This is a genomic window from Modestobacter sp. SYSU DS0511 (assembly GCF_054050755.1).
In genome coordinates this window covers 1-57,671 of sequence record NZ_JBJGZY010000003.1, presented here as the reverse complement: position 1 = coordinate 57,671, position 57,671 = coordinate 1, and the positions used below count along the sequence as shown (strand labels likewise).

Below are 57,671 nucleotides of genomic sequence, written 5' to 3'. Positions count from 1 at the left end.
CCGGGTTCGCCGAGGCCGGGACGACGGTGGCCTGCATCTGCGGCACCGACCGCGACTACGACGCCGACGGCGCCGCGCTGGCCGCGGAGCTGCGGGCGGCCGGTGCGACGCAGGTGTGGCTGGCCGGCACCGCCGACGTCGAGGGCGTCGACGGGCACCTGTCCACCGGCTGCGACGCCCTCGCCGTGCTGACCACCGTCCTCGACCAGCTGGAGGTCCGGCCGTGAACGCGATCCCCGACTTCGGCGACCTGGAGCTCGGCGCTCCGCAGGCGTCGGCCACCGGCACGGCCTGGGCATCGGCGTTCGCGCAGGCCACCGGGCGCACCCCGGCCGAGGCGGCCTGGCAGACCCCGGAGGGGATCGCCGTCCCGCCGCTGTACACCCCGGCCGACCTCGCCGGGCTGGACTCCCTGGCCACGTACCCGGGCATCGCGCCCTACCTGCGCGGGCCCTACCCGACGATGTACACCACCCAGCCGTGGACCATCCGGCAGTACGCCGGGTTCTCCACCGCCGCGGCGTCCAACGCCTTCTACCGGCGCAACCTGGCCGCCGGGCAGAAGGGCCTGTCGGTCGCCTTCGACCTGCCCACCCACCGCGGCTACGACTCCGACCACCCCCGGGTCGTCGGCGACGTCGGGATGGCCGGGGTGGCGATCGACTCGATCCTGGACATGCGGCAGCTCTTCGACGGCATCCCGCTGGACCGGATGAGCGTGTCGATGACGATGAACGGCGCCGTGCTGCCGGTGCTGGCGCTCTACGTCGTCGCCGCGGAGGAACAGGGGGTGAGCCCGGACCAGCTCACGGGGACGATCCAGAACGACATCCTCAAGGAGTTCATGGTCCGCAACACCTACATCTACCCGCCGCAGCCCTCCATGCAGATCATCAGCGACATCTTCGCGTTCACCTCGCAGCGGATGCCGCGGTACAACTCGATCTCCATCTCCGGCTACCACATCCAGGAGGCCGGGGCGACGGCCGACCTGGAGCTGGCCTACACCCTCGCCGACGGCGTCGAGTACCTGCAGGCGGGCAAGGCCGCGGGCCTGGACGTCGACGCCTTCGCCCCGCGGCTGAGCTTCTTCTGGGCGATCGGCATGAACTTCTTCATGGAGGTCGCGAAGCTGCGGGCCGGGCGGCTGCTGTGGGCCCGGCTGGTCCGCGAGGCCGGCGCGACGAACCCGAAGTCGATGTCGCTGCGCACCCACTCGCAGACCTCGGGCTGGTCGCTGACCGCGCAGGACGTCTACAACAACGTCGTGCGCACCTGCCTGGAGGCGATGGCCGCCACCCAGGGGCACACCCAGTCGCTGCACACCAACGCCCTGGACGAGGCGCTCGCGCTGCCCACCGACGCCTCCGCGCGGATCGCCCGCAACACCCAGCTGCTGCTGCAGCAGGAGTCCGGGACGACGCGGGTCATCGACCCGTGGGGCGGGTCGGCGTACGTGGAGAAGCTGACGAACGACCTGGCCCGCCGGGCCTGGGCGCACATCCAGGAGGTCGCCGCGCACGGGGGCATGGCGCAGGCGATCGACGACGGCATCCCGAAGCTGCGCATCGAGGAGGCCGCGGCCCGCACCCAGGCGCGCATCGACTCCGGCCGCCAGCCGGTCATCGGCGTCAACAAGTACCGGGTCGAGGCCGACGAGGCGGTCGAGGTGCTGCGGGTCGACAACGCCGACGTCCTCGCCCAGCAGAAGGCGAAGCTCGCCGAGCTGCGGGCGACCCGGGACGAGGCCGCGACCCGGGAGGCACTGGCCCGCCTCACCGACGGCGCGCGCGCCGCCGCCGAGGGGCGTCGGGGGCCCGGGCTCGAGCAGAACCTGCTGGCGCTGTCCATCGCCGCCGCGCGGGCGCGGGCGACGGTGGGGGAGATCTCCGACGCGCTGGAGGCGGTGTACGGGCGGCACGCCGGTCAGGTGCGCACCATCTCCGGTGTGTACCGCGACGAGGCCGGCGACTCCGGCGCCGTGACCGAGACCCGAGCGATGACCGACCGGTTCGCCGAGGCCGAGGGGCGCCGGCCGCGGATCCTGGTGGCCAAGATGGGCCAGGACGGGCACGACCGCGGCCAGAAGGTCATCGCCACCGCCTTCGCCGACCTCGGGTTCGACGTCGACGTCGGCCCGCTGTTCCAGACCCCGGACGAGGTCGCCCGGCAGGCGGTGGAGGCCGACGTGCACGTCGTCGGCGTCTCCTCGCTGGCCGCCGGTCACCTCACCCTGGTGCCCGCGCTGCGCGACGCGCTCGCCGAGCTGGGCGCCGACGACGTGCTGGTCGTCGTCGGCGGGGTGATCCCGCCCGACGACGTCCCGACGCTGCGCGAGATGGGCGCCGCCGCGGTCTTCCCACCCGGCACGGTGATCGCCCAGGCCGCGCAGGAGCTGCTCCGCACCCTGTCCTCCCGGCTCGGGCACCCGTGAGCGGCCCCGCCAAAATGGCCATTTTGGCGGAACGGGGACGGGCGTGAGCCGGGCGGTCGACGTCCCGGCGCTGGTCGAGGGGGTGCTCGCCGGCGACCGGCGCTCGGTGGCCCGGGCGATCACCCTGGTCGAGTCACGCCGGGCCGATCACCGGGACCGCGCCCAGGAGCTCCTGGTGCAGCTGCTGCCGCACGCCGGGGGAGCCCGCCGGGTCGGCATCAGCGGGGTGCCCGGAGTGGGCAAGTCGACGTTCATCGACGCCCTCGGCGTGCAGCTCACCGCTGCCGGGTCGCGGGTCGCGGTGCTCGCCGTCGACCCGTCGTCGGCGCGCTCGGGCGGGTCGGTGCTGGGGGACAAGACCCGGATGAGCCGGCTGGCCGTCGACCCGGCCGCGTTCATCCGGCCTGCCCCGACCGCCGGCACCCTCGGCGGGGTGGCGCAGGCGACCCGGGAGTCGATGGTCGTGGTCGAGGCGGCCGGGTACGACGTGGTCCTGGTCGAGACCGTCGGCGTAGGGCAGTCGGAGACCGCGGTCGCGGAGATGGTCGACTCGTTTCTCTTCCTCACCCTGGCCCGCACCGGCGACCAGTTGCAGGGGATCAAGCGCGGCATCCTGGAGATCGCCGACGTCGTCGCGGTGAACAAGGCCGACGGTCCCGGGGAGGCCGACGCCCGCCGGGCCGCCCGCGAGCTGGCCGGGGCGATGCGGATGCTGCGCGGCGAGGCGGTGCCCGTGCTGACCTGCGCCGGCCTGACCGGCGCCGGGCTGGCCGAGGTGTGGGCCGCGGTGACCGCGCACCAGGACCGGCGGCGGGCCTCCGGGGAGCTGGACCGGCGGCGGCGCGAGCAGCAGGTCCGTTGGGTCTGGCAGCTGGTGCGCGACGGCCTGGAGCACCGGCTGCGCGAGCACCCCGGCGTCCGGTCGCTCGCGCCGGAGCTGGAGCGCGAGGTGCTCTCCGGCGAGCTCACGCCCGCGCTGGCCGCCCGCCGGCTGCTGGGTTCCTTCCTCGGCTGATCGGCCGCGGGGCACCCGCCGGGGTGGCCGCCCCGCGTCGGTCAGCGACGCCGGGGCCCCCGACAGGGACAATGGGCCCGGCAGACGTCGGTCCACGCTTGGAGCAGCAACCATGACCCGCATCGTGATCATCGGCGGCGGCCCGGCCGGGTACGAGGCGGCCCTGGTCGCCGCCCAGCTCGGCGCCGACGTCACCGTCGTCGAGCGCGACGGCATCGGCGGGGCGAGCGTCCTGTCCGACTGCGTCCCGTCCAAGACGTTCATCGCCTCCGCCGGTGCGATGACCGCGGTCCGCGACTCCGCCACCCTCGGCGTCACCGGAACCGAGCTCGGCCGCGCCGCCATCGACCTCGCGGCGGTGAACACCCGGATCAAGGGGCTGGCGGTCGCCCAGTCCGCCGACATCCACCACCGCCTGGCCTCCGAGGGCGTGCGGATCATCGGCGCCGCCGCCCGGCTCGCCGACGAGGTCCGCGGGCTGACCGTGCACCGGGTCGAGGTGCTCGACGCCGACGGGGCAGTCACCGAGGTGCTCGAGGGCGACGTCGTGCTGATCGCCACCGGTGCCGACCCCCGGGTGCTGCCCGGCGCGGAGCCCGACGGCGAGCGGATCCTGTCCTGGCGCGACGTCTACGAGCTCACCGAGATGCCCGAGCACCTGGTCGTGGTCGGCTCCGGCGTCACCGGCGCGGAGTTCGCCTCCGGTTACCTGGAGGCAGGTGTCCCGGTCACCCTGGTCTCCTCCCGCGACCAGGTGCTGCCCGGCGAGGACGCCGACGCCGCCGCCGTGGTCGAGCGGGTCTTCCAGTCCCGCGGCGGGCGGATCGCCGAGCGTGGCCGGGCGCAGAGCGTGGTCCGCACCGAGAAGGGCGTGCGGGTCGAGCTCACCGACGGCCGCGTGGTCGAGGGCTCGCACGCGCTGATGACCGTGGGCACCGTGCCGAACACCAGCGGCCTGCAGCTGGAGCAGTGCGGTGTCGAGGTGACCGGGTCCGGGCACGTGGTCGTCGACCGTGTCTCGCGCACCACCGTCCCCGGCATCTACGCGGCCGGTGACGTGACCGGCGTCTTCCAGCTCGCCTCGGTCGCCGCCATGCAGGGCCGGATCGCCATGTGGCACGCGCTCGGGGAGGCGGTCGCGCCGATCCGGCTGAAGACGGTCTCGGCCAACGTGTTCACCCACCCGGAGATCGCCACCGTCGGCGTGCAGGAGAAGACGCTGACCGAGGACGCCGACGTCGAGGTCGTGCGGCTCCCGCTGGCGACCAACGCGCGGGCCAAGATGGGCGACCTGCACGACGGGTTCGTGAAGCTCTTCACCCGCCGCTCCACCGACGTCGTCGTCGGCGGTGTCGTGGTCGCCCCGGGGGCGTCGGAGCTGATCCTGCCGATCGCGCTCGCCGTCACCAAGGGCCTCACCGCCGCCGACCTGGCGCAGACCTTCGCGATCTACCCGTCGCTGTCCGGGTCGATCACCGAGGCCGGCCGCCGGCTGATGGGCATCGAGGACGAGCACAGCTGACCCCCGGGGGTGTGACGCACGGGGCGCCCGCGGCCAGCGGGGGCCCTGGCGCGGACACGCGCGGGGATGCGGGCGGCGGTGGGCCCGACGGCGGTCGGCGCTGCCGATGCTGAGGGTGGTCCCGTCTGCCCTGGAGTCCTCGTGCCCCTCGCCCTCCGCCAGGCATCCCGCCGCCTGGTCTTCTCCGCCGCGCTGAGCCTGGCGCTGCCCGCTGCGCTGCTGGGCGGCGCGACCGCCCGCGCGGAGTCGCCGCCCGCCGCCGTCGAGACCGTCGTCGGGGAGCTCGTCCAGGCCTACGTCGACCCGGGGCCGGGTGAGGCGGAGGAGCACGGGGCTCACGGGGACGGGGGCCACGAGGACGGGGAGGACACCCGGCTCAGCTGGGTCCGCGGCGACGACGGCGACACCGTCCGGGTGCCCACCGAGGCCGTCGACCACGTCGAGCTGGGCGCCACCGTGCAGGTGACCCTCGGTGACGAGGTGCGGGACGAGGCCGCCGCCGAGGGGCTGGAGCCGGCCCGCGAGGTGCTCACGGCCCAGGTCGTCGCCCCAGCCGAGGAGCCACCGACCGCGGCCGCGGTGGGCGCGGTCAACCACCCGGTCACGGTGGTGCTCCTGCAGCCCGGCCGCATCGCCAAGGACAGCCGGACCCTCGCGGAGGTGACGGCCGCGGTCGACGGCGGCGTCGCGGAGTTCTGGGACCGCGAGTCCGGCGGCGCCGTCCGGTTCGGGGTCGTCGCCGGGTTCGACTGGACGCCGGTGGACGCGACCTGCGCCGAGCCCTACGCGCTGTGGCAGGCCGCCGCGGACCGGGCGGGCTGGACCGCCGGCGCGGGCAAGCACCTGCTGGTCTACGTGCCGGCGAACGCACCGGGCTGCAGCTACGGGCTGGGCACCGTCGGCACGGGCCCCGGCAGCGGTGGGCTGTCCTACGTCCGGGCCACCGCCACCTCGTTGATCGCCCACGAGTTCGGGCACAACATCGGTCTGGGGCACGCCTCGGCCCGCCAGTGCGACGCCGTCATCGAGGGCTCGACCTGCCGGATGCTCGAGTACAGCGACTACTACGACGTCATGGGCGTCTCCTGGGAGCAGGTCGGCTCGCTGAACGCGCCGCACGCCGCGCTGCTCGGGGCGCTGCCGGCCGACCAGTGGGCGGGGTTGTCGGCGGCGGAGACCGGTGGCAGCTACACCCTGGCGCCCTACGGGGACCGCGCCGGCCTGCGGGCGCTGCGGCTCACCGGGCTGGACGGCAGCGTCTACTGGTTGGAGAACCGCACGGCGACCGGGGCCGACGCGTGGCTGACCACGTCGGCCAACTGGCCGGGGATGGAGCCGGGGCTGCTGCTGCGCCGGGCCGTCGCCGGGAGCGACACCTCGCTGCTCCTCGACGGCTCACCGTCGCCCGCCACCGGGTGGGGGGCGGACGCCGCCTTCCCGTTCGACCCGGCGCAGTCGGGTCCGCACCTGATCGCCGGCACCTTCTCGCTGACCGTCACCGGCTCCACCGCGGCAGGCGTCACCGTGCAGGTGAGCACCAGCTCGCCCATCACGCGGGCCCACGAGGCCAGCGGCGGGGACGCCGGCCCGCTGGGCCCGCCGGTCGAGGCGCAGGCCTGCGGCCTGCGGGACGGCGGCTGCGCACGGCAGTTCACCAACGGCTGGATCTACTGGACGGCGGCCACCGGCGCACGCCAGGTGACCGGGCCGGTCCTCACCCGGTGGACGGCGCTCGGCCGGGAGACGGGGACGCTGGGCTACCCGGCCACCGACCCCGCGTGCACCGCGGCCGGCTGCACCCAGGCCTTCCAGCGCGGTTCGCTGGCCGGGCCGGTGGGGGCGCAGGCCTGGGTGCTCAGCGGGGCGGTGCGCGACCGCTGGACCGGTTCGGCGCTGGCCGGCACCGTCGGCTTCCCCACCGGTGACACGTTCTGCGGCCTGCCCAGCGGCGGCTGTGCGCAGCACTTCCAGCGCGGCTCGGTCTACTGGCAGCCCTCGGTCGGCGCGTTCACCGTGACCGGTGCGGTCCGCGACGCGTGGGCCCGGACCGGCTGGGAGCGTGGCCCGCTGGGTTACCCGGTGCGGGACACCACGTGCGGGCTGGTCGACGGCGGCTGTTTCCAGCACTTCCAGGGCGGGTCGGTGTACAGCAGCGCGTCGACCCCGGCGGTGGTGCTGACCGGGGCGCTGCGCAGCGGGTGGGCGGCGCGGGGCTGGGAGCGGAGCGCGCTGGGGTACCCGGTGGCCGCCCAGGTGTGCGGGCTGCCCTCGGGTGGGTGTCTGCAGAGCTTCCGGAGCGGGTCGCTGTACTGGTCGTCGGCGACCGGGGTACGGGCGGTGCTGGCCGGCAAGGTGCGGGACGGGTGGGCCCGGACGGGGTGGGAGCGTGGTCCGCTGGGTTACCCGGTGGGGGACACCACCTGCGGGCTGGTCGGCGGCGGCTGTTTCCAGCACTTCCAGGGCGGGTCGGTGTACAGCAGCGCGTCGACCCCGGCGGTGGTGCTGACCGGGGCGCTGCGCAGCGGGTGGGCGGCGCGGGGCTGGGAGCGGAGCGCGCTGGGGTACCCGGTGGCCGCCCAGGTGTGCGGGCTGCCCTCGGGTGGGTGTCTGCAGAGCTTCCGGAGCGGGTCGCTGTACTGGTCGTCGGCGACCGGGGTACGGGCGGTGCTGGCCGGCAAGGTGCGGGACGGGTGGGCCCGGACGGGGTGGGAGCGTGGTCCGCTGGGTTACCCGGTGGGGGACACCACCTGCGGGCTGGTCGGCGGCGGCTGTTTCCAGCACTTCCAGGGCGGGTCGGTGTACAGCAGCGCGTCGACCCCGGCGGTCGGGGTGACCGGGGCGGTGCGGGATGCGTGGGCCGCGCGCGGCTGGGAGCGGAGCGCGCTGGGGTACCCGGTGGCCGCGCAGGCGTGCTCCTCGTCCGGGTGCACGCAGCGGTTCCAGCACGGCGCGATCACCGCGTCCGCCGCCGGCGCGGTCGTCGTGCGGACTGGCTGACCCGCCGCGCGCCGCCCCGGCCTGCGGGGCGGCGGGTCAGCCCTCCGTGCCGGAGGCGATGGTGCAGAGGACGGCGCCGCTGGTCACCGATGCGCCGACCTCGGCCGACAGGCCGGACACGGTGCCCGCCTTGTGCGCGGTGATCGGCTGCTCCATCTTCATCGCCTCGAGCACCACGATCAGGTCACCTGCGGCGACCGTCGCGCCGTCCGCCACCGCCACCTTCACGATCGTGCCCTGCATCGGTGCGGTGAGGGAGTCGCCGGAGGCCGCCTGCGCACCGTGACCGCCGCCGCGACGGCGGGGCTTGGCGCCGCCGGCCGCGGGTGCGCCGCCACCGGCAGCGAGCCCGGCCGGCAGGGACACCTCGAGGCGCCGTCCACCGACCTCCACGACGACGGTCTGCCGCGGCTCCTCCTCGGCGCCCTCGGCCGGCGCGGCGGAGTAGGGCGGCACCTGGTTGTCCCACCCGGTCTCGATCCAGCGGGTGTGCACGCGGAACGGTTCGCTGGTGAACGCCTCGTCCCGGACGACGGCGCGGTGGAACGGCAGCACGGTCGGCATCCCCTCGACGACCAGCTCGTCCAGCGCCCGGCGGGCCCGCTGGAGCGCCTCGGTGCGGGTGGCGCCGGTGACGATCAGCTTGGCCAGCATCGAGTCGAAGGCCCCGGCGACCTCGCCGCCGGCCTCGACCCCGGAGTCCCAGCGCACGCCCGGGCCCTGCGGCACCTGCAACCGGGTGACCGGGCCGGGGGCGGGCATGAAGTTCCGCCCGGCGTCCTCGGCGTTGATCCGGAACTCGATGCTGTGCCCGCGCGGGGCCGGGTCCTCGGTGATCTCCAGCGGCAGGCCCTCGGCGATCCGGAACTGCTGGCGCACCAGGTCGATGCCGGAGGTCTCCTCGGTGACCGGGTGCTCGACCTGCAGCCGGGTGTTCACCTCCAGGAAGGAGATGGAGCCGTCGGCGCCGACGAGGTACTCGACGGTGCCGGCCCCGGAGTAGCCCGCCTCGCGGCAGATCGCCTTGGCCGAGGAGTGGATGCGCTCGCGCTGCTCCTCGGTGAGGAACGGCGCGGGGGCCTCCTCCACCAGCTTCTGGTTGCGCCGCTGCAGCGAGCAGTCCCGGGTGCCCACGACGACGACGTTGCCGTGGGTGTCGGCCAGCACCTGCGCCTCGACGTGCCGGGGCTGGTCCAGGAACCGCTCGACGAAGCACTCCCCGCGGCCGAAGGCGGCGACGGCCTCCCGGACGGCGGAGTCCAGCAGCTCGGGGATCTCCTCGATCGTGCGGGCCACCTTCAGGCCGCGCCCGCCACCGCCGAAGGCGGCCTTGATCGCCACCGGCAGCCCGTGCTCGCGGGCGAAGGCGACCACCTCGTCGGCGTCCGCGACCGGGTCCTTGGTGCCGGGGACCAGGGGAGCCCCGGCGCGGGTGGCGATGTGCCGGGCGGCGACCTTGTCACCGAGGTCGACGATCGCCTGCGGGGAGGGGCCGATCCAGGTCAGACCGGCGTCGATGACCGCCTGCGCGAAGTCGGCGTTCTCGGAGAGGAAGCCGTAGCCGGGGTGGACGGCGTCGGCGCCGGACCGGCGGGCGGCGTCGAGGACCTTCTCGACCACCAGGTAGGAGTCGCCGGGTGTCGTCCCGCCCAGGGCGAACGCCTCGTCGGCGGCACGCACGTGCAGGGCGTCCCGATCGGGCTCGGCGTACACGGCCACGCTGGTGAGCCCGGCGTCCCGGCAGGCGCGCGCCACCCGCACCGCGATCTCGCCGCGGTTGGCGATCAGGACCTTCTGCACGTTCGTTCTCCCTCGAGAGGCGGGTGGCGGGGTGGAGCGGGTGGGTCAGCGCTGCCAGAGGGTGGTGATGGGCACCCCGAGCGTCGCCAGCTGCGTGCGCAGCAGCGGCAGCGACAGGCCGATCACCGCCGACGGGTCACCCTCGACGCGGCGCACGAACGCCGCGCCCAGCCCGTCCAGGGTGAAGGCGCCGGCGACGGCCAGCGGCTCGCCGGTGGCCAGGTAGGCGTCGACCTCGGCGTCGGTGGGCTCGGCGAAGTGGACGACGGTGGAGGAGACGCCGACGTCGCGCTGGGTCACCCGGCCCTCGCGGACGTCGAAGACCGCCTGGCCGGTGTGCAGCACGCCGCTGCGGCCGCTCATCCGCTGCCAGCGCAGCCGGGCGTCGGCGGCGTCCACCGGCTTGCCCAGCGGCTTGCCACGGAACTCCAGCAGCGAGTCGGCGGCGACGACGAGGGCGTCGGTCTCCTGCCGGGCCACCGCGGTGGCCTTCGCCGCGGCCAGCAGCGCGACCAGCTCGCCGACCCGGGGCGCGGTCACCGAGTCCTCGTCGAACCCGCTGACCACCACCTCCGGGTTCAGCCCGGCCTGCCGCATCAGCTGCAGCCGGGCGGGGGACTGGGAGGCCAGCACCAGGCGGCGGCTCATGCCGGCCGCCCCGCGGCGAGCCAGCCACCGGGCCCGGGCTGCAGTGGCCGGCGGTGCAGGGCCGCCGGTGCGCCCCAGGCGCCGACCGGGGTCGGCCGGCGGCGGGGACGGCGCGTGGACAGCGCGGCGAGCACGACGGTGAGTGCGGCGAGCTCCTCGGTGCTGGGCTCGCCGCGCACCACGCGCAGCATCGGGGTGGTCATCTCCGTGTCCTGTCGTGAGGAGTGGGGCCCGGAGGGTCCCGCGAGCGAGCGACCGAGCGGCTCAGGAGTGGCCGGGGACGGGGCCTGGTCGCGGTGCGGTCCGGAGGATCGCCGTGTCACAGCGGGATGTTCCCGTGCTTCTTCGGAGGGAGGGTCTGTCGCTTGTTGGCCAGCAGCCGCAGCGCCCGGACGACGTGGACGCGGGTGTGCGAGGGCGGGATGACCGCGTCGACGTACCCGCGGTCGGCGGCGGTGTAGGGGTTCAGCAGCGCGTCCTCGTACTCGGTGATCAGCTCCGCGCGGCGCGACTCCGGGTCCTCGGCGGCCGCGAGCTCCTTGCGGTAGAGAATCCCGACGGCGCCCTGGGCGCCCATCACCGCGATCTGGGCCGTGGGCCAGGCCAGGTTGACGTCGGCGCCGAGGTGCTTGGAGCTCATCACGTCGTAGGCGCCGCCGTAGGCCTTGCGGGTGATCACGGTGATCAGCGGCACCGTCGCCTCGGCGTAGGCGTACAGCAGCTTCGCGCCGCGGCGGATGATCCCGTTCCACTCCTGCGACGTCCCGGGCAGGAACCCGGGGACGTCGACGAAGGTGAGCACCGGGATGTTGAAGGCGTCGCAGGTGCGGACGAACCGCGCCGCCTTCTCGCTGGCGTCGATGTCCAGCGTGCCGGCGAGCTGGGTGGGCTGGTTGGCGACGACCCCCACCGGGCGGCCCTCGACCCGGCCGAAGCCGACCAGGATGTTCGGGGCGAACAGCGCCTGCACCTCGAGGAACTCCCCGTCGTCGAGCACGTGCTCGATCACGGTGTGCATGTCGTAGGGGGTGTTGGCCGAGTCCGGGATGAGCTCGTCGAGCTCCCGGTCGGCGTCGGTCAGCGCGCCGGGCAGGGCGACGTCGACCGGCGGCACCTCGACGGCGGGCAGCGGGTCGAGGTTGTTGCTGGGCAGGTAGGACAGCAGGGCCTTGACGTAGTCGATCGCGTCGGCGTCGTCCGCGGCCAGGTGGTGGGCCACGCCGGACCGGGTGTTGTGCGTGCGCGCCCCGCCCAGCTCCTCCAGCGTCACGTCCTCGCCGGTGACGGTCTTCACCACGTCGGGGCCGGTGATGAACATCTGGCTGGTCCCGTCGACCATCACGATGAAGTCGGTGAGCGCGGGGGAGTAGACGTGGCCGCCGGCCGCCGGGCCCATCACCAGCGAGATCTGCGGGACGACCCCGGAGGCGTGCACGTTGCGCCGGAAGATCTCCGCGTAGAGGCCGAGGGAGACCACGCCCTCCTGGATCCGCGCGCCGCCGCCCTCGTTGATCCCGATCACCGGGCAGCCGGTGCGCACCGCCAGGTCCAGCACCTTGGTGATCTTCTCGCCGTAGACCTCGCCGAGGCTGCCGCCGAAGACCGTGACGTCCTGGGAGAAGACGCAGACGGGGCGTCCGTCGACGGTGCCGTGGCCGGTGACCACGCCGTCGCCCATGGGACGGCGGGCATCGAGGCCGAAGTTGGTGGAGCGGTGCCGGGCGAACTCGTCGAGCTCGGTGAACGAGCCCGGGTCCAGCAGCGCGTCGATCCGCTCGCGGGCGGTCATCTTCCCGGCCTCGTGCTGCTTGGCCACCGCGCGCTCGGACCCGGCGTGCGTGGCCTCCTGCACCCGCCGCTCGAAGTCCGCGAGCTTGCCGGCGGTGGTGTGCAGGTCGACGTCGGCGGGGACGTGTTCCCCCGCGCTCCCGGGTTCGGCGGCACTCACGGGCCGTAGCGTAGTGACGTGACCGACGGCGAGCCTCCGGCAGCACCCTCACCCGACCGTCCCGCCCTCGACGCCGCGGCCCTGACCGCTGCCCTGGCCGGTGGGCTGTGGCGGGCGGTGGAGGTGGTCGAGGAGGTCGGCTCGACCAACGCCGACCTCGTCGCCCGGGCCGCGGACGACGAGCCCGAGGGGCTGGTGCTGGTGGCCGAGCACCAGGCGGCCGGACGCGGGCGGCTGGACCGCACCTGGACGTCGCCGCCGCGCGCCGGGCTCACCGTGTCGGTGCTGCTGCGCCCCGACGTGCCCGCCGCCCGTCGGGCCTGGCTGTCGCTGCTCACCGGGGTCGCGCTCGCCGAGGCGGTGGGCGAGGTGGCCGGCGTCCGGGCCTCGCTGAAGTGGCCCAACGACCTGCTCGCCCCCGGTGGGGCCAAGCTCGCGGGCATCCTCGCCGAGAGCGCGGGCAGCGCCGTCGTCGTGGGGGTCGGGCTCAACGTCTCGACCTCGGCCGGGGAACTGCCGGGCACCGGCACGTCGCTGGCGTTGGTCCGCGGGGCACCGGTGGACCGGTCCGCAGTCCTGCTCGGCTTCCTCCGGGCCCTCGAGCGGCGGTACCGCCGCTGGGTGGAGGTGCTCGGCGACCCGGTCTCCTCGGGGCTGGCCGCCGACTACCTGGCCTGGTGCAGCACCGTGGGCAGCGAGGTCACCGTGACCATGCCCGACGGCTCCGCGCTGGACGGCGTCGCCGAGGCCGTCGACTGGGACGGCCGGCTGGTCGTGCGCACCCCGGCCGGGGTGGTCGAGCTGGCCTCCGGCGACGTGCGGCACGTGCGCCCGCGCGGCTGAGCGGCCGGCCGGTGCGGCCGCCGGCACGCGCGGGGCCGGTGGGACGTGCGGGGCGGTGACCCGTGGGCGCCCCGGCGGTGCGCCCGGTTGCTCCGCGTGCAGCTGGTTAGCGTCCGATCGCTCCCCGGCACCGGGGGGTCGACCGGCCGCGAGGGGTGACAGGTGGCGGAGCCGCAGCGCGCACCGCGCGCGGAGATCCGCGCGCTCACCGGGCTGCGCCTGGTCGCCGCGCTGTGGGTCGTCGCGCACCACGTCTGGCTGTTCTCCCCGGATCCGTCCTGGCGGGCGCACCTCGCTCCGCTCGCCCCGGTGCTGGAGGCCGGCTGGCTGGGCGTCGACCTCTTCTTCGTGCTCAGCGGCTTCGTCCTGGCGCACACCTACGTCGCGGTCCTCGGCCGGCGGTCGGGGGTGCGGGCGGTCGCCGACTTCTACTGGGCCCGGCTGGCCCGCATCTGGCCCACCTGGCTGGTGGTGCTGGCCGCGGTCAGCGCCGGGCTGCTGGTCCAGCGGGCGCTGCTCGGGCCGGCGGCCACAGCCGGCGGGGCGTCCCTGGACGCGGCGACGATGCTGCGCCAGGTCCTGCTGGTCCAGGTCTGGGACCAGGCCGACCACGCCGCCACCGGCCCGGTCGGCCCCGGCTGGTCGTTGAGCGCGGAGTGGCTGGCCTACCTGGCGTTCCCGCTGCTGGCGCTCGTCCTGCACCGCCTGCGGCGCTGGCCGGCCGTGGTCCTGGGGGCGCTGGCCCTGGCGGCGGTCACCCCGTTCGCCGCCCGCTGCCTGGCCCTCGGCGCGCACGACTGGGCGTGGAGCTGGCTGGCGCGGCTGACCGGCTGCTTCCTGGCGGGGGCGCTCGTCGCCCTGTGCGTCGCCCGGATCCGGCGGACCGACGACGTGGCGCGCCGCGCCGGGTGGGTCGCCGCCGGGTCGCTCGCCGCCCTGGCGCCGGCCATCGCCGGGGGTGGAGCCGGCCGGGCGGGGATGGCGGTGCTCTGCTTCCCCGTCCTCGTGGGGGCACTCGCCCTCGCCGACGGCACGCTCGCCCGCCTGCTCGCGACCGGTCCGGTCGTCCTGGGCGGCCGCATCTCCTTCGCGCTGTACCTGGTGCACATGGCGGTGTTCGAGACCGCCTGGACCCTCGTGGGCCTGGCGCCGGTGCCCGGGCCGCTGCAGGCGCTGGTGCCGCTGCTCCCGCTGCCCGCGGCGTGGGTGCTCTGGCGTTTCGTCGAGGAGCCGGCCCGCCGCCGCATGCGCCGCCCCCGGGTCCGTCCCGTCCCCGCGGTGCCGGAGCCGGTCCGGGTCCGGGCGGACGCGCCGGTGGCCGTGACCGGCTGATCCCGCCGCGGGTCGGTCATCCTGTTCCGGTGGCGTACCCGCAGAAGGTGCTCGGCGAGGACGAGGAGGTCGTCGCCCACCTGCACCCGCACTGGCTGACCGTCCTCCGCCCGATCGTGCTCTTCCTGGTGCTGGTCGGCCTGGCCTCGTTCGGGGCGGCGCTCGTCCCGGCCGGCGACCAGCAGGCCCTCTGGCGGCTCGTGGTGGTCGGCGCGGCGGCCGCGCTGGCGCTGCCCCTGGTCGCCGTGCCGCTGTTGCGCTGGCGGACGACGCACTACGTGATCACCACCCGCCGGCTGCTGTACCGCACCGGGGTGCTCGCCCGGTCCGGCCGGGACATCGGCCTGTCCCGGATCACCGACGTGTCCTACCGGCAGAGCCTGTGGGACCGGATCGTCCGCTCGGGCACGATCTCGATCGAGACCGCGGGGGAGGGCGGCCCCACCGTGTTCTCCGCGATCCCCGACAGCGAGAACGTGCAGCAGCTGCTCAACCAGCTGGTCGAGGAGGACGCCGACCGGCGGGCCCGGGACGACGCCGGCTGGTACGTGGACCCGGCGCCGGGCACCTGAGCGCGGGCACCTGAGCGCGGGCACCTGAGCGCGGGCACCGAGCGGGGCACCCGAGCGCGGGGGCTCTGCGCGGGGCCTCGGCACGGGGCCGGAGGGGCTCCTGTGACGAACTGGCAGGTCCTGACGAGCAGGGCCGTCGATTCTGGAGCGCCATGACTCAAGGTGGCGCGCTCGTCGCAGTTAGTTTCCCTCTGGGGCCAGCGGACCGGTCCTTCACGGTGATCAGCTCGGAGGGGTGCGTGTCCACTGACGTTCGTGCAACGGTGAGCAGCGAGACCCCGTCCCCGCTGCGCGGGGAGATCCGGGCGCTGACCGGGCTGCGCGCGGTCGCCGCCGGCTGGGTGGTGCTCCTGCACTTCGACCGCTTCCTGCGGCCCTACCTCGAGCAGGTCCCGCTGCTGCCCTCCGTGGTGGCGGCCGGCTGGACCGGTGTCGAGCTGTTCTTCGTGCTCAGCGGCTTCGTGATCACCCTGCGCTACGTGGAGGCGATGGGCCGCCGGCTGGTGCTGCGCGACTCGTGGCGGTTCGTGGTCAACCGGGTCGCGCGGGTGTGGCCGGCCTGGGCGGCGGTCACGGTCGTGATGTTCGGCTGGCTGTGGGCCGTGCGCTCCGCCGGCTGGGACTCCGAGGTCATCGAGCCGCACCCGGCTGCGGACGCCCCCACCCTGCTGCGCCAGCTGAGCATGACGCAGATGTGGGGGGAGCAGGGCCACAGCGGCGTCAGCTACGTGCTCCCCGGCTGGTCCATCAGCGCCGAGTGGGCCGCCTACCTGGCGTTCCCGGTGCTGGTGCTGCTGCTCCACCGGCTGCGCCGGCTGCCCGCCTGGGTGCTGTTCGGGCTGGCCGTCCTGGCGATGGCCCCGCTGGCCTGGCAGGCCTACGCGACCGGGACCCCCGACTGGCAGATGTCCTGGTTCCCACGGCTCGCCTGGAGCTTCCTGTCCGGCGCGCTGTGCGCCCTCGCCGTCCGGAAGGTGCGCCCCGGCCGGCCGGCCGAGGTGGCCGCGCGGGGCGCGGTCCTGCTCTCGCTGCTGGCGATCGTGCTCGGGGCCATGTGGGCGGTCTGGCGGCGGGGCGACCAGGACGGTCGCGACTACGCGGGGATCGTGGTCATCTGGTTCCCGGTGCTGGTCGCCGCGCTGCCCTTCACCCGGCGGGGCGTCTCGCGCTGGCTGTCGACGGGCACCCTGGTCTACGCCGGCCGGGTGTCCTACTCGGTCTACCTGGTGCACTTCCTGGTCCTCGACATCGCCATGACCGCGGTCTGGCAGGACCCGGCCCGGCGCGACGCCGACACCCCCGGCGTGGCCCTGCTGGTACCGGCCCTCCTGGTCGCCTCCGCGCTGGCCGGAGCCGCCCTCCACCACCTGGTCGAGGAACCCTCCCGGCGCGGGATCGTGCACCTGCTGAACCGGAAGGCCCGGGCCGCGGAGCCGGCGCACGTGCCGGCGCACGTGCCGGAGCGGTCCCGGGTCACCGACTCGCTGGTGGCCGGCATCCCCGCCCCGGCCCCGGCCCCGATCCCGGCCCCGGCCGCGGCCCCGATCCCGATCCCCGCGCAGCCGCTCCCCGCGTGGCCGCTCGTCTCCGCCGAGTCGGACCCGGCGGACCTCCGGGTCGTCCAGCAGCCCGGACCGTTCGACCTCCCGCCGCAGGTCGTCCCCGCGGGCGTCGTGCAGGGGTCGGAGCCGGCCGCCGTCCCCGTGCCGGCCGCCCGCGGCCCGGTGACGACCCGGCTGGCCGCAGGTCCGCGGACCCCGGCGCCGGTCGCGCCCCGGCGCCCCGGCGAGCCGTCCCGCCACCCGCGCACGGACCCGCCGAACACCGTGGTCCCCCGACGGACGGCCCCCGCGGGACGGCACGCCCGCCGGACTGTCGGACCGGTCTCCTAGCCTCGGGTCCATGCGGCTGCTGCACACCTCCGACTGGCACATCGGCCGGTCCCTGCACGGCACCGACCTGCTCGCCGAGCAGGAGGCGGTGCTGCGCCGGCTGGCCGACGTCGTCACGGGGGAGCGGGTCGACGCCGTCGTCGTCGCCGGCGACGTCTACGACCGGGCGGTGCCCTCGGCCGACGCGACCGCGGTGCTCGACCGGGCGCTGACCCGGCTGCGCACCGCCGGCGCCCAGGTGGTGCTCACCCCCGGCAACCACGACTCCGCCCGGCGGCTGGGCTTCGCCGCCGGGCTGCTGGCCGCCTCGGGCGTGCACGTCCGGGCGGCCACGCCTCAGCTCGACGAGCCGGTGCTGCTGGCCGACGCGCACGGCGAGGTCGCCGTGTACGGGCTGCCCTACCTGGAGCCGGAGGTGGCCCGGCACGAGCTCGGCCTGCCCGAGGCGCGCAGCCACGAGGCCGTGCTCGCCGCGGCGATGGACCGGGTCCGCGCCGACCTGTTCCTGCGCCCTGGCGCCCGGTCCGTCGTGCTGGCGCACGCCTTCGTCGGCGGTGGGGTGGCCAGCGACAGCGAGCGCGACATCTGCGTCGGCGGGGTCGACCTGGTGCCGGCGTCGGTCTTCGACGGCGTCGACTACGTCGCCCTCGGGCACCTGCACCGGCCGCAGACGCTGAGCCCGCGGATCCGCTACAGCGGCTCCCCACTGGCGTACTCCTTCGGTGAGGCCGGGCAGGAGAAGCAGGCCTGGCTGGTCGACCTGGACGCCGGCGGGCTGGCCGAGGTCCGGCCGGTCCCGCTGCCGGCGCCCCGGCAGCTGACCCTGCTGCGCGGCGGGCTCGCCGAGTTGCTGGCCGACCCGCGGCTGGCCACCGTCGAGGGGCACTTCGTCTCGGCCCAGTTGACCGACGCGGTCCGCCCGGCCGATCCGATGCGGCAGCTGCAGGGCAGGTTCCCGCACTGCGTGCACCTGGAGTGGATCGGTTCCGGCGTGGTCCCCGACGGGCGCAGCTACACCGAGCGGCTGTCCGGGCGCAGTGACCTGGAAGTCGCCGAGGAGTTCGTCAGCCACGTCCGGCAGGCGCCCCCGGTGCCGGCCGAGCGTGACCTGCTGGCCCGGGCGCTGGCCGCCGTGGCGCGCGAGGAAGCGGCGCAGTGAGGGTCCACCGGCTCACCGTGAGCGCCTTCGGGCCGTTCGCCGACCGGGTGGAGGTCGACCTCGACGACGTCGGCCGCGACGGGCTCTTCCTGCTCTGGGGCCCCACCGGGGCGGGCAAGACGACGCTGCTCGACGCCGTCGTCTTCGCTCTGTACGGCACCGTGCCGGGCGCGCGCGGCGAGGAGAAGCGGCTGCGCAGCGACCACGCGGGCGATGCCGTGCGCACCGAGGTCGAGTGCGAGGTCACCCTGGGCGGTGAGCGGCTGCTGGTCACCCGCCGGCCGGAGCAGCAGCGGCCCAAGCGCCGCGGCACCGGCTGGACCACCGAGCAGGCCCGGCTGACCGTCCAGCGGCTGACCGACGGCGGCTGGGAGCCGGTGAGCACCCGCATCGACGAGGGCTCGGAACACCTGCGCACCCGGCTGGGGCTCTCGGCCGAGCAGTTCTGCCAGGTCGTGCTGCTGCCCCAGGGCGACTTCGCCCGGTTCCTGCGGGCCGAGCCGGAGGACCGGGGGCGGCTGCTGCGCACGCTGTTCGACGTCGGTCGCTTCGCCCGGGTGGAGACCTGGCTCGACGAGCAGCGCCGTGCCGCGCGCGCCGAGCTCGACGAGATGCGGGTCCGGGCCAGCACGGTGCTCGCCCGGGTCGCGCAGGTCGCCGACGTGGAGGTGCCCGAGGAGCTGGCGCCGGAGCTGATCGGGGCGGCGCCGCCGGCGCACGCCGCCTCCTGGGTCCGCCAGGTGCTCGCCCTGGCCGCCGAGCGGCTGGCCGGGCACGAGGCGGCCGCCGCCGAAGCGGCCGACGCGGTGGCGCGGGCCGACGCCGAGCTGGCCCGGGCGCGGGCGGCGGAGGAGCGGCACGCCCGGCGCGACCGCGCGCGGGCCGACCTGGCCCGGCTGCAGGCCGAGGCGACCGAGCTGCTGCCGGTGCGGGCCGCCCTGGACGCCGGTACCCGGGCCGAGCCGGTCCGTGACGTGCTCGAGGCGGCGGGGCGGGCTGCGCAGGAGGCGGAGGCGGCCGAGGCCGCCCTGATCGCCGCGCGGCGGTCCTGGGCGGAGGTGGCCGCAGGTCGTCCGGCCGACCGGCTGCTCTCCCGGGAGCTCCGGGACGAGGCCGCCGAGCTGCGCACGCTCCTGCCCGAGGTCGACCGCGCCGCCGGGCTCGAGCGTGAGGTCTCGGCCGCCGCCCGCGACGTCGACGCGCTCACCGTGCGGTGCGAACACGGTGCGCGGGCGGCCGCCGAGTGGCCGGCGCGGCTGGCCGACCTGGAGGCAGCGGTGACGGCGGCGGCCGAGGCCGCCGCCGCACTCCCCGGGGCGACCACCGCGGCCGAGCAGGCGCACGCCGGCCTCGTCGCCGCCCGGGACGCCGCGGTGCTGACCGGGCACCTGGCCGTCCAGCGGTCGGAGGCCCAACGCGCCCGCGAGGAGTGGCTCGACGCCCGGGAGCGGTGGAACGACCTGCGGACGCGGCGGCTGGACGGCATGGCCGCCGAGCTCGCCGCGCAGCTCGCCGAGGGGGCGCCCTGCCCGGTCTGCGGCGGATCCGAGCACCCGGCGCCCGCGGTCGCCGACGGGCCGCCGGTCACGCGGGCCGACGAGGAGGCGGCGCGGGCCCGCACCGACGAGCGCGAGGCGCAGCACCTCGACCTGCAGCGGTCGCTGCAGGAGGGGGAGCAACGGCTCGCCGTCCTGCTGGCCCGGGCCGGTGGGCAGCCGCTGGCCGTGCACGAGCAGACGGTCGCCGCCGCCACCGCGGCCGAGCAGGAGCTGCGCGAGCGGGCGCAGGGGCTCGATGCCGCCCGGCGGGAGCTGGCCCAGCGGTCGGCGGAACGCGATGCCGCGGCGGCCGCGCTGGCCGACCAGCGTGAGCAGCTGGTCACCCGGCAGGCGCAGCGCGCCTCCGCCGAGCAGGCGCTGGCGGAGGTGCGCGACCGGCTGGTCGCTGCCCGCGGCGACGACCGGACCCTGGCGGACCGCATCCGCCGGCTCACTGCCGAGGCCGAACGCTGCGAGGCGGCGGTCGACGCCGAGGCGGCCGAGCTGCGGGCCCGCACCGCCGCGGCGAGCACGCAGCGGCTGGCCGCCGAGCGGGTGGCCCAGGCCGGGTTCCCCGATCTACTGGCGGCGGCCGGCGCGCTCCTGGACCGTGGCCGGGCCGCGGCGCTCGAACGGCGCATCGCCGAGCACGACCAGCAGTGGTCCGTGGCGACCGCCGTGCTGGCCGAGCCGGAGCTGGCCGACCTGCCCCCGCGGGCCGACCTCGCCGCGCTGACGGGGGCGTGCCAGGGCGCCACCAGCGCCCGGGAGTCCGCCGTCGCCGACCTCGCCGCGGCGCGCGGCTGCCTGTCCTCCCTCACCGACCTGGCCGCGGAGCTGACCGCGGTCGAGGTGGAGCTCGACGAGCGCCGCGCACTGGCCGACCAGGTCGCCGGGCTGGCCGACCTGGTGAACGGGCGGGGGGCCAACACGCTGCGGATGCGGCTGCAGTCTTTCGTGCTCGCCGCGCGGCTGGAGCAGGTGGCGGAGGTCGCCAGCCGGCGCCTGGCCGACATGTCCGCCGGCCGCTACCGCTTCCTGCACAGTGACGCCCTGGGCCGGCACGGTGCCCGGGGCGGGCTGGGGCTCGACGTGCTCGACGAGTACACCGGTGCGCGGCGGCCCACCAAGACCCTGTCCGGCGGCGAGAGCTTCATGGCCTCCCTCGCGCTCGCCCTCGGCCTGGCCGACGTGGTCACCGCCGAGAGCGGCGGGGTGCAGATCGACACCCTCTTCGTCGACGAGGGGTTCGGCACGCTGGACCCGCGGGCGCTCGATGCGGTGATGACCGTCCTCGACGAGCTGCGCCGCGGGGGGCGCACGGTCGGGGTGATCAGCCACGTGGAGGAGCTGCGTACGCGGATCCCCAGCCGCCTGGAGGTCGTCGCCGGCCGGGAGGGGTCCCGGCTGGCCGGCTGACGGCCATGCTCGCCGGCCAAGCCGGCCCCGCCCCGCGCCGTCGTCACCGGTCGTCCCGGTGCAGGCGCGGGGTGGGGTCCGGCGGTCAGTCCGCCGCTGGCGCGTCGAGCAGGTCCCAGCCGAGCGGGGTCCCGCCCCGGACCGCCCGGGCGAAGGGTCGGCCGACGACGTCCTCCCAGGTGCCCGGCAGCAGGCCACCGGCCGGGCGCAGGGCACGCACGGTCTCGGGCCCGACCACCTCGCCGGCGGCCACGTCCCGGGTCACCCACAGCGACCGGCGCAGGCGCGCGGTCGCCTCCTCGCCGGGCCGGATGCCGAAGGCAGGGCCCGGGGTGACCGCCGCGCGGGCGGCGGCGCACTCGCGGACCAGCGCGGCGAGCTCCGCAGGCTCCAGGGAGAAGGCCGAGTCGACCCCGCCACCGGCCCGGCTGAGGGTCACGTGCTTCTCCACCGCGACCGCCCCCAGCGCGACGGCCGCGACCGGCACGCCGATGCCGTGCGTGTGGTCGGACAGGCCGACCGGCACCCCGAAGGCGTCCCGCAGCACCGCGATGTTGGCCAGGTGGCTCTGCGCCGGGTCCGCCGGGTAGGCGGCGGTGCAGCTGAGCAGGACGACCTCGCCGGAGCCGGCGCTGCGGGCCGCGGACAGGGCGGCCTCCACCTCGCCGAGGGAGGCCATCCCGGTGGAGATGACCAGCGGCTTGCCGGTGGAGGCGGCCAGCCGGATCAGCGGCAGGTCCAGCAGCTCGGCCGAGGCGATCTTGTAGATCTCGCAGCCCACCGACTCCAGCAGCTCCACCGCCGCCGCGTCGAAGGGGCTGGAGAAGGGCACGAGCCCCCGGTCGCGGGCGTGCCCGAACAGCTGCTCGTGCCACTCGTACGGCGTGCCCGCCTCGCGGTAGAGGTCGAACAGGCCGCGGCCGCCCCACAGTCCGTGGTCGTCGGTCACCCGGAAGGCGGGCTCGTCGGAGTCCAGGGTCATCGACTCGGCGGTGTAGGTCTGGAACTTCACCGTCTGCGCACCGGTCTCGGCGATCGCGTCGATCGTCGACAGTGCCCGGTCCAGACTGCCGTCGTGGTTGGCCGAGAGCTCGGCGATCACCCACGGGCGGCCGGCCTCTGCGCCGGCGAGCAGCTCGGTCACCACGCTCATGACGACACCGCCGCGGTGGTGCGCTCGAGGCGCCGCAGCCGCTCCTCGTAGGCGGAGACCAGGGAGAGCCGGGCGCGCACCCGGGCGTGCTCCTCGCGGATGACCTCCACCAGCAGCCGTGCCTCCGGGAGGTCGCTCAGCTCGCCGGCGAGCACGACCGGGTTCTGGCGCTGCTCCAGACGCTCCTCGAACGCAGCCGCCTGCGGCGCGAGCCGGGCCAGTTCGTTGGCCGACCACGACGACTCGCGCTCCACCGGCTCCAGGCGCCGCTCGAGCTCACCGAGCCGCTTGTCCAGCTCGCCCTCGCGGCCGACGACGTCGTCCACGCGCTCGTGCGCGCGGCGCACGTCCTCGCGCAGCCGGTCCAGCTGGGCGTGCACCTCGTCGAACCGGCGGGCCACCCGCCAGGAGACGGCCTCGTCGATCCGCGAGCTCAACTTCGCGGGCAGCTTCACTGTGTTCCCTCCCTGTCGGTCCCCGGCGTCTCTCGGCGCGGGGACCGTCACGCCACGATGGTGGTACGGCCGCCGTCGACCCAGCTGCGGAACAGCCGGGACTCCAGGGCGATCCGGTGTTCCGGCCCCACGATGCAGTCGTCACCCGAGGCGTGCTGCCAGCGGGTCTGGTCGGGGTCGTCGACGAACGAGTAGCCGGCCAGCAGCACGTCGGCGTCCGGGAACGTCGTCCGGGCCCACCAGGCCGCCATGGTCCCGGTGGTCGCCCACAGTCCCTCGGCCCGGCTGTCCAGCCCCATCTCCGCCGACAGTGGGATGGTCAGGTCGTCATTGTCCACGTGCACCTGACCGAGGTCCACCGGCCACCAGGAGGGCACCAGCTCCGGCTCCCAGTGCAGTCGGCCGGGCTCGACCATCAGGTGCAGCCGGCTCTGGTACCCGGCGAAGAACCAGCGGGTCGCCCGCAGTGCCCGGTTGAAGAAGACGACGTCGGCCCGCCGCCCGTACGTGCCCGGGTCGCCGGGATCGTCGAGCCGGAAGCCGTTCACCCGGACGACCAGGTCGCAGGCGTCGACCGCCCGGGCCCGCTCGGCCGAGGGCTCCAGCGGCTTGTTGCCGACCACGGCCACGCTCCGGACCCGAGGGTCGCGGGCGTAGGCGACGGCGAGGTCACGGACGTGCGCCCGTCGGGTCGCGGACACCTGGGACACGACCGGCACGTTACCCAGGGCCCGCCTCGCTGCGGTCCCGCCGGCGGGGGGCCTGGGACCCGTGGGGCCACGGCGACGACTGAGGTGACGACGGGGGCGGTGGCAGGGGTGAGGGCGGGGGCGCCGGCTGGGGCTGGGGCGTGGCCGGGAACACCCACCGGCGGTAGCTGACGAAGCGCAGGACGGTGCCCATCGCGATGGACGCCACGTTCACGACCTGCAGCACCACGGCGTCCTGCTGGCCCAGGCCGTGCCGCACGAACGCCACCAGGGTCAGGCTCAGCAGCAGCGTGGCCCCGTTGATGGCGGCGAAGAGCAGGTACTCGCGGCGGACGCCGGTCCGCGCGCGGTGGGCGAAGGACCAGTTCCGGTGTGCGACGTAGGCGACGCTCATCGCCACCACGGTCGACGCCGCCTTCGCCGGGACGGCGTCCAGACCGGTGCGCGTGTACAGCAGGTGGAACAGGCCGACGTCGAGCACGAAGCAGGCGCCGCCCACGACGCCGAAGGCCGACAGCTCCTTGAGCAGCAGCCGCCAGGTCGAGCCCAGGCCACGGCGGAGGACTCCAGCAGACGGCACGCCCCGACTCTACGGACCGCCGGCCGCCCGGCGGCGGCCCCGCGAGGCGTGCCGCCGGTCGGCCGGGGCGCGCGGTGCGGACGTGCCCCGGGCCGGGTGTCGGTGATGATGGGGGTCATGCGCCGCGACGCCCACCCCGTCAGGCCCACCGTCCCCCGGGCCGCGTGGGTGCTCGCGCTGCTGCTGTCGGCCGCCCTGCCGGCGTGCGGTCTCGCCTCCGGCCCGGGGAGCGCTTCCCCCGCGCCGGGGGAGGGCGCCGGTTCCCCGTCGGTGACGGCGGTGTCCTCGGCGCCGGTGCCGTCCGATCCCGCCACCGCTGAGCCGATCGTGGTCGCGGTCGTCGGGGACTCGATCACCGCAGGTGCCGACCCGCAGGACACCGCTGCCGACCCGGGCGACCGGTCGTGGCTGCCCGGCGCCGCCGCACCGCCGCTGGAGTTCGGTCCCGGGTACGCGGTGCCCGGGATCACGACGGAGCAGATGCGCGACGAGGTCACCGCTTACGACGCCGACGCGCTGGTCGTCCTCGCCGGCACCAACGACGTCCAGTTCGACGTCCCCTGGGAGCGGACGCGGGAGAACCTGGTGCAGATCGTGGAGACCGCCGACGTCGGGCGGGTGCTCCTGGTCGCCGTGCCCCCGCTGGACAGCCGGCCGGCCGACGTGGTCGCCCTCAACGGCCGGCTGGCCGACCTCGCCGACGACCGGGGCTGGGCGTTCCTGGACCCGTGGGTGGGGTTCGCCACCGAGGGGTCCTACCGGCCCGGGGCCAGTGCCGACGGCATCCACCCCGACCCCGTGGTCGCCTTCGCGGTCGGCCGCGAGATCCGGGAGCAGCTGCTGTCCGGAGCGGCCGGCTGATCGCCGGCGGTGGCCCGCTAGCGTTGTGCCCGATGGCCACCTCCCTGGACCCGCGCACCGGCCTGCCCGTGGTGGCGATGGTCGGCGGTGGGCAGCTGTCCCGGATGACCCACCAGGCCGCGGTCGCGCTGGGGCAGTCGCTCCGGGTGCTGGCCGCCGACCCCGCCGAGTCGGCGGCCCTCGTCGCCGCCGACGTGCAGCTGGGCGACCACCGGGAGCTGGCCGACCTGCGCCGGCTGGCCGAGGGCGCCGCCGTGGTCACCTTCGACCACGAACACGTGCCCACCGAGCACCTCCGCGCGCTGGAGGACGCCGGCCACCGGGTCGCACCGGGCCCCGCCGCGCTGGTGCACGCCCAGGACAAGCTGGTGCTCCGCCGGGCGCTGGCCGCCGCCGGGGAGCCGCAGCCGGCCTGGGCCGAGGTGCGCACGGTGCACGACGCGGCCGCGTTCGCCGAACAGGTCGGCTGGCCGGTGGTGCTGAAGACCCCACGTGGCGGCTACGACGGCAAGGGCGTGTTCGTCGTCTCCGGCCCCGGCCAGGTCGCGGACCTGCTCGAGCGGCACGGCACCCTGCTCGCCGAGGAGCGGGTGGCGATGACCCGGGAGCTCTCCGCTCAGGTGGCCCGCTCCCCGTTCGGCCAGGTCGCGGTGTGGCCGGTGGTGCAGACGGTGCAGCGCGACGGCGTGTGCAACGAGGTGTACGCCCCCGCCCCGGGCCTGAGCGAGGAGAAGGCGACCGCGGCCCAGGAGCTGGCGGTCCGGATCGCCGACTCCCTGGGCGTCGTCGGCATGCTCGCCGTCGAGCTGTTCGAGACGGCGAACGGCGTGCTGGTCAACGAGCTGGCCATGCGGCCGCACAACTCCGGGCACTGGACCATCGAGGGCGCCCGCACCAGCCAGTTCGAGCAGCACCTGCGCGCCGTCCTGGACTACCCCCTGGGCTCCACGGCGATGACCGCGCCGGTGGTCGTGATGGCCAACGTGCTCGGCGGCGACGCCTCGGCCGACGACTGGGCCGGCCCGGGGCTCGACGAGCGGGTGCACCACCTGATGGCGCACTGGCCGGACGTGAAGCTGCACTGGTACGGCAAGGGCCAGCGCCGCGGCCGCAAGCTCGGCCACGTCACCGCGCTGGGGGACGACCTGGCCGAGGTCCGGGCCCGCGCGGTCGCCGCCGCCCGGTACCTGGCCGACGGCGTGGTCGACGACGCCTTCGCCTTCGAGACCGAGCACTGACCCGAGGAGCAGGGAGCCGTCCCGTGAGTGACCCGATCGTCGGCATCGTCATGGGCAGCGACTCCGACTGGCCGATGATGGAGCCCGCCGCCGCGGCGCTGGCCGAGTTCGACGTGCCGTGGGAGGCGCACGTCGTCTCCGCGCACCGCACCCCGCGCCGGATGCTCGACTACGCCGCGACCGCGGCCGGTCGCGGGCTGCGCGTGGTGATCGCCGGGGCCGGGGGAGCGGCGCACCTGCCCGGGATGATCGCGGCAGCCACCCCGCTGCCGGTCATCGGCGTGCCCCGGCCGCTGGACCGCCTCGACGGGCTGGACAGCCTGCTGTCGATCGTGCAGATGCCGGCCGGCGTCCCGGTGGCGACGGTGTCGATCGGCGGAGGGCGCAACGCCGGCCTGCTCGCCGTCCGCGTCCTGGCCACCGGCGACGACGCGCTGCGGGCACGGGTGGAGCGGTTCCAGGCCGACCTGGCGGCGTCCGTCGTCGCCCGGGACGAACAACTCCAGGAGCGTCTCCCGCGGGGGTGAGTCCTCTTCTGGACGACGCCCGCCGGCCCTATTCTCTACTCGTGGGTAACAACGCTGCGCCGTACGCGCTCACCGACGAGCACGAGGCCGTCCGGGAAGCCGTCCGGGAGATCGCCGAGCGCGAGATCGCGCCGTTCGCCGCCGAGGTGGACGCCGAGTCCCGCTACCCGGTGGAGGCGCAGAAGGCCCTCACCGCGGCCGGCTTCCACGCCACGCACCTCCCGGAGGAGTACGGGGGCGAGGGCGCCGACGCGATCGCCACCTGCATCGTCATCGAGGAGGTGGCCCGGGTCGACGTCAGCGCCTCGCTGATCCCCGCGGTCAACAAGCTCGGCTCGGTCCCGGTGATCCTGTCCGCGTCCGAGGAGCTCAAGCGGCAGGTGCTGCCGTCGATCGCCGCCGGCGACGCGATGATCAGCTACGGCCTGTCCGAGCGCGAGGCGGGCTCCGACGCCGCCGCGATGCGCACCCGCGCCCGGCTCGAGGGCGACAGCTGGGTGCTCAACGGCACCAAGGCGTGGATCACCAACGCCAGCGTCTCCGAGTGGTTCACGGTCATGGCGGTGACCGACCCGGAGAAGGGCGCCAGCGGCATCTCCGCGTTCGTCGTGCACCGCGACGACCCGGGCTTCGCCGTGGGGCCCAAGGAGAAGAAGATGGGGATCAAGGGGTCGCCCACCTGCGAGCTGTACTTCATCGACTGCACCATCCCGGCCGACCGCGTCGTCGGGGAGCCCGGCACCGGCTTCAAGACCGCGCTGCGCACCCTGGACGTCACCCGGCCGACCATCGGCGCCCAGGCCGTCGGCGTCGCGCAGGGCGCGCTGGACGCCGCGGTCGCCTACACCAGGGAGCGCCGCCAGTTCGGCTCGGCGGTCGCGGACTTCCAGGGCGTGCAGTTCATGCTCGCCGACATGGACATGAAGGTGCAGGCCGCCCGGCACCTGGTCTACGTCGCCGCGGCCGCCGGGGACGCCGGCCGTCCCGACGTCACCCGGGTGTCCGCCGCGGCCAAGGCCTTCGCCTCCGACGTCGCGATGCAGGTGACGATCGACGCCGTCCAGCTCTTCGGCGGCGCGGGTTACACCCAGGACTTCCCGGTCGAGCGGATGATGCGCGACGCCAAGATCACCCAGATCTACGAGGGCACCAACCAGGTGCAGCGCATGGTGATCGCCCGGGCTCTCCTGAAGTAGGACGTCGACCGGCGTTCCCGCTGGTCGAGGCGGTCGCCCGTCCCGTCATGCGCTCGGGCCCGCCTCTGCCTCGGCGAGCCAGGGCGCGTAGTCGTGGGCGACCCGCTGCTCACGGATCGGCGCCGTGCTGAGTGAGACCAGCGCCAGGAATACGACGGCGACGGCGCCCAGCCAGGGGTCGCGGGAGCCCGGCCTGCGGGCGCCGCTGGTCCGCGCAGCGACCAGTTGCACCACTGAGTGCACGGCGATGACGGTCAAGGGGGCCCCGGCCACCGCGAGCAGGGTGGAGATCCGCAAGGGGTCGTCGTACCACCAGGAGGTGAGGGCGCGACGGAACGGGTCATCCGGCACGGCGCTGGCCGCGACCACGTAGGCGAACACGGCCACCAGCCAGGACAGCAGCCACGGCCGGAGCGCGGCCCTCCGCGCGGCGGCGAAGGCACCCAGGACGACCAGCGCGCCCAGCAGCCAGGACGGTGACCGCACTCCGAACACGGCCTCGCTGAGCGGGGTCTCGAGGAGAGCCTCGCCGACCGCCTGAGCAGCCGGCATCATCGGGGAGGCGCCGGGAGGGCGGCCGGCTGTCACGTACACGAGCGTGACCGCGGCGGCGGCCCCCGCAGCCGCCGTGCCGATCATCTCAGCCCCGGCGCGGCGCGTGTCACCGCTCCGCCACAGCCTGCGCCAGCGTCCCGTGGCGGCGCCCAGCACGAGCGGCGTCCCCAGCGCGGTGAGCGAGACCAGTGCAGTCGGGTGGGACACGGCGGCACCGGCCACGGCGACGAGCGCGACGGCGCTGTCGCTGAGCCGGAGCGTGCGTCCCCGCAGCAGCTGGAGCAGCGCGCCGAGCAGGGCGGGCAGCATGCCGGTCGCCCAGGCGAAGGGCCACAGGGTGCCGAACGTGACCACGAGGGTCGGCAGGCTCACGAAGGCGGTGCCGGCCAGCAGGCCGGACGGCGCGGCCCACCGCCACCGGGGGAGCAGCACGGCACTGCAGTAGGCGGTCCCCAACGGCACCACCAGACCGGCCAGCACCAGCGAGCTGGCGTTCCCGGCGAGGAGCGCGTCCGCGCCACTCAGCTGCATGCCGACGGAGACGACATCGTGCCAGCCGGCGGGGTTGGGAGGCAGGCGCCCGGCATCGACGCCCGGACCGCGGCTGAGGACGAGCGCGGAGGCCTCGCCCGTGGCGGCGATGTGGCGCAGCAGCTCGTGGTGCGTGAACGCGTCCGGGGTGATCGGACCGCGGGTCAGACCACCCATGCCCGCCCGTAGGGGGATCGCGGTGAGCAGGAAGGCGAGCGCGGTGGTCACCCAGGCGGCGATGTGGTTCCGCCGGGTGCCCCGGGGGGTCCGGAGGTGTTCGGGCGCGCCGAGCAGGCGATGGAGCAGGGCCGCCACGGCGACGGCGGCAACGGTGCTCATCAGCGCCGCCGGCCACGCCCAGGCGAGTCCCACCAGGCCCGCGCCGACGGCCCCGAGCACCAGCACGGCTGTGCTCACCGCAGGCGCCAGCGCGGCCAGGGGCAGCCCTCGCACGCCCAGCACGTACAGCGCAGCGGCCCCCGGGCCGAACGTCGTCAGCGCGACCGACACGAGGGCCAGGACGACGGTCAGCCAGCTCACGAGGGGTCCTCCGGGGTGCAGGTGCGCAACGTGCGGGAGCGGGGGCGCCGCGGGGCGCCCGTCACGGCCGGTCCCGGCATGCCGTCACCTCGTACAGCCGAGCGCGCCCCTCGTGGTCCACGAGCCGAACGGCGTCGGAGTGGGCCAGCCCGGTCAGCCCCGGGTAGGAGAGGCCGCGGCCGTCCCGCCAGAGCGGGGCGCCGAAGTCGAGGGCATAGCCGACGTCCAGATCGGCGAGGGCGCGGCAGACCTCCGGGTCGGTGCTCGCGTGCCTCAACCCCTCCGCGACGATCTTGGCCTCGTCGGCGGGGCGGGCGCCGAGCTGCGGGACGAGGACCGGCACGCCGGCGACGGCGTAGGCCAGCCCCGAGCCGTCCCACGGGTTCGCGGCGACGCGGGTGCCCTCGGGCACGGTCGAGGGCAGCCGCTCGAGCAGTGTCATCTCGTCGGCGGTCAGGAGGGTCCCGCGCAGCGGGTCGGTCGGGAGGTCGTGCTTTTTGGCGAGTCCCGCGTACAGATCGGCCGAACTGCTGTCGGCCGCGGAGATGCCCAGGCAGCCGACCAGCAGCAGTCCGAGGGCGACGAGGCGCCCGTCGCGGGCTGGCTGTCCGGGACGGGCAGCGAGGGCGGCCTCGGCTGCCGGGCGCACGCGGTCGGCGAGCCAGGACAGCGCGACCGCCGCCAGTGGGAGCGCGGTCACCGGGATCAGCACGGCCAGCCGGGCCGAGTCGTTGTACCAGAAGCCGGTGAGCTGCTGGCTGAGCTCGGAGTCGACCGAGGCCGCGAAGACGAACGGCACCGCGCTGAGGGCGTGTGCGACGACGAGCCAGCGCAGTCCCCGCCGCCGTGCGGCCACCCCGATGCCCAGGACCGTCAGGCCGGCCGCCACCCACGGGATCGCGCGACCGAGGGGAGACATCATGAGCCACGACCCCACCGCCTGGCTGGGGGTGGCGAGCGCAGGCCAGTCGCTCGTCCGCATGGCGGCCAGCACCGACGACCGGTCCACGGCGAGGACCACCGCCGTCACGACGGTCGCCGCGACGACGACCGCGAGTGCGGTGACCGTGCGCCGCCCCGCCGACCAGCCGTCCCGGATGGCCCGGCCGGCGCGGGCGAGGAGGAGGGGCAGGACGATCAGCGTGCACGACAGCAGCACCCCGGGGTGGGCCAGGAACAGCCCGACGGCTCCCAGGCCCGTGGCGGCGGCCAGCGCGGGTCCCCGGAGGGCATACGCCGGTCGCTGCTCCGCGCCGCCGCCCATCGAGGTGAGGCCCATGTGGGCCAGCGCGATGACGGCCGGCATGAAGGAGATGCCCAGCAGGAACGGGTAGAGGACGCCGAAGTCGAGCATGCGCGCCGGGAACAACCCGATGCCCGGGATGATCACCGCGACGCCCAGCACCGCACTCAGCCGCGGGCCGACCAACTGCCGCACGAGCGTGAGCATCGAGACCGGCCACACGACTGCCCCGACCACGAGTCCGAGGGACTGGGTGGCGGCGACGACGTCCCCGTCGAAGGCCACCAACGCGGCCAGGTCGTGCCAGGCGGCCGGGTAGAAGCCACCGTCGCCCGTCCCCCACCCGGCCAGCCGGAGTGAGGACCCCTCGCCGCTGTCCAGGACGTACCGGGTGGTGTTGAGGTGGAAGACGGCATCGAACGTCTGAGATACCCGGTCGGGCCCACCCAGGGCCGAGGCGAGCCGGTAGGCGAGCCAGAGGCTCGCGAGGACCACGGCCCCCGGCAGCAGGAAGGCCCGTGGCGACAGCGCTGGACGTGAGGTGGCTCCCGGTCCCGACGGCCACGGCGCAGGCCGGTCGGCTCGACGTCGGCTCGACCGGCGCACTCCCCACGTGGTCAGTGCGGTCAGCGCGGCCACCACCGTGGTGCTGACGACCACCGCCGGCAGTCCGAAGTCGCTGCCGAGCAGCACCGCCGCGACCGCCGTCGTCGCGACGATGCCCACCGAGGGTGCCGGCGCGAACAGCAACGCGCGCCCGGGCGCTGCCCCTCCGGCGGCGAGCACGACAGCGCCCGGTACGAACAGGACCACCAGGGCCATCACCATGTGCGGGACGGCGGGAGCCCAGGCGCTCACGCGGCGCACCGATCAGTGGAGCCTGACCATTGGCGCCTCGACGTGGGCCTGGTGACGCTGGGGACCGCCGTTCCCGGCTCGGTCGTGCACACGCGCTTCGGTCTCCCGGATTCGCCGGTCCCGTGGGCCGGATGGGATTCGTGCTGGACTGCCCCGTCGGGGGCCGGGTGGGCGGAGTCCGTGCGTGCACGGCGCTGCTGTAGCGCCCAGGTGCCCGTCCGGAGTGGGTGCCCGCAGCACCGCTGCCAGCGTCTCACACGTTGCCGCGGCGACCTGGGCCGAAGCGCTGCCGCACCGGCCCAGGCGCCCGGACCGCCTCACGGTCACCTCGCGCACCGTCATCACCACCGGGTCAGCCGCCCTGAGGGTGGTGGAACCGGCCTGGCGCGACCGTGCGACCGGGCACTCCGGGGCACCACGGAGAGCGAGTCACCCGCGCGGCGGCAGTTCTCCGCAGGCGGTGACCTCGTACAGCCGCGCGCGGCCGACGCTGTCGACGAGCTCGATCCCGGGCGCGGACGACAGCCGGGTCAGCCCCGGGTAGGCCAGCGAGTGGGGGTCGGTCCCCACCGGCGCCCCGAAGTCCAGGGCGTACCGGATGCCCAGCTCGTCGAGGGCGGCGCAGACCGCAGGGTCGGAGGCGACCTGGTTGAGCCGCTGGGCGACCACCTCCGCGGCCTGGCCACCGGGGTAGGCGTCGAGCTGGGCGACCAGCACCGGTACGCCGGCGACCGCGTAGGCCAGACCCGACCCGTCCCAGGGGTTCGCCGCGACTCGAGCCCCGGCGGGCAGCAGCTCGGGCAGCCGTTCCAGGAGGTCCCGCTCGTCGGCGGTCAGGAGCGTGCGGTCCACCGGCTGGGTGGGCACCCGGTACGTCTCCGCCAGTGCGTCGTACCGCTCCCGGGTGAGGCCACCGGCGGAGACGAGCAGCAGGACGGTCACCAGCAGCGTGCCGCCGACCGGCACGACCCAGGGAGCGAACCGCCGGGGGATGCGATCGGCGGCGGCCAGCAGTGCGCGGCGCGGCCAGCGCGCCAGCCAGGCGAGCGCCACCCCGGCCAACGGCAGGCCCGTGATGGGCAGCACGGCGGCGAGGAGGGCCGGGTCGTTGCCCCATGCGCCGGTCAGTCGCTGCGCCAGGTCCGGGTCCAGCCCGGCGGCGAGCACGTAGGGGACGGCGCACAGGACGTACGCGGCGACCAGCCAGCGGAGTCCGCGGTGGCCGGCCGCCACGCCGATCCCGGCCAGAGTCAGCAGGGTGACCACCCACGGTGCCAGGCGGCTGGACGGCGACATGGTCAGCCATGCGCCGACGGCCTGGGCCGGGGTGTCGGCGCCGGGCAGGTCGACGATCCGCGTCAGCTCGACGTCCGGTGCGGTGCCGACCCAGATCAGCGCCCCGCAGGCCAGCAGGACCACGCCCACCGCGATGACCACCGCGTTGAGTCGGCGGCCGACCGCCCAGCGGCGGCGGGCCGACGAGGCGCCCGCGGCGAGCAGCAGCGGCAGCAGCACCAGCACCGCGGAGGCGAGCGCCCCTGGGTGGGCGAACAGGAGGCCCAGCACCGCGGCGGCCGCCGCGATCAGCAGGTGGACCAGGTGCGCGGCGGGGCGGGGCAGGACCGGGCGGACGACCATGCCGACGATCGCGACCAGCGAGGGAGCCAGCGCGATGCCGAGCAGGAGGTCGTAGGAGACCCCGTACTGCAGCATCCAGGCGGGGAAGAGCCCGACGGCGGGCAGCAGGGCGCCCACCCCGAGCAGCGCCGCCCAGCTGGGGCCGACCAGCTGGCGCACCATCAGCAGCACCGACAGGGGCCAGACGACCGCGCCCACGACGAGGGCCAGCGCCTGGGTGGCGACCGGCACGTCGCCGCCGATCGCAGCCACCAGCGCGGCGAGGTCGTGCCAGGCAGAGGCCGCGAAGCCGCTGCCGCCGGTGTCCCAGCCGGCCAGCCCCAGCGAGGAGCCGTCGCCGGTGGCCAGGACGTGTCTGGTCGTGTTCAGGTGGTAAACGGCCTCGATGGTCTGGGAGATCCGGTCCGGCGCACCGATGGCCTCGGCCAGCCGGCGGGTCAGCAGCACCGCGGCCAGCACCCAGGCCAGCGGCAGGGCGTAGTCGCGCGGCGATCGGGACCGCGGCCGCCGCGGCACGGCGGTCGTGGCCGGGGCCAGTGGGGGGACGACGCCGGCGCCACGAAGCCGGCGCGCCCCGCGGGCCAGCACGGCGCCGGCCACGGCCGCGCCGGCGGTGGCCAGCAGGACCACCGGGATGCCGAACCGGACGCCCGCGACGTCGGCCACGATCGCGGTGGTCGCCACCAGGCCGACCGACGGGCCGGGAGCGAACAGCACCGCGCGCCGCCAGGGCGCCCCCGAGGCGACCAGCACGGCGGTGCCGGGGCCGAACACCAGCAGCACCGCCAGGAGCCAGTACGGGACCGCGGGACCCCAGGTGCTCATGCCGCGACCGGGCCGGTGCCGGCGTCAGCGGGGACGGGGCAGGGAACGAGGGCGCTGGCGCTCACAGCGGACCCCCTCTGGGACGTGCGCACGCGCTGCGGTCTCCTGGTGTCCGTGGTTCCGCGCCCCCGTGGCGCCCACTGCCGGCCGACCGGAGGGTCGCCCGACGCCGGCACGTCCGCCGGGCGACCGGCAGACGCGGAGGCGGGCGCGTCAGCGCCGGGTCAAGCCTCGCACATAGCGTGCGTGGTCCCCGGTCCCGACGGGCGTGGCGCGGTACCCGTTGCGCCGGAAGAGCTGGTGGGACCCCTCGTTCCCCGGCAGCACCACCGCCACCACCTCCTCCGCGGCCGGTTCCGCGACCGCCAGCCAGTCGTCGGAGGCCCGCAGGCTCGCGCCACCGAGCCCGCGGCCGCGCATCCCCGGCGCGACGGTGATCGAGACCTCCCAGCGACGCCGGTCCGCGGGCGAGTCCGGCGCCGGCAGCAGGTCGTAGCGGGTGGTGGCCACCGGCTCCGGCGGCTGTCCGGCTCCCGCCGCCCGCTCCAGGACCAGCAGGTGCCGGTCCGGGTCGGCCAGCACGGCCGCCAGCCAGCGTGCGTGGCCGTCGGGGGTGACCTCGTCCGGCGTCCGGGACCAGCGGCGCACCTCGGGGTCGTTGCGCCAGTCCAGCAGCATCGCCGCATCGGCCGGGGTGGCCGGGCGCGCCGCCAGCGAGGGGGCGGGGTGTCCGGTGGTCGTCATCGGCGGGTGCCCTCCGCGGTCGGGGTCGTCGTGGTGGTCGGGGTGCTGGTCGTGGCGGGCCGGTGCCGGACCGCGCCGACGAGCGCGTCAGCGACCCGCTCCGCGCCCTGTCCGTCGGTCAGCTCCGCAGCCCGCCGGGCGACCGCGCCCAGCGGGGTGCCGGAGACGAGCCGGCGCAGCCGCTCGCCCAGCAGCCCGGGGTCCGTGACGGGACGGTCGGCCAGCGGCAGCACCGCACCGCGGGCCGTGAGCTCGCGGTAGGCCGGCAACTGGTTGGCCACGACCGCCACCACGGCGGTCGGCCGCGCCAGGCAGCACAGCTCCCACAGCGTCGTCCCGCCGGCGGAGACCACCAGGTCGGCCAGCAGCATCTCCTCGTGGATCGCGGCGACGTGGTCCAGGACGGTGATCCGTGGCCGGTCGGCCGGGAGCGCCGACCGCCCGGCGGCGGGCACCACCGCCCGCACCTCGGCCTCGGGGAAGGCCAGGGCGGCTGCGGACGCGCCGACCGAGGCCATCCCGGCGGCGTCGGTGCCGCCGAAGAGCGACAGGACGCGGCGGGGGCGCTCCGGCAGCGTGGCCGCGGAGCGGAGTGCGCTCGCCCGGTGCGCGGCGAACTCCGGCCGCAGCAGCGCGTGCTCCGGGCCCGCGAGGACCCGGGTGCCGGCCGGGTAGGGGAGCCCCTCGGCGCCGAGGCCCGGGTTGACCACCAGGTCGGCGGTGAACGGGCGGTCGGCCAGGTCGTCGAGGACGGCCAGGGTGGCTCCGCCGGCGCCGAGGACCCGGTGCAGCGACGTCAGCCACGGGCCGTCCACGCGGTAGCTGTCGACGACGACGACGGCGCCGGGCCCGCCGGCGGTGCGCGCCACGTCCGGCGCCGCCCACGGGCCCACGTCGACGTGCCACCCGGCGGCGACCACCGACTCCACCGCCCGTGGCACCGAGTCCGGCGGGAGGGCCACGCGCACGTCGGCGCCGCGGTCGGCCAGCACACGGGCCAGCGCGGTGGACCGCACGAAGTGCCCCAGTCCGGTCACGGTGGCCGCATCGCACAGGAGGGTCACGGGGCGGCCGGCCCAGGCGCCGCCCGCGGCCCGCGCCGCGGCGGTGGTCCCGCTGCCTCCGGTCACGGCGCTCAGCCCGCCTCGAGGGGCTTCTGCACCACGTCCGCGTTGAGCGCGACGAGGTCGGGCCGCGCCCGCAGCAGCGCGACGACCGACCGCCACGGGTGCGGGCCGGGGCCCAGCTCGGCGGCCACCGCCTCGATCAGCTCCGCGTCGGCCGGGGTGTCGAGGGTCACCCGCAGGTCGTCGGCGCGTGGCGCGACGACCACCCCGGTGAGGCGGAACCGCTCCGGGTCGGCGTACAGCCCGGAGGTCACGTGGGTGCGGTGGTGCCCGGTCGCCGTCCCCGACACGGCACGCAGCGCGGCCACCGTGGCCAGCTCGACGTCCAGGCCGCGGGGCAGCGTGCGCTCCAGCGTGGTCGCGACGTAGTCCTGGGTGGGGTCGGCGCGCCAGACCCCGACCGTCTGGGCGATGAGGGCCGGGTCCAGGAACGGGCAGTCGGCGGTGAGCCGGACCAGCGCGTCGGCCGGGTGGTCGTCGGCGGCCTGCAGGAACCGGGAGAGCACGTCGTCCTCGCTGCCGCGGGTCACCGACACGCCCAGCCGCGCCGCCTCCTCGGCGACGGCGTCGTCGCCGGGCAGGACGGAGGTGGCCACCACCACCTCGTCCACGCCCTCGGCGGCCCGCGCGGCGCGGACGACCCAGCCCAGCACCGAGGCGTCGACCAGCGGACGGAGCACCTTGCCGGGCAGCCGGGAGGAGCCGGTGCGGGCCTGGACGACGGCGTTCACCCGTCGGTGTGACACTGGGGGTACCCCTTCCGGGAGGGTGTGCGGCACGGGGGGATCCCCCGGAGCCGGGCGAGCCCCGGCGTGGCTCGTGCCATCATGCTGCGTCATCGGGTGGTGACGCTCACCGCCCACCGACGTGTCCGTGCTGACTAGGAGTGGTTGATGTCCGTCCTCGAGGGATCCTCGATCTTGGTGACCGGGGGCACGGGATCCTTCGGCAAGGCCTTCCTGCGCTACCTCCTGGACAACGAGGACCCCCGCCGGGTCGTCGTGTTCAGCCGGGACGAGCTCAAGCAGCACGAGGTCCGCCGGCTCTTCGACGACGACCCGCGGCTGCGGTTCTTCATCGGCGACATCCGTGACCGGGCGCGGCTCACCCGCGCCATGGACGGCGTGGACCACGTGGTGCACGCCGCCGCGCTCAAGCAGGTCGACACCGCCGAGTACAACCCGTTCGAGTTCGTCCAGACCAACGTCAACGGGTCGCAGAACGTGATCGAGGCGGCGATCGACGCCGGGGTGGACAAGGTCGTCGCCCTCTCCACCGACAAGGCGTCCAGCCCGATCAACCTCTACGGCGCGACCAAGCTGTGCGCGGACCGGATGTTCGTCAGCGGCAACCACTACGCCGCGCACCACCGCACCCGGTTCGCCGTGGTGCGCTACGGCAACGTGATGGGCAGCCGCGGCAGCGTGATCCCGGTGTTCCGCGACCTGGCCGCGCGGGGCCAGTCCCTGCCGATCACCGACCAGCGGATGACCCGGTTCTGGATCACGCTGCCCCAGGCGGTGCAGTTCGTGATCGACTCCTTCGACACGATGCACGGTGGGGAGATCTACGTGCCCCGCATCCCGAGCATGCGGGTGGTCGACCTCGCGGAGGCCGTCGCCCCGGGTGCGCCGACCCACGAGATGGGCATCCGGCCGGGGGAGAAGCTGCACGAGGAGATGATCGCGCCGGACGACTCACGGCGGACCGTCCTGGTCGGCGACCGGTACGTGATCATGCCCTACGTCGCGGGCTGGGGGTACGAGCCGCCGGCCGACGGGGTCCCGGTCGAGGACGGCTTCACCTACCGGTCGGACGTCAACGACCTCTGGCTCGGCGTCGAGGAACTGCGCGACCTCGCCGACCGGTACGCCTGATCGGAGACGTGGTGCTTCCCTACGGCCGACAGTCCATCGACGACGCGGACGTCACCGCCGTCGTCGACGCGCTGCGCAGCGACTGGCTGACCACCGGGCCGGCGGTGACGGCCTTCGAGGAGGAGATCGCGCGGCACGCCGGCGGTGTCCCGGCGGTCAGCGTCACCTCCGGCACCGCCGCGCTGCACGTCGCCTACGCCGCGGCGGAGGTGGGCCCGAGGGACGAGGTGGTCACCAGCCCGCTGACCTTCGTGGCCACGGCCGCGACCGCGGCGCTGCTGGGGGCGCGGGTGGTGTTCGCCGACGTCGAGGAGGACACCGGTGACCTCGACCCGGTCGCCGCGGAGGCCGCCGTCACGTCCCGGACGAAGGTGGTCGCCACCGTCGACTACGCCGGCCTGCCCGCGGACATGGACGCCCTGACGGCGCTGTGCCGGCGGACCGGCACGCTGCTGCTCGAGGACGCGGCGCACTCGATCGGCGGCAGCTGGCGGGGGCGTCCGGTCGGCGCGCTCGCCGACCTCACGACCTTCTCGTTCTTCCCGACCAAGAACCTGACCACGGCCGAGGGCGGGGCAGTGCTCAGCCCGCACCCGGAGGTCATGGCGCGGGCCCGTGCGTTCAAGAACCACGGACTGGTCCGGGAGCCGGAGCGGCAGCGGTACCCCGACGAGGGGCCCTGGCACCAGGAGGTGCACGGCTTCGGGCTGAACTACCGGCTCCCCGACGTGCTGTGCGCGCTGGGCACCAGCCAGCTGCGCCGGTTGCCGGGGTTCGTGGCGCGGCGGGCGGAGATCCACGCGCGCTACGACGCCGGCCTGGCGGACCTGGCCGGGGTCCGCCTCCCGGCCCGGCGCGCGGAGGCCGATCCGGCCTGGCACCTGTACCCGCTGCGGGTGCTCGGCGGCCGCCGGCGGGCTCTGTTCGAGCACCTGCGCGCGGCGGGGATCGGCGTCCAGGTGAACTACGTGCCGGCCTACTGGCACCCGGTGTTCGAGGACCTCGGCTACCGCCGGGGCATGTGCCCCCGCGCCGAGGAGTACTACGCGCAGGAGATCTCGCTGCCGTTGTTCACCGACCTCACCAACGCCCAGGTCGACCACGTCGTGGACGAGATCCGGGGGTTCCTGGGGGAGTGAGCTCGTCCCCGGCGGACGCCACCCGGCAGGTCCTCGGGCGCGGCTCGCTCTACACGCTGGCCACGGCCGCCCCCGCGGCGGCGGCCGTCGGGGTGCTGCCGGTGGTCACCCGGGTGCTGGACGCGCCGCAGTTCGGCGTGGTCTCGGTGGGGCTGGCCGTGGTGCAGGTCGGGCTGATCCTGTTCGGGCTGGGCCTGGGTGCGGCGGTGACCCGGGTCGTCGTGCTGGAGGGCGGTGGCACCGCGCGCGGTGCGGCGCTCGTCGTGCGCGGTGCGGTCCTGGCGGTGGCGCTCGGTGCCGTGTCCGTCGTCACCGGCCCGTGGTGGTCGCCGTGGCTGCTGGACCTGCCCTGGTCGGCCGCGCTCGCCTGGGCCGTGGTCGCCGCGGCAGCCGGCAGCGTGGTGGTCCTGGTCCAGTCGCACCTGCGCGGTACCGACCGGGTCGGGTCCTTCGTCCTGCTGGCGCTCACGGCGAACCTCGGCGGGCCGGCGGCCGGGCTGGTGCTGGTCACGGTGGGGACGGCCCGGGCCAGCGGGTACACCGCCGGGGTGGCCGCCGGCCAGTTGGTGGCTGCGGTCGTCGGCCTGGTGGCCCTGCTGCGGCGCGAGCAGCGCCGGGGTGGCCCGGGTGCGCTCGCCGACGGGCTGCGCCTGGGGCTGCCCACGCTGCCGCACCAGGTCTCCCTGTACCTCGCCGTCGGTGGGCTCGTGGTCATCGCGAACCACCTCATCGGCCCGGTCGCGGGTGGTCGGGCCAACATCGTCCTCACACTCGGGGTCGGCGGCACCGTGCTGATCGCGGCGATGAACAACGCCTGGGCGCCGGCCGTGTACCGGGCCGCCCCGGCCGACCGCCCCGCGGTGCTCGACGCGAGCACCCGCCGGATCGGGCTGATGGCGGCGCTGGTCGGTGGCGCCGTCGCGCTGTCCGGGCCGTGGCTGCTGCGGCTGCTGGCGTCGGCCGACTACGCCCCCTCCGAGCTCGTGGCCCCGCTCGCGGCGGTCACCGCGGCCACCGTCCTCTCGGTGCCCTACCTGGCCAGCGGGCACCTGGTGTTCGCCGTCGGGCGCACCGGTGGGCTGGCCCTGACCACGCCGCTGAGCGTGGCCGCCGGGCTCGCCGCCGGTGGGCTGGCGATGGCCGCCTGGGGGCTGATCGGGCTCGCCGTCGGCTACCTGACCACCTACGTCGGGCTGGCCGTCGGTACGACCGTGCTCCAGCGCCGGGTGTCGCCTACCCCCTGGTGGCCGCCGTTCATGCCGCTGGCCCTGACCGTCACCGTCGCGGCCTCGACGGCCGGTGCGCTGCTGCCGGCCGACGGCGCGGGTGCGGTCGTGCGTCTCGTCGGGGCGGTGCTCGCCATTGGTGCGCTGGGCGCCGTCCTGCTGGACGCGGTACGACCGGGGGCGCTGCCCCGGCGCCTCACTCGACCGGCAGCGGCTCGGGCGACGACGGGGGGAGCCGGCGGGGGAGCCGGCGGGGCAGGTAGCTGAGCGCACCGCGCAGCCAGGCGCCGGTGGACACCCCGGGCGTCGTGGCGGTGCCCTCCGGCGGTGCCGGTGCCTCGCGGGTGAGCTGCAGCCGGGCGCGCTGCAGGGGCGCCAGCGCCCAGTAGTCGAGCAGAAGGGTGGGGGCAGGGGAGTTCCAGCCGAGCGTGGTGCGCAGCTCCTGCGGCGAGCGCAGGTGCGCCACCCCGAGCTCGTCGGCGGCCAGCCGCTGGACGACGCCGGCGTCCAGCTGCTGCCCCTGGAGCTCCGGCCACAGCTCGCGGACCCGGTCGTAGGCGGAGGTGTCCTCCCCGTCCAGGTGCAGGGGGTCGCCGTAGACGGCGACGTCGCGGCCGAGCTGGGCGGCGTACAGCACCGGCGTGGACAGCCGGTTGGAGACCACCCGGTCGGCCCGCGCGAGCATCGTCCAGAGGCGGCCGAGGAACGCCGGGTCCATCCGGGGCCCGAGGACGACGCAGCGGTGCCCCGCGCCGCGGTAGGCGGCGAGGATCTCCGGGTCGCGTGCGTCGGCGGCGTACAGGCAGACGGTGGCCGGCCCTTCGACCTCGGCCCAGTGCCGTGCCAGGCCGGCGTGGTCACCCCGGATCCGCTGGGTCTCGATGCCGTGCACCGGCATGATCACGGTGCGGTCCTCGGGGCGCTGCTGCGGCGGGCGCGCGCCGGCGCCCGCGGTCAGGTAGAGCCACGGGGCGCCGATCGCCACGGTCTCGACTCGCCCGTCCGGCGACCACGCCCGGGAGTGGTGGCTCCACACGAACAGCCGCCGCCGGCCGGTGGGCCAGCCGCGGCCCCCGCCGGTCGACAGGGACGGGAAGTCCCGGAAGTGGGTCTCCACGGGGCTGCCCGCGGTCCAGCCGTGCTGGACCAGACCCGGGATGTGCCGCGGACGCGACAGGCCGGCGTGGGCAGCCAGGGCGGAGCTGTGCCCGTAGTAGTGATTCTGTGACTCCATGTCGATGGCGACTCTACGACCTGGTCCGGGTTACGCTCGACAGGCTGTGAAGGAGTCGACGATGCCGTTGCGTGCGGCGAGGCCGGACACGTGGGTCGTCATCCCGTTGTTCAACGAGGCGACCGTCATCGGTGACGTGGTCCGTGACCTGCGCACCGAGTTCTCCTGGGTCGTGTGCGTCGACGACGGGTCCAGCGACGGCTCGGCGGAGGTGGCCCGCTCCGCCGGTGCGGTGGTGGTGCAGCACCCGGTGAACCTGGGGCAGGGCGCCTCGCTGCAGACCGGGATCGAGTACGCGCTGCGCGACCCGGGGATGCGGTACGTGGTGACGTTCGACGCCGACGGGCAGCACCGGGTGGCCGACGCCGCGGCCATGGTCGACCGGCTGGCGTCCGGAGAGGCGGAGGTCGTCTTCGGCTCCCGGTTCCTCGACGACCGCACCCAGCCGAGCTGGGCCAAGCGCGCCCTGCTGCGGGCCGCGGTCGTCTACACCAACTCCACGACCCGGGTCCGGCTGACCGACGCGCACAACGGGCTGCGCGCCCTGAACAGGCGGGTGGCCGATCACCTGGAGATCAAGCAGAACCGGATGGCGCACGCGTCGGAGATCGTGGAGCAGATCGGGAGCGGTGGGTTCCGCTACGTCGAGCACCCCGTGCACATCCTCTACACGGAGTACTCCCGCTCCAAGGGTCAGTCGATGCTGAACTCGGTCAACATCGTCACCGAGATGTTCTTCAAGTGAGGGGTGCCGCCCGGTGCTGATCCAGATCGTCCTGCTCGCCGGGATCGTCCTGCTCGCCGCGGCCCTCCTCCGCCGCTCCGGCGCCCGCCACCAGGCGATCCGCCGGCTGGCGCTGCTCGGCTTCGGCGCCTTCGCCGTCACCTCGGTCGTGGTGCCCGACATCTGGAACGAGCTGGCCGAGATCGTCGGGGTCGGCCGCGGTACCGACCTGCTGCTCTACGGCACGATCATGGTGCTTCTGGGGTTCATCACGACGTCCTACATGCGCTTCCGGGACCTGGAGCACCGCTTCACCAAGCTGTCGCGGCGGATCGCCCTCGACGAGGTGCCGGCGCCGGGTGAGCTGGCCGCGCTGCTGCCCGGTGCGCCGGGCGAGGCCGAGGGCGGGCACCGCCCCCAGGCCTCACGCCGGGCGTCCGCGCCAGCCGAGCCAGGCGCTGGAGACCATCTCGCGTAGGTCCCGTTCCGCGCGCCACCCGAGGGCGGCGCGGATGGTGGCGTCCGACGCCACCACCCGGGGGGCGTCACCGGCCCGCCGCGGCAGCACCTCCGGCTCGGTCGGCAGACCGGTCACCGACCCGATCACGTCCAGCACCTCCCGCACGCTCGCACCGGTTCCCGTGCCGACGTTGAGCAGCAGGTCGGGACCGCCGGCGTCCAGGTGCTCCAGCGCGGCGACGTGCGCCTGCGCGAGGTCGGCGACGTGGATGAAGTCACGGATGCAGCTGCCGTCCGGGGTGGGGTGGTCGCCGCCGAACAGCAGCGGGGCACGCCCGGACGAGAGCCGCTCGAACACCATCGGGATCAGGTTGGTGACCGCCACGTCGGTCAGCGCGGGTTCGGCCGCGCCCGCCACGTTGAAGTAGCGCAGGAGCGCGTACCGCAGGCCGTGGGCGTTCGCCGCGGCCCGGGTCATCCACTCGCCGATCAGCTTCGTCTCCCCGTAGGGGGACAGCGGCACGGTGGGCGTCTCCTCGGTCACCTGGTCGACGTCGGGCATGCCGTACACGGCCGCGGAGGAGGAGAAGACGAGCAGGTCGACCTCGCGGGCGCGCATCGCCTCCAGCAGCGTGAGCAGCCCGGTGACGTTCTCCCGGTAGTAGTGCAGGGGCAGCGCCACGCTCTCGGCGACCTGCTTCTTGGCGGCCATGTGCACGACGCCGCGGACCCGGTGCTCCACCAGGACCCGCTCCAGCAGGTCGCGGTCGTGCACGCTGCCGCGGACCAGGGGCACGTCGACCAGGTGGTCCCGCCCGGTCGACAGGTCGTCGAGCACCACCACCTCGTGCCCGCGGGCGGTCAGTGCACGCACGACGTGCAGTCCGATGTACCCAGCGCCACCAGTGACCAGCCAGCTCACCGGGTGAGCTTAGGCGACGGGCGGTGCGCCGGGCGGGATCTCAGTCCAGGAGCCGGGAGACCGCCGACAGTCGCGCGTCGCCGGCCATCGACGCCAGCCAGGTCGCCCAGCCCGGTCGGGTGCGCACGGCCTCCAGGGCGCTGCGGGCGGCGGCCCGGTCGCCCCGGCGGGAGGCGGCGAGCGCGGCGTAGAGGTCGCGGGCGCCCTCCGGCGCGAAGACGGCCAGGGTCTCGTAGTCCCGCTCGTCGTAGGCGCGCTGCAGGTTGCGGAGCATCCGCAGCTGGGCCACCGGGTCGCCGGAGTCGTCGACCCGCAGGTCGATCCGGACGCCGTCGTCGTCCTCGGTGGCCGGCTCGCCGCCGACCACCAGCAGGGCGGCGGACTGCCGGCCGCGCAGGTCGCCGCCGGCGTCCTGACCCGCGGTCAGCGCGGCCAGCAGCCGGTCGGCGAGCGGGCCGCCGGCGGAGCCGAAGGCGGCCGACATGGCCGGCAGCACGTCGGGGGAGGTGAGCATGTTGCCCTGCACGCTGAAGCCGTCGCCGAGCAGGTGACCGCTGGCCGGCAGCGACCCGCGCCCGGTGTCGGCGGCGACCCGGCCGCCGGCGTCGAGCACCGCGATCTGCCGGTCGACGTCCTCGGCGGCGTGCGAGGCGTGCCGCACCAGGTCCTCCGGCGAGGTGCCCGCCGCCAGGCCGGCCATCAGCGAGGTGCCCAGCCCGCGCCGGCTGCGGGCCTGCACGGCCACCACCCCGACGCCGGGTCGGACGGTCGGCACGGCGCGGCCGACGGCGAGGATGCAGGAGGAGACCGCGATGCCCAGGTCCCCGGTGCCCGGGTCCCGGGCGATGACGGAGAAGGTCATCGTCTCGTGTTCCTGCTGCGGCGCCGGCCTCCGTGCAGGGGCCCGCGCCGAGCGTGCGAGGGGTGGGGGGCAGGGAGGTCCTTCTTCACACGCCCGCCGGGAGGGACATCGTGGGGACGTCGGCGGGGACCTCCAGCGGTGCGCCGGTGGCGGCCAGGACGTCGTCGGAGGTGACCCCGGGGGCGGTCTCGCGGAGCACCAGCCCGGTGCGGGTGACGTCGATGACGGCCAGGTCGGTGACGATGCGGTCGACGCACGCCTTGCCGGTGAGGGGCAGCGAGCACTCCGCGACGATCTTCGCCGACCCGTCGCGGGCGGTGTGCTCCATCATCACGATCACCTCGCGTGCCCCGTGGACCAGGTCCATCGCGCCGCCCATCCCGTTGACCATCTTGCCGGGGATGAGCCAGTTGGCCAGGTCCCCGGCAGCGCTGACCTGCATGGCGCCCAGGACGGCGACGTCGACGTGGTGGCCGCGGATCATGCCGAAGGACAGCGCGGAGTCGAAGTAGCTGGCGCCGGGCAGGACGGTGACCGTCTCCTTGCCGGCGTTGATCAGGTCGGCGTCCTCCTCGCCCTCGAAGGGGTAGGGGCCGACGCCGAGGATCCCGTTCTCGCTCTGCAGCACCACGTGCACGCCGTCGGGCACGTGGTTGGGCACCAGGGTGGGCATGCCGATGCCCAGGTTGACGTACTGCCCGTCGCGCAGGTCGGCGGCGACGCGGGCGGCGAGCTGGTCGCGGGTGAGCGCCATGGTCAGGCCTCCGTGGTCTCGGTGCCGGCAGCCGCGGGGGTCGCCGCGCTCGGGCGGGGGCGGGTGGTGCGCTTCTCGATCTTCTTGGCCGCGGCCGGGTCGGCCGGGTCGACGGCGACCACCCGCTGCACGAAGACGCCCGGCAGGTGGACCGCCTCCGGCGGGATCTGCCCGGGCTCGACGAGCCGCTCGACCTCGGCGATCGTCACCCGGCCGGCCATCCCGGCCAGCGGGTTGAAGTTGCGCGCCGACTCGCGGAACACCAGGTTCCCGTGCCGGTCGCCCACCGCGGCACGGACCAGCGCGAAGTCGGCGGTCAGCGCCGTCTCCAGCACGTAGTCGGTGTCGCCGAACCGGCGGGTCTCCTTCGGCGGGCTCGTCGCGACGACGTTGCCGTCGGCGTCGTAGCGCACCGGGATGCCGCCGTCGGCGACCAGCGTGCCCACCCCGGTGGGCGTGTAGAAGGCCGGGATGCCGGTGCCTCCGGCGCGCAGCCGCTCGGCCAGAGAGCCCTGCGGGGTCAGCTCGACCTCCAGCTGCCCGGACAGGTAGAGCCGGGCCAGCTCCTTGTTGCCGCCGACGAAGGAGCTGATCGTCTTGGCGATCCGGCCGGCGTAGAGCAGCACGCCCAGCGCCTGGTCGTCGACGCCGCAGTTGTTGCTGATCGTCGTCAGCCGGTCGGCGCCCTGCTCCAGCAGGGCGCCGATCAGCGCGAACGGCACTCCGCAGAGGCCGAACCCGCCGACCGCCAGGGTGGCGCCGGAGGGGATGTCGGCAACGGCCTCACGTGCGCTGGGGACGACCTTGTCCATGCGGCTGACCACCGTCTCTCGTCGGCTGGGCCGGCGGAGGAGTCAGACGGGGTGGCCCAGCTCGCGGATCCCGTCGAGCTTCGTGCCGAGCGTAGCGGTGACCCGCTCGGCCTCGGCCCGGCTCTGCAACTGGGTGGAAGCCGCGTCGTGGACCAGCACCACGGAGGCCCCGGCCGCCAGGGGCGCCAGCAACCAGGCCACCGGGCCGGCCTCGGTCGCGGTCCGCTCGTCGACCAGGACCCGGTCCCCGGCGGCCAGGCCCAGCCGGGCGGCCAGCTCTTCGGCGGTCCGGGTGAGCTGGCCGAGGGTGAGCTCCACCCCGCCGGCGATCAGGCCAGGTCGCGTCGGGTCGACCGGCTGCCAGGGGGTGAAGACGTCGCCCTGCCCCCGCACCTCCAGCGCGAAGTCGCGGGCCGGCCCGGTGTAGCCGGTCATGCCCATGCCCAGCGGGTGCAGCGAGAGCCCCAGCAGCTCGGGCAGCCCCTGCTCCTCCAGCGGCGGCAGCCGGTCCTGGGCGGCGAGCACGACGTCGGCGGCGGTGAGCCGGCCGTCGTCCTCGACGGCGGTGTCGAGCACCGCGGCCCCGCAGCTCCAGACGCCGAGCAGCACCGCGGCCGTCTGCCAGTGCACCGGCAGCGCCACCGCCACGGTGCTGCCGGGGGCGGTGTCGAACTCCTCCTGCAGCAGGTTGGCCGCCTTCGCCACCCAGTTGGCCAGCGTGGTCGCCGACAGCTCGACGCGGTCGCCGGAGGCGTCGTCGTACCAGGTGATCAGCGGCGCCGCGGGGTCGCGCCGGACGCGGGCGGTGAGCAGGTCGGCGGGGCCGCTGGGAGGGGTGTGGGTCACGCGAACAGCGTGGCACCCGCCCACCCCGGCTCCCGCCATCGGTGGCCCGCCGGAGCTACAGTCGGGCACCGAGGGGCGCCGTCGCCCCGGGCAGAACGAAGCCGTCGCCGTCCGTGGCCGAGGCTCGTCGTGCGGGCCGGTGGTCCGCGCCCGACCGGGAGGCCGAGGAGATGACCACAGGGACCGCTGCGCCCAGCGGCGCCTCCGCAGTCGTCCAGCGCACCGGCAGGCGGGCCCCCGACGGCCCCGGACGACGCCGCACCGCGGAGTGGCTGCTCGGGGCGGCCACCTACGGTGGCCACCTGGTCGTGCAGGTGGTGCAGCTCCTCGTGCTGCACCAGTTGGCCCCGCGCTTCTTCTGGCTCGACGACTCCCAGTCCCAGTTCGGGCCGATGACCTGGTGGATGGGCCGGAACCAGCAGGACGGGCGGCCGCCCCTGATGGACCCGGACCTGGGCCAGGCGGGCAACCTCGTCGCGGACATGCAGTACGGCGCGCTCGACCCGCTGCACTGGGGGCTCCAGGCGCTGGCCGCCCAGACCGACGACCTGCTGCTGATGTCCTGGCTCTTCGGCGGCGGCTGCGTGCTGGGCCTGGGAACCGGCGCGCTCGTGCTGCTGCGTCACCACGGGGTCCCGCGGCCGCTGGCGGTCGCCGGCGCGGTCGGGATCGCCTCCAGTGGCTTCTTCCTCTGGTACGGCAGCTCGTGGTGGCCGCTGATGTGGAGCGTCGCCTGGCTGCCCTGGTTCTGGTGGGGGCTGGCGACGCGCCGCTGGTGGGGTGCCGCCGTGCTGGCGCTGGCCACCTGGGCGCTGCTCACCTCGGGCAACCCCTACGTCCTCTTCTTCGCCCTCGCCATCATCGTGGCCCAGGCCGTCGAGCGGGTGCGGGCCGCCGGGTCCGTGCGGGCCCTGCTCGGTCCGGCGGACGCCGCCCGCGCCCTCGCGCTGTTCGGCGGGCTGGCGGTGGCCCTGCCGACGCTGCTCAGCACCGTCGAGCTCTCCCCGTACATGTCGCGCCAGGGCGCGGAGCCGGTCATCGGCAACGCGGGGTTCGGGGTGCCCAACCTGGCCGACGTCGTCCTCGGCGGCGCCACGCTCATGGGGCAGACCAACGCCTGGACCGGCGCCGTCCAGGTGGTGCCCGCGATGGCGACGCTGGTGGTCGCGCTGCCGGCGCTGGCCCTGGTGCGCTGGCGGACGGCGCTGCGCCACCCGGGCGTGCTGACGGCGCTGGCCGTCTACGTCCTGGCCGTCGTCCTCACCCAGCTGCCGACGACCGTGTCGGTGTTCCGCTACCCGTTCCGGTACCTGGTGATCGTGCAGGTGATGCTCCCGCTGCTCGCGCTGATCGCGGTGACGGCGGCTCCGGCGCTGGAGCGGAAGCGGCTCCGCCTGGCGCTGCTCATCGTCGGGGCGCAGGCCCTGCTGGCCTGGTTCCGGGCACCGCTCTTCGTGCGCTGGCACGTGCTGGCGGGGGTGCTGGCCGTGGTCGCCCTGGGGTGCCTCGTGGTCGCCCTGCGCCGGCGTCCGCCCTGGGCGACGGTCGCGGCCGGTGCCCTGGTGGCGCTCAGCGCCGGGTCGCTGTTCCTCGGGGTCGGGATGATGCTCTCGGTGCAGGAGCGGGCGGACGTGCTCGAGGGGGCGACCTCCGAGACGGAGGGCCCGTTCCGCTCGCTGCCACCCGGCCGCGAGCTGGGCACCACCGAGGCCGACTACCGGGCCAACGCCCTGGTCACCGACGGCGTCGCCACCGTGATCACCACCGACTTCGGACCGGCGATGGGGTGGCCCAGCGGGGTGCTCCGGGGCAACGGCAACCTGGTGGCCGGGTTCGCGACCGGCGGTGGTTCGCTGGCCGTCTGGCAGCGCGGCGTGAACGAGCACTGGTGCCGTGACTACGACGGCACGACCTGCGGCGAACCGGAGAGCCTGCTCGCCCGCGCGCCGGGCACCGGGCTGGCCTGGGTCGACCTGCTCTCCTCGGACCGGGTGCTCCTCGGCACGGTTCCGCAGGCGGTGCGCGACCACTTCGAGTCCACGTGGACCCCGGCCGGCCGCGTCGGCGACCTGGACGCGTACGTGCGGCGCGACGACCTCCCCGGTCGGGTGACCGCCGCCCGGGACGTGAGCGTGACGCAGCAGCCCGGGCACTCGGGCCTGGCCCACGGTGGAGAGCCGATGGACGTCTACACCGTCAGCACGGGGGCGTCCCCCGGAACGGTGGTCACCCGGATCCCCTACTGGCCGGGCCTGCGCGCGACCGTCGACGGTGCGCCGGTCGAGGTCGGGGCGATCGACGACGCGGTGCTCAGCCTCGAGCTCCCGGCCGGCCTGCGGGACGCTCGACTGGAGATCTCCTACGTCCCCGTCGGTGAGCGGTTGCTCGTCCCCGCCTTCGTCGTCGGTGGGGTGCTCACTGCGGCCGCGGTCCTCACCGCGCTGATCGCCGACCGGCGCAGCCGGCGACGCCCCGCCGCCGCTGCGCCCGCCGACGACGGGGCGGTCGCTGCGTGAGCGGGGGAGCGCGGGCCCAGCTGCGCCAGCTGCTGCAGTTCCTGCTCGGGTCGTGCCTCGGACTGGCCGTCGACCTGTCGGTGTTCGCCCTCGGGATCCGGCTGGGGGCGGCGCCGTGGCTGGCGAACACGCTCAGCGCCGGCTGCGCCGTGGTCGTCGTCTACCTCTTCGTCACCAAGTACGCGTTCCGGGGCGGGCGGTCGCGGTCGTCGTTCCTGATGTTCGTGGCCTGGTACGTGACCTCGATCCTCGGGTTCTCGCTGCTGATCGAGCTGCTGCACGTCGTGACGGGCTGGGCGCCGTTCCTCTGTAAGTTGGTCTCGTTGCCGTTCTCGTTCGCGGCGAACTTCGGTGTGAGCAAGGTGCTGTTCCGGCAGCGTCCCGCGGCCGTCGTCCCGGGCGCCGGACCAGCGCCGGGCGGGTCCGCGGTCGAGGACACCGAGGGCGGCGTGCGTCCCCGACGGGCGGTGTGACCGCCCGATGACGCTGCGGACGGGCCAGCGGACGGGCCAGGCGGAAGGGCTACAGGAGGGCTTCGTGGACGTGGGTGGGGGGGCGGGCACCGTGCGGGCACTCCTGTTCGACCTGGACGGGACGCTGGTGGACACCAGGGAGGCCAACTTCCTGGCCTACCGGGACGCCTTCGCCGCGTCCGGGCACGACCTGACCCCCGAGCAGTTCGAGACGACGTGGGGGCGCGACTCGCGCGACTTCATCCCCGACCTCCTGCCCGGCATCGACCAGGCGGGGGTCGACACGATCCGGGCGGCCAAGAGCCGCCGCTACGCCGACCTGCTGGACCGGACCAGTGCCAACACCGCGCTGGTCGCCTTCCTCCGGCTGGTCGCGCCGACCCACCGGACGGCGCTGGTGAGCACGGCGAAGTCCGGCAACGGCAGGCAGATCCTCGACGCCCACGGACTCACCCCGCTGTTCGACGTCGTCGTCTGGGGCGACGACGTGCAGTGCAGCAAGCCCGACCCGGAGGGGTACCTGCGGGCGCTGGAGCTGCTCGGTGCGGAGGCGGCGCACTCGCTGGCGTTCGAGGACTCCGCCACCGGCCGGGCGGCCGCGCTCGCCGCCGGTCTCCCCGTCCTCGAGGTGCCCCACTTCTGATGCCGCAGCCCCGATACTCCCGCGGCCGGCTGGTCCTCATCGTCGTCGCGCTGGTGTCCCTCGCCGTGTTCACCGCGGCCTGCTGGTCCTCGCTGACCGAGGTGTGGAACCGGCTCGCCGACGGCCTCACCGGTGGCGACTGGGCCCTCCTCGGCCTGGCGTCCCTGGTCCAGCTCGCCGGGCACGTGCTGCGCGCCGCGCGCACCAAGGTCCCGCTGGACAACGTCCGCCGGGGCAGCCTGGCGGGCCAGTTCCGGCACCTGTCGATCGGCTACCTGTTCAACGTGGTCTTCCCGCTCCGGGTCGGCGAGGTGGTCCGCGCCTACCTGGTGGCCAAGACGGTGCGGATCAGCTTCCTGTACACGCTGCTGGCGGTCCTGCTCGAGCGGCTCATCGACGTCGTGCTGGTGTCGGTCGCCTTCCTGCTGTTCATCGGGCTCGTCGGCGTCCCGTTCAGCGGGGTCGTGCCCCTGGCCGCGGCGGTCGCGCTGGTGGTCGCGGTCGCGCTGATCGCCTCCTTCGCCGCGCTGGTCCGGGAGAACGCCCTCCTCATGCGGCTGGCCTGGCAGGCGACCGCCTGGCTGAACAGCGACCTGGAGAACCGCGCACGGTTCAAGATCTGGTCGGTCATCTTCGGGTTCCAGCGGTTCTTCCGGCAGCGCCGCCAGCTGGTGCGCTACGGCGTCCTGGCCCTGGCGTCCTGGGCCTGCTACATCGCGGCCGCGGCCGTGGTCGCGCTGGTCGTCTTCCCGGCCCTCGGCGGCCGGGACCTCGTGGTGGCCACGGCGGCGCCGGCCGCGGTGGTCAGCCCCAGCCTCGGCAACGGTGACCCCGGGAGGTACCTGGCGGACGCGACGTCCTTCCTCGGGAGCAGCGGCCTGGACGGCCCGGCGGTCGCGGTGTTCGCGGCGGCCGCCTGGGCGTTCACCAACGTGCCGGTGCTCCTCGTCGCCGTCGTCGCCCTCTTCGTCAACTGGGCCCGCCGCACCAGCGACCCGCTGGCCGGGGTGCAGCCCGCTCCCGCCGACCGGTACGTGAACAAGCTCGGTCGGGAGGAGGACATCTCCGGGTCGATGACCCACTTCCTGGACGCGTACTTCCAGCGCCAGGAGCTCAGCCAGGTCATGCACCGGCTGGAGGTCAACGGCAACGTGAGCCTGGTCCGCTTCTTCAAGGGCGGCTCCAACGCGGTCACGCTGCTGGCCACCGACGGCACCGACCTCTTCGTCAAGAAGATGGTGCCGCTGGAGCACGCCCACCGGCTGAAGAACCAGTACGACTGGCTGGCTGCGCGCAGCTCGCACGAGCAGCTCGTCACCGTGCTGCGCGAGGAGCACGCACCGGACTTCTACGGCATCGACCTGGAGTACCGGCCCTCCAGCGTGCCGCTGTTCGAGTACGTCCACGAGAACTCCTTCACCGAGTGTGCGGCGAAGCTCAGCGACGTGTGGGCCTACATGTACGACCGGGTCTACGACGTGGCGCCGCTGGCCGACCACGCCGACCTGCGCGACGACTACGTCGCCGAGCGGCTGGTCGGCCGGTTGCGCGCCGCCGCCGGCTCGCACGAGGCGCTGGCCGAGGCGATGCGCGGGGACCGGATCGTGGTCAACGGCCGGGAGTACGACAACGTCGACCGGGTGATCGAGCGGATCCGGGGGAGTGAGGCGGCCTGGCGCGACCTCGCCACCTACCAGGAGTCGACGGCGATCCACGGCGACCTGACCGTGGACAACATCCTGGTGGACATGAGCAGCCGCGAGGTGCTGGTCATCGACCCCTCCGACGACAACCAGGTGCGCGGGCCGATCATCGACTTCGCCCGGCACCTGCAGTCGCTGGAGTACGGCTACGAGTTCCTCAACGAGGACGAGACGCCGGTGCTGCTCGGCCGCGCCGGGGAGCTGCCGGAGATCGTCTTCCGGGACAGCCGGTCGGCCCGGTACGCCGAGCTCGCCGACCACGTGAGCACGACGATCATGCCGCGGTACCTGAGCCCCGCCGAGCAGCGCGCGGTCTACTTCCACGTCGGGCTGTTCTACGGGCGGATGCTCACCCACCGCGTGGTGATCAACCCGGGGACGGCGCTGAAGTACTACGGCGTCTGCGTCCTCGCGCTCAACCGCTTCATCGACCAGTACGAGCTGCCCCGGCGCGACGACCGGGTGGACGACATCTTCGGCACGGAGCCGAGAGAAGGGCAGGTGTTCCAGCCGTGGACGCCGTGATCGCGATCCCCGCGTACAACTGCTCGCCGCAGATCGGCCGGGTGCTCGACGAGATCACCGACGAGGTGGCCGGCCGGGTCCGCGAGATCTGGGTGATCGACAACCGCAGCACCGACGACACCCTCGAGCGTGCGCTGGAGTACCGGCGGGGCGGTCGCCTGCCCAACCTGCGGGTCTTCCGCAACCGGCAGAACAACAGCCTGGGCGGCACCCACAAGGTGGCCTTCGAGCACGCCCGACGGGCCGGGCACAGCCACGTCGTGATCCTGCACGGCGACAACCAGGCCAGCAGCGCCGAGGTCGGGTTGCTGCTCGACCACGCCGAGGCGCACCCGGAGACCCAGACGGTGCTCGGCTCGCGGTTCAGCCGCCGGTCGCGGCTGCACGGCTACGATGCCAAGCGGGTCTGGGGCAACCGGGTGCTCAACGCGGTCTACAGCGTGGTCACGCTGCGCCGGCTGGAGGACCTCGGCTCGGGGCTCAACCTGTTCGCCCTGCGCGACCTGGACCCGGCCACCTACCTGCGGTTCGCCGACAAGCTGACGTTCAACTACGAGCTGATCCTGGACCTGGTCGCCCGCAAGGTAAGGTTCGCCTTCGTGCCGATCACCTGGCGGGAGGAGGACCAGGTCTCCAACGCGCGGAACTGGACCATCTTCCGCACCGCGCTGCGGAACCTGGCGCTGTGGCGGCTCGGTCGCCGGACGACCCAGCCGGTCGAGGGTCGCGACTACGAGTGGGACGAGGTGCAGTGATGGCCACCCTGCAGGTGCTGATGCCGATGGGCGGGCTGGGCACCCGGTTCCGCAAGGTCGGGATCACCACGCCCAAGCCGCTGATCGAGGTCGGCGGGGTGCCGATGTTCCAGCGGGCGCTGCGCTCCTTCGACCCCTGGCAGGGGGAGAAGTCCGTCACCGTCGTCGTCCGGGAGGACAACGACCGGGAGTTCGACCTGGCCGCCCGGGTGCGGGGTGTGGAGCCGTCGGCGGAGATCGTGCTGCTCGACCACGACACCCGGGGGGCGGTGGAGACCTGCCTGGAGGCGCGGGACCGGCTCGACCCGGACCAGCCGCTGGTGATCATGGACTGCGACATCGCCTTCGACAGCCCGGAGTACTTCCGGGTGCTCCAGGCCGCGGTCGAGCGCCAGGACGTCGACGGGCTGCTGCTCTCCTTCCACTCCGACCTGCCGCGCTACAGCTTCGCCGAGGTGGGCGCCGATGGTCTGGTCACGCGCACCGCGGAGAAGCAGGCGATCTCGACCGATGCGCTGATGGGCGTCTACTCCTTCACCTCGGCCCGGGTGTTCCTCGATGCGGCCGAGCGGCTCGTCGCGCGGCAGATCGACGCGGCGATGCCGGAGTACTACGTCTCCCTGGTCTTCAACGAGCTGATCGGCTCCGGTCGCCGGGTGGGCCTGGTCCGCGGGGACTTCTACTGCTTCGGCACACCGGAGGAGCTGGCGGCGTTCGAGGAGACCGGCGCGCCCGTCTGAGCCGCCGCGGCCGGCGCGCCGCCGGGTCGACCCGGGCCGTCGTCGGCGCCCTGCCCGGGTGCCGGCGACGGCTCAGTTGATGCAGCTGGTGTCGGCGGCGGTGCGCGGTGCCTCGGCCGGGGTGCTCGGGGCGACCGGCTGGGCGGTGACCGGCTGGCCGATCCCGTTGAAGTCCGAGCCCAGGACCAGCTGGACGGTGCCGCTGGTGGCATCGGTGACCTGCTTGGTGACCGCGCCGGGGACCGTGGCGGCCAGGGTGGCCGCCAGGCCCTCGTCACCCGCGGCGTGGCGGATCTCGGTCACCGAGTAGTCGGAGGAGTCGGCGTTGGCGGTCCCGGCCACGGGGAAGCCGGCACCCTCGAGCTCGGCGGCCGCGCTGGCGGCCAGGCCGCCGATGCCGGAGCCGTTGTAGACCTCGACGGTGACCTGGGCCGGGGCGACCGGGGCCGGCGCCTCGGCGGTGGCGTCGGCGGGCGGCTCGGGTTCGGCGTTCAGCTCGGCGAAGAAGGCGTGCAGGGTCTCGGTGTCCTCGAGCTGGACGATCGACTTCCCGTCCTCGGTGGCGGTGCCGACGTTGGGCACGGTCTGGAACTCGATGCCGCCGGCGGTGACCGACTGCATCTGCTGGGCCAACTGCAGCAGGTTCAGGTTCTGGTCGACCGTCAGCGAGTCCGCGGCGGCCCGCACCAGTTCCCGCTGCTTGCCCAGGTCGAGGAGGACGTCCTCGGACAGCATCTTGCGCAGCACCCCGCCGATGAACACCTGCTGGCGGACGATCCGGTCGAAGTCACCGCGCGGCAGGTTGTGCCGCTGCCGGACGAACTTGAGCGCATCGGCGCCGCTGATGGTCTGCACGCCCGCCGGGAACACCGCGCCGGACCACCGTGAGTCGTCCACCGGCTCGCACAGGTTCACCTCGACGCCGCCGACCACGGAGGTCAGCTCGAAGAAGCCGAGCAGGTCGACCTCGGCGTAGTGGTCGATCTGCAGCCCGGTGAGTCCGCTGATGGTCTGCACCAGCAGCTGCGCGCCCTGGGCGTTCTTGGCCTCCTCGGAGGCGCCGTCCGGGGCGTTCATCCGGCCGTAGGCGTAGGCGGCGTTGAGCCGTTCCTTGCCGTACCCGGGGATCTGCACGTACGAGTCGCGGGGGAAGGAGACGAACGACGCCTTCGACCCGTCGGCCGGGACGTGCACCAGGATCATCGTGTCGGTGTTGAGGCCGGAGTCCTCGCCGGCCTGCAGCTCGACCATCTGCTGCTCGGTGAGGTTGGCCCGGCTGTCGCTGCCGACGAGCAGCAGGTTCATCGCCTCGCCGGTGCGCACCGTCTCGTCGTTGCCGTCGCTGGGGATGGCGTCGGTGCGGTTCACGGTCGCGTCGGCGACCCGGCCGAGGTACCAGCCCCACCCGCTGGTGGCCAGCACGACGACGGAGACGACCAGGGCCACGACCCGGCCGGTCCAGGCCAGCCGACGGTCACCGGGACCGTCGGCGGTGGCGCTGCCGCCCGGTGCCCGGCCCGCGCGGGGGTCCAGGCGCGGCGGCAGTGGGCGGGGCGCGGTGGCCCGGCGGCGCTCGTCGTCTGTGCTCATGCGGTGTCCTCACGTCGAGGTGCCGACGTCGGCGCACTGCCCCCGGTGGGGCCAGTCGTCCAGCGGCGCGATCACGTCGGACTGTACGTCGCGCGGCTGGGTGCGCCGGCTGCTCCGGACGAGCACCCGACGACGTGTCCACCCCAGGCGTCCCACCGGTCCCAGCGGGCTCCGCGCCGGCACCGCCGTGGGCGTGTCCGGCTCAAGTACCCGGCGCAGGGGCCGATGGTCAATGGAGCAAGCGGTCGGCAGCACCAGGCCGACCGAGCAACCGTTCACCGAAGGACCCGCCCGTGCGCCGCATCCTGACCGGACTCATCGCCTTCCTCCTCCTCACCGGCACCTTCCTGGTGCTCCCCGTCTACGCCGAGGAGGGGCCGCAGGCGCAGCCGGTGGTCACCTCCAGCGACGAGGTGCCGCTGGGGTCCGTCGAGGAGCCGGCGCCGGAGGTCGAGGTCCAGGAGGGCACCACCGACCCGGTCGAGGGCGTGCCGGCCGCCGCGCCGACCCTCTCGCTCACCCGCACCGACACCGCGCCGTTCTCGCTGGTCGGCGTCACGTGGGCGTTCGACCCGCAGGTGTCCGACACCGTGGTGCAGGTCCGCGTGCGGGACGCCGAGGGCGTCTGGGGCAGCTGGACCGAGGTCACCCCGGAGACGGCCGACCAGCAGGCGGTGGACACCGGGGCCCGGCTGCGCGGTGGCACGAGCCCGTTGTGGACCGGCCCCGGCACCGGCGTCCAGGTCGAGCTCGTCACCCGCTCCGGTGCGCAGCCCACCGACGTGGCGCTGGACCTGATCGACCCGGGGAGCAGCCCCGCGGACGGTGCGCTCGACGACCCGGAGATCACCGACACCGCGCACGCCGCCGCCACCATGCCCGCGATCTACTCGCGCGCGCAGTGGGGCGCCGACGAGCGGATCCGCACCTGGGACCCGCAGTACGCGTCGACGATCAAGGCGGCGACGCTGCACCACACGGCGGACTCCAACAGCTACTCCGCGGCCGACGTCCCGGCGATCATGCGGTCGATCTACCGCTACCACACGGTGAGCCTCGGCTGGGGCGACATCGGCTACAACGTCATCGCCGACAAGTTCGGCCGCCTCTGGGAGGGGCGCTTCGGCGGGCTGGCGAGCACGGTGATGGGCGCCCATGCGGGCGGGTTCAACACCGCGACCTTCGGCGTCTCCATGCTGGGCAACTACGACGTCGTGCCGGTGCCCCAGGCCACCGTCGACGCCGTCGTCGCGGTCATCGGCTGGAAGTTCTCGCTGTTCGGCATCGACGCCCGGGCCACGACCACCCTGCGGTCCAGCGGGGGCGGCACCTCGCGGTACGCCGCCGGCACGTCGGTCACGCTCCCGACGATCTTCGCGCACCGGGACGTCGGCTCCACGGCGTGCCCGGGCCGGTACGGCAACGCCCGGCTGGCCGAGATCCGGGACCGGGTGGCCGACCTGGGGACCTCCGCCATCTGGCTGGTGCGCAACAGGTACGACTCCGACCCGGCGGCGCGCGCCCTGCTCGGCGCGCAGGTGACCGCGCCGACCCTGACCCCCGACGGCTCGGGCGCCTACGCGCACTACGCCAAGGGGTCGATCTATGCGTCCCCGGCCACCGGCGCGCGCATCCTGCGCGACGCGGTGCGGGAGAAGTGGGCGTCCCTCGGGTACGAGCGTTCCGCCCTGGGCTACCCGCTGACCGACGTCACGGCCATCTCCGGTGGGGCCGGCGCCTTCGCGCACTTCCAGAAGGGCTCGGTGTACTGGTCGTCGGCGACGGGTGCGCGGGTGCTGTCGGGTGCTGTGCTGGAGAAGTGGGGCACGACCGGCTGGGAGAACGGGCCGCTGGGTTATCCGGTGTCGGATGTGACGTCGTTGGCCGGTGGGGTGCAGTTCGCGCACTTCCAGGGTGGGTCGGTGTACTGGTCGCAGGGCACGGGTGCGCGGGTGGTGTCGGGTGTGGTGC

The 57,671-nt window shown here is 75.0% G+C and carries 48 protein-coding genes (1 of these 48 running past the window's edge); 27 read left to right on the top strand and 21 right to left on the bottom strand.

The window, feature by feature from the left end:
- The 5 genes from ACI783_RS02385 to ACI783_RS02365 form a co-directional block, all read left to right on the top strand.
- On the top strand, positions 1-227 hold the end of the coding sequence (locus ACI783_RS02385; RefSeq protein WP_457138967.1) for a methylmalonyl-CoA mutase subunit beta. The gene continues 1,645 nt to the left of window position 1, outside the view; only the last 227 of its 1,872 coding nucleotides appear in the window; its start codon lies off the left edge, out of view; it ends in the stop codon at positions 225-227.
- Complete coding sequence (scpA, locus tag ACI783_RS02380) at positions 224-2,434, top strand: methylmalonyl-CoA mutase (RefSeq protein ID WP_457138966.1); 2,211 nt, start codon at positions 224-226, stop codon at positions 2,432-2,434. Before ACI783_RS02385 ends, scpA begins: the two co-directional genes overlap by 4 nt.
- Before the next feature lie 43 nt (positions 2,435-2,477).
- A complete protein-coding gene (gene meaB / locus ACI783_RS02375) occupies positions 2,478-3,449 on the top strand; it encodes a methylmalonyl Co-A mutase-associated GTPase MeaB (protein ID WP_457138965.1) in 972 nt (323 codons plus the stop codon).
- 112 nt (positions 3,450-3,561) lie between these two features.
- The gene (locus ACI783_RS02370; RefSeq protein ID WP_457138964.1) at positions 3,562-4,971 is read left to right on the top strand and encodes an NAD(P)H-quinone dehydrogenase; all 1,410 of its coding nucleotides are present in this window, start codon (positions 3,562-3,564) and stop codon (positions 4,969-4,971) included.
- 141 nt (positions 4,972-5,112) lie between these two features.
- A complete protein-coding gene (locus ACI783_RS02365; protein WP_457138963.1) occupies positions 5,113-7,968 on the top strand; it encodes a hypothetical protein in 2,856 nt (951 codons plus the stop codon).
- A gap of 36 nt (positions 7,969-8,004) precedes the next feature.
- Here ACI783_RS02365 and ACI783_RS02360 read toward each other — a convergent pair whose 3' ends face one another.
- The 4 genes from ACI783_RS02360 to ACI783_RS02345 form a co-directional block, all read right to left on the bottom strand.
- Entirely contained in the window at positions 8,005-9,768 is a 1,764-nt protein-coding gene (locus tag ACI783_RS02360; protein ID WP_457138962.1) for an acetyl/propionyl/methylcrotonyl-CoA carboxylase subunit alpha, read from the bottom strand.
- A gap of 45 nt (positions 9,769-9,813) precedes the next feature.
- A complete protein-coding gene (locus tag ACI783_RS02355) occupies positions 9,814-10,416 on the bottom strand; it encodes a Maf family protein (RefSeq protein WP_457138961.1) in 603 nt (200 codons plus the stop codon).
- Positions 10,413-10,619 (bottom strand): acyl-CoA carboxylase subunit epsilon, encoded by a 207-nt coding sequence (locus ACI783_RS02350; RefSeq protein WP_457138960.1) that lies wholly within the window; start codon positions 10,617-10,619, stop codon positions 10,413-10,415. The genes ACI783_RS02355 and ACI783_RS02350 overlap by 4 nt, the downstream gene beginning before the upstream one ends.
- Positions 10,620-10,735: 116 nt before the next feature.
- Positions 10,736-12,364 carry an acyl-CoA carboxylase subunit beta gene (locus ACI783_RS02345; RefSeq protein ID WP_457138959.1) on the bottom strand — a complete coding sequence of 543 codons (1,629 nt, stop codon included), beginning with the start codon at positions 12,362-12,364 and terminating at the stop codon, positions 10,736-10,738.
- Between the two features lie 18 nt (positions 12,365-12,382).
- Here ACI783_RS02345 and ACI783_RS02340 point away from each other — a divergent pair, with 18 nt between their 5' ends.
- The 6 genes from ACI783_RS02340 to ACI783_RS02315 all read left to right on the top strand — a co-directional run bounded on the left by ACI783_RS02340 (position 12,383) and on the right by ACI783_RS02315 (position 21,119).
- Positions 12,383-13,207: a biotin--[acetyl-CoA-carboxylase] ligase gene (locus ACI783_RS02340; protein ID WP_457138958.1), complete on the top strand. Its 825-nt coding sequence runs from the start codon at positions 12,383-12,385 to the stop codon at positions 13,205-13,207.
- A 162-nt stretch (positions 13,208-13,369) separates the two neighbouring features.
- Positions 13,370-14,539 carry an acyltransferase family protein gene (locus ACI783_RS02335; RefSeq protein WP_457138957.1) on the top strand — a complete coding sequence of 390 codons (1,170 nt, stop codon included), beginning with the start codon at positions 13,370-13,372 and terminating at the stop codon, positions 14,537-14,539.
- A 29-nt stretch (positions 14,540-14,568) separates the two neighbouring features.
- Positions 14,569-15,111, top strand: coding sequence for a PH domain-containing protein (locus tag ACI783_RS02330; RefSeq protein ID WP_457138956.1), 543 nt, complete (start codon positions 14,569-14,571; stop codon positions 15,109-15,111).
- Positions 15,112-15,374: 263 nt separating this feature from the next.
- Entirely contained in the window at positions 15,375-17,003 is a 1,629-nt protein-coding gene (locus ACI783_RS02325; RefSeq protein WP_457138955.1) for an acyltransferase family protein, read from the top strand.
- A gap of 10 nt (positions 17,004-17,013) precedes the next feature.
- Entirely contained in the window at positions 17,014-18,162 is a 1,149-nt protein-coding gene (locus tag ACI783_RS02320) for an exonuclease SbcCD subunit D (RefSeq protein WP_457138954.1), read from the top strand.
- Positions 18,159-21,119 carry an AAA family ATPase gene (locus tag ACI783_RS02315; protein WP_457138953.1) on the top strand — a complete coding sequence of 987 codons (2,961 nt, stop codon included), beginning with the start codon at positions 18,159-18,161 and terminating at the stop codon, positions 21,117-21,119. Before ACI783_RS02320 ends, ACI783_RS02315 begins: the two co-directional genes overlap by 4 nt.
- Before the next feature lie 85 nt (positions 21,120-21,204).
- Here the strand turns inward: ACI783_RS02315 and pseI are convergent, their stop codons facing one another.
- From pseI to ACI783_RS02295, 4 genes are read right to left on the bottom strand one after another with little or no spacing between them, the layout of a single operon-like run.
- Positions 21,205-22,272: a pseudaminic acid synthase gene (pseI, locus tag ACI783_RS02310; protein ID WP_457138952.1), complete on the bottom strand. Its 1,068-nt coding sequence runs from the start codon at positions 22,270-22,272 to the stop codon at positions 21,205-21,207.
- Positions 22,269-22,727 carry a hypothetical protein gene (locus ACI783_RS02305; protein WP_457138951.1) on the bottom strand — a complete coding sequence of 153 codons (459 nt, stop codon included), beginning with the start codon at positions 22,725-22,727 and terminating at the stop codon, positions 22,269-22,271. The genes pseI and ACI783_RS02305 overlap by 4 nt, the downstream gene beginning before the upstream one ends.
- Before the next feature lie 47 nt (positions 22,728-22,774).
- On the bottom strand, positions 22,775-23,437 hold the full coding sequence (locus ACI783_RS02300; protein WP_457138950.1) for a hypothetical protein: 663 nt from the start codon (positions 23,435-23,437) through the stop codon (positions 22,775-22,777).
- Positions 23,438-23,447: 10 nt separating this feature from the next.
- Positions 23,448-24,017 (bottom strand): GtrA family protein, encoded by a 570-nt coding sequence (locus ACI783_RS02295; RefSeq protein WP_457138949.1) that lies wholly within the window; start codon positions 24,015-24,017, stop codon positions 23,448-23,450.
- A gap of 117 nt (positions 24,018-24,134) precedes the next feature.
- On the opposite strand from ACI783_RS02295, the gene ACI783_RS02290 reads away from it, so the two are divergent.
- Genes ACI783_RS02290 through ACI783_RS02275 form a run of 4 tightly spaced genes read left to right on the top strand, consistent with a single transcriptional unit; the run spans position 24,135 to position 27,839 of the window.
- Positions 24,135-24,878, top strand: coding sequence for an SGNH/GDSL hydrolase family protein (locus ACI783_RS02290; RefSeq protein WP_457138948.1), 744 nt, complete (start codon positions 24,135-24,137; stop codon positions 24,876-24,878).
- Positions 24,879-24,910: 32 nt separating this feature from the next.
- Complete coding sequence (locus tag ACI783_RS02285) at positions 24,911-26,116, top strand: 5-(carboxyamino)imidazole ribonucleotide synthase (RefSeq protein WP_457138947.1); 1,206 nt, start codon at positions 24,911-24,913, stop codon at positions 26,114-26,116.
- A gap of 23 nt (positions 26,117-26,139) precedes the next feature.
- On the top strand, positions 26,140-26,643 hold the full coding sequence (purE, locus tag ACI783_RS02280; protein WP_457138946.1) for a 5-(carboxyamino)imidazole ribonucleotide mutase: 504 nt from the start codon (positions 26,140-26,142) through the stop codon (positions 26,641-26,643).
- A gap of 41 nt (positions 26,644-26,684) precedes the next feature.
- Positions 26,685-27,839 carry an acyl-CoA dehydrogenase family protein gene (locus ACI783_RS02275; protein ID WP_457138945.1) on the top strand — a complete coding sequence of 385 codons (1,155 nt, stop codon included), beginning with the start codon at positions 26,685-26,687 and terminating at the stop codon, positions 27,837-27,839.
- Positions 27,840-27,884: 45 nt separating this feature from the next.
- On the opposite strand, the gene ACI783_RS02270 is transcribed toward ACI783_RS02275, so the two are convergent.
- From ACI783_RS02270 to ACI783_RS02245, 6 genes are all read right to left on the bottom strand, one after another.
- Positions 27,885-29,465 carry a DUF6541 family protein gene (locus ACI783_RS02270; protein WP_457138944.1) on the bottom strand — a complete coding sequence of 527 codons (1,581 nt, stop codon included), beginning with the start codon at positions 29,463-29,465 and terminating at the stop codon, positions 27,885-27,887.
- Between the two features lie 61 nt (positions 29,466-29,526).
- Complete coding sequence (locus tag ACI783_RS02265; protein WP_457138943.1) at positions 29,527-31,566, bottom strand: DUF6541 family protein; 2,040 nt, start codon at positions 31,564-31,566, stop codon at positions 29,527-29,529.
- A gap of 429 nt (positions 31,567-31,995) precedes the next feature.
- Entirely contained in the window at positions 31,996-34,029 is a 2,034-nt protein-coding gene (locus ACI783_RS02260) for a DUF6541 family protein (protein WP_457138942.1), read from the bottom strand.
- 213 nt (positions 34,030-34,242) lie between these two features.
- A complete protein-coding gene (locus ACI783_RS02255) occupies positions 34,243-34,773 on the bottom strand; it encodes a GNAT family N-acetyltransferase (RefSeq protein WP_457138941.1) in 531 nt (176 codons plus the stop codon).
- Positions 34,770-35,903: a PseG/SpsG family protein gene (locus ACI783_RS02250; protein ID WP_457138940.1), complete on the bottom strand. Its 1,134-nt coding sequence runs from the start codon at positions 35,901-35,903 to the stop codon at positions 34,770-34,772. The genes ACI783_RS02255 and ACI783_RS02250 overlap by 4 nt, the downstream gene beginning before the upstream one ends.
- Positions 35,904-35,908: 5 nt before the next feature.
- Positions 35,909-36,631: a cytidylyltransferase domain-containing protein gene (locus tag ACI783_RS02245; RefSeq protein WP_457138939.1), complete on the bottom strand. Its 723-nt coding sequence runs from the start codon at positions 36,629-36,631 to the stop codon at positions 35,909-35,911.
- Positions 36,632-36,793: 162 nt separating this feature from the next.
- On the opposite strand from ACI783_RS02245, the gene pseB reads away from it, so the two are divergent.
- The 3 genes from pseB to ACI783_RS02230 are packed head-to-tail and all read left to right on the top strand — an operon-like array spanning position 36,794 to position 40,409.
- Positions 36,794-37,777, top strand: a complete 984-nt coding sequence (gene pseB, locus ACI783_RS02240; protein ID WP_457138938.1) for a UDP-N-acetylglucosamine 4,6-dehydratase (inverting) — start codon at positions 36,794-36,796, stop codon at positions 37,775-37,777.
- An 8-nt stretch (positions 37,778-37,785) separates the two neighbouring features.
- Positions 37,786-38,916 (top strand): DegT/DnrJ/EryC1/StrS family aminotransferase, encoded by a 1,131-nt coding sequence (locus ACI783_RS02235; protein ID WP_457138937.1) that lies wholly within the window; start codon positions 37,786-37,788, stop codon positions 38,914-38,916.
- The gene (locus ACI783_RS02230) at positions 38,913-40,409 is read left to right on the top strand and encodes a lipopolysaccharide biosynthesis protein (protein WP_457138936.1); all 1,497 of its coding nucleotides are present in this window, start codon (positions 38,913-38,915) and stop codon (positions 40,407-40,409) included. Before ACI783_RS02235 ends, ACI783_RS02230 begins: the two co-directional genes overlap by 4 nt.
- Here ACI783_RS02230 and ACI783_RS02225 read toward each other — a convergent pair.
- Complete coding sequence (locus ACI783_RS02225; RefSeq protein WP_457138935.1) at positions 40,339-41,376, bottom strand: hypothetical protein; 1,038 nt, start codon at positions 41,374-41,376, stop codon at positions 40,339-40,341. The two genes, ACI783_RS02230 and ACI783_RS02225, sit on opposite strands and share 71 nt — an antisense overlap.
- A 61-nt stretch (positions 41,377-41,437) precedes the next feature.
- On the opposite strand from ACI783_RS02225, the gene ACI783_RS02220 reads away from it, so the two are divergent.
- Both ACI783_RS02220 and ACI783_RS02215 read left to right on the top strand, forming a co-directional pair.
- Positions 41,438-42,121 (top strand): glycosyltransferase family 2 protein, encoded by a 684-nt coding sequence (locus ACI783_RS02220; RefSeq protein WP_457138934.1) that lies wholly within the window; start codon positions 41,438-41,440, stop codon positions 42,119-42,121.
- A gap of 13 nt (positions 42,122-42,134) precedes the next feature.
- On the top strand, positions 42,135-42,578 hold the full coding sequence (locus tag ACI783_RS02215; RefSeq protein ID WP_457138933.1) for a DUF2304 family protein: 444 nt from the start codon (positions 42,135-42,137) through the stop codon (positions 42,576-42,578).
- Here the strand turns inward: ACI783_RS02215 and galE are convergent.
- The 5 genes from galE to ACI783_RS02190 form a co-directional block, all read right to left on the bottom strand.
- On the bottom strand, positions 42,525-43,481 hold the full coding sequence (galE, locus tag ACI783_RS02210; protein WP_457138932.1) for a UDP-glucose 4-epimerase GalE: 957 nt from the start codon (positions 43,479-43,481) through the stop codon (positions 42,525-42,527). The genes ACI783_RS02215 and galE overlap by 54 nt on opposite strands.
- A gap of 40 nt (positions 43,482-43,521) precedes the next feature.
- The gene (locus ACI783_RS02205) at positions 43,522-44,343 is read right to left on the bottom strand and encodes a DUF1028 domain-containing protein (protein ID WP_457138931.1); all 822 of its coding nucleotides are present in this window, start codon (positions 44,341-44,343) and stop codon (positions 43,522-43,524) included.
- An 85-nt stretch (positions 44,344-44,428) separates the two neighbouring features.
- On the bottom strand, positions 44,429-45,097 hold the full coding sequence (locus tag ACI783_RS02200) for a CoA transferase subunit B (RefSeq protein WP_457138930.1): 669 nt from the start codon (positions 45,095-45,097) through the stop codon (positions 44,429-44,431).
- 2 nt (positions 45,098-45,099) lie between these two features.
- Complete coding sequence (locus tag ACI783_RS02195; RefSeq protein WP_457138929.1) at positions 45,100-45,909, bottom strand: CoA transferase subunit A; 810 nt, start codon at positions 45,907-45,909, stop codon at positions 45,100-45,102.
- Between the two features lie 42 nt (positions 45,910-45,951).
- The gene (locus ACI783_RS02190; RefSeq protein ID WP_457138928.1) at positions 45,952-46,755 is read right to left on the bottom strand and encodes a TIGR03089 family protein; all 804 of its coding nucleotides are present in this window, start codon (positions 46,753-46,755) and stop codon (positions 45,952-45,954) included.
- 170 nt (positions 46,756-46,925) lie between these two features.
- On the opposite strand from ACI783_RS02190, the gene ACI783_RS02185 reads away from it, so the two are divergent.
- From ACI783_RS02185 to ACI783_RS02160, 6 genes are all read left to right on the top strand, one after another.
- A complete protein-coding gene (locus tag ACI783_RS02185) occupies positions 46,926-49,271 on the top strand; it encodes a hypothetical protein (RefSeq protein ID WP_457138927.1) in 2,346 nt (781 codons plus the stop codon).
- On the top strand, positions 49,268-49,744 hold the full coding sequence (locus tag ACI783_RS02180) for a GtrA family protein (RefSeq protein WP_457138926.1): 477 nt from the start codon (positions 49,268-49,270) through the stop codon (positions 49,742-49,744). The genes ACI783_RS02185 and ACI783_RS02180 overlap by 4 nt, the downstream gene beginning before the upstream one ends.
- A gap of 64 nt (positions 49,745-49,808) precedes the next feature.
- Positions 49,809-50,387 carry an HAD family hydrolase gene (locus ACI783_RS02175; RefSeq protein ID WP_457138925.1) on the top strand — a complete coding sequence of 193 codons (579 nt, stop codon included), beginning with the start codon at positions 49,809-49,811 and terminating at the stop codon, positions 50,385-50,387.
- Positions 50,387-52,615 carry a lysylphosphatidylglycerol synthase domain-containing protein gene (locus tag ACI783_RS02170; RefSeq protein WP_457138924.1) on the top strand — a complete coding sequence of 743 codons (2,229 nt, stop codon included), beginning with the start codon at positions 50,387-50,389 and terminating at the stop codon, positions 52,613-52,615. The genes ACI783_RS02175 and ACI783_RS02170 overlap by 1 nt, the downstream gene beginning before the upstream one ends.
- A complete protein-coding gene (locus ACI783_RS02165) occupies positions 52,603-53,370 on the top strand; it encodes a glycosyltransferase family 2 protein (protein ID WP_457138923.1) in 768 nt (255 codons plus the stop codon). Before ACI783_RS02170 ends, ACI783_RS02165 begins: the two co-directional genes overlap by 13 nt.
- Complete coding sequence (locus ACI783_RS02160; RefSeq protein WP_457138922.1) at positions 53,370-54,110, top strand: glycosyltransferase family 2 protein; 741 nt, start codon at positions 53,370-53,372, stop codon at positions 54,108-54,110. The genes ACI783_RS02165 and ACI783_RS02160 overlap by 1 nt, the downstream gene beginning before the upstream one ends.
- 72 nt (positions 54,111-54,182) lie before the next feature.
- On the opposite strand, the gene ACI783_RS02155 is transcribed toward ACI783_RS02160, so the two are convergent.
- Positions 54,183-55,700, bottom strand: a complete 1,518-nt coding sequence (locus ACI783_RS02155) for an LCP family protein (RefSeq protein WP_457138921.1) — start codon at positions 55,698-55,700, stop codon at positions 54,183-54,185.
- 293 nt (positions 55,701-55,993) lie between these two features.
- Here ACI783_RS02155 and ACI783_RS02150 point away from each other — a divergent pair.
- Positions 55,994-57,671 (top strand): N-acetylmuramoyl-L-alanine amidase (locus ACI783_RS02150; protein WP_457138920.1); only part of this gene is annotated, 1,678 nt, incomplete at its 3' end.

Bases quoted from the DNA above. Each gene is read 5' to 3' on its own strand.
- ACI783_RS02320 (WP_457138954.1), top strand. From the start codon at position 17,014: ATGCGGCTGCTGCACACCTCCGACTGGCACATCGGCCGGTCCCTGCAC.
- ACI783_RS02355 (WP_457138961.1), bottom strand. From the start codon at position 10,416: ATGAGCCGCCGCCTGGTGCTGGCCTCCCAGTCCCCCGCCCGGCTGCAG.
- ACI783_RS02290 (WP_457138948.1), top strand. From the start codon at position 24,135: ATGCGCCGCGACGCCCACCCCGTCAGGCCCACCGTCCCCCGGGCCGCG.
- ACI783_RS02155 (WP_457138921.1), bottom strand. From the start codon at position 55,700: ATGAGCACAGACGACGAGCGCCGCCGGGCCACCGCGCCCCGCCCACTG.
- ACI783_RS02205 (WP_457138931.1), bottom strand. From the start codon at position 44,343: ATGACCTTCTCCGTCATCGCCCGGGACCCGGGCACCGGGGACCTGGGC.
- ACI783_RS02220 (WP_457138934.1), top strand. From the start codon at position 41,438: ATGCCGTTGCGTGCGGCGAGGCCGGACACGTGGGTCGTCATCCCGTTG.
- pseI (WP_457138952.1), bottom strand. From the start codon at position 22,272: ATGAGCGTGGTGACCGAGCTGCTCGCCGGCGCAGAGGCCGGCCGCCCG.
- ACI783_RS02255 (WP_457138941.1), bottom strand. From the start codon at position 34,773: ATGACGACCACCGGACACCCCGCCCCCTCGCTGGCGGCGCGCCCGGCC.
- pseB (WP_457138938.1), top strand. From the start codon at position 36,794: ATGTCCGTCCTCGAGGGATCCTCGATCTTGGTGACCGGGGGCACGGGA.
- ACI783_RS02170 (WP_457138924.1), top strand. From the start codon at position 50,387: ATGCCGCAGCCCCGATACTCCCGCGGCCGGCTGGTCCTCATCGTCGTC.
- ACI783_RS02185 (WP_457138927.1), top strand. From the start codon at position 46,926: ATGACCACAGGGACCGCTGCGCCCAGCGGCGCCTCCGCAGTCGTCCAG.
- ACI783_RS02160 (WP_457138922.1), top strand. From the start codon at position 53,370: ATGGCCACCCTGCAGGTGCTGATGCCGATGGGCGGGCTGGGCACCCGG.
- ACI783_RS02285 (WP_457138947.1), top strand. From the start codon at position 24,911: ATGGCCACCTCCCTGGACCCGCGCACCGGCCTGCCCGTGGTGGCGATG.
- ACI783_RS02200 (WP_457138930.1), bottom strand. From the start codon at position 45,097: ATGGCGCTCACCCGCGACCAGCTCGCCGCCCGCGTCGCCGCCGACCTG.
- ACI783_RS02225 (WP_457138935.1), bottom strand. From the start codon at position 41,376: ATGGAGTCACAGAATCACTACTACGGGCACAGCTCCGCCCTGGCTGCC.
- ACI783_RS02370 (WP_457138964.1), top strand. From the start codon at position 3,562: ATGACCCGCATCGTGATCATCGGCGGCGGCCCGGCCGGGTACGAGGCG.
- ACI783_RS02195 (WP_457138929.1), bottom strand. From the start codon at position 45,909: ATGGACAAGGTCGTCCCCAGCGCACGTGAGGCCGTTGCCGACATCCCC.
- ACI783_RS02350 (WP_457138960.1), bottom strand. From the start codon at position 10,619: ATGACCACCCCGATGCTGCGCGTGGTGCGCGGCGAGCCCAGCACCGAG.
- ACI783_RS02260 (WP_457138942.1), bottom strand. From the start codon at position 34,029: ATGAGCACCTGGGGTCCCGCGGTCCCGTACTGGCTCCTGGCGGTGCTG.